The sequence below is a fragment of the Shewanella sp. SP1S2-4 genome (assembly GCF_031932075.1).
Taxonomy (GTDB): Bacteria; Pseudomonadota; Gammaproteobacteria; order Enterobacterales; family Shewanellaceae; genus Shewanella; species Shewanella baltica.
Genome location: NZ_JAUOET010000016.1, coordinates 1 through 57,671, shown reverse-complemented (window position 1 = coordinate 57,671; position 57,671 = coordinate 1). Strand labels below are relative to the sequence as shown.

The 57,671-nt window shown below is 46.8% G+C and carries 56 protein-coding genes and 1 pseudogene (1 of these 57 running past the window's edge); 24 read left to right on the top strand and 33 right to left on the bottom strand.

Annotated features, from left to right (window positions below; all coding sequences use genetic code 11):
- A protein-coding gene (hutU, locus tag Q4Q52_RS14835) for a urocanate hydratase (protein WP_311990956.1) crosses the window boundary here: on the bottom strand, nt 1–1,369 show its 5' portion. 299 nt of this gene lie to the left of the window's left edge; only the first 1,369 of its 1,668 coding nucleotides appear in the window; its start codon is at nt 1,367–1,369; its stop codon lies off the left edge, out of view.
- A gap of 140 nt (nt 1,370–1,509) precedes the next feature.
- Nucleotides 1,510–2,217 carry a histidine utilization repressor gene (gene hutC, locus Q4Q52_RS14830; RefSeq protein ID WP_311905769.1) on the bottom strand — a complete coding sequence of 236 codons (708 nt, stop codon included), beginning with the start codon at nt 2,215–2,217 and terminating at the stop codon, nt 1,510–1,512.
- Nucleotides 2,218–2,390: 173 nt separating this feature from the next.
- On the opposite strand from hutC, the gene hutI reads away from it, so the two are divergent.
- Nucleotides 2,391–3,617 carry an imidazolonepropionase gene (gene hutI, locus Q4Q52_RS14825; protein WP_311905768.1) on the top strand — a complete coding sequence of 409 codons (1,227 nt, stop codon included), beginning with the start codon at nt 2,391–2,393 and terminating at the stop codon, nt 3,615–3,617.
- 97 nt (nt 3,618–3,714) lie between these two features.
- Here hutI and Q4Q52_RS14820 read toward each other — a convergent pair whose 3' ends face one another.
- The 4 genes from Q4Q52_RS14820 to Q4Q52_RS14805 form a co-directional block, all read right to left on the bottom strand.
- On the bottom strand, nt 3,715–4,467 hold the full coding sequence (locus Q4Q52_RS14820) for a siderophore-interacting protein (protein WP_311905767.1): 753 nt from the start codon (nt 4,465–4,467) through the stop codon (nt 3,715–3,717).
- A complete protein-coding gene (locus tag Q4Q52_RS14815; protein ID WP_311905766.1) occupies nt 4,460–5,020 on the bottom strand; it encodes a MarR family winged helix-turn-helix transcriptional regulator in 561 nt (186 codons plus the stop codon). The genes Q4Q52_RS14820 and Q4Q52_RS14815 overlap by 8 nt, the downstream gene beginning before the upstream one ends.
- 549 nt (nt 5,021–5,569) lie before the next feature.
- Nucleotides 5,570–6,151 carry a hypothetical protein gene (locus tag Q4Q52_RS14810; protein ID WP_311905765.1) on the bottom strand — a complete coding sequence of 194 codons (582 nt, stop codon included), beginning with the start codon at nt 6,149–6,151 and terminating at the stop codon, nt 5,570–5,572.
- A 170-nt stretch (nt 6,152–6,321) separates the two neighbouring features.
- Complete coding sequence (locus tag Q4Q52_RS14805) at nt 6,322–6,594, bottom strand: hypothetical protein (protein ID WP_115335940.1); 273 nt, start codon at nt 6,592–6,594, stop codon at nt 6,322–6,324.
- 497 nt (nt 6,595–7,091) lie between these two features.
- Between Q4Q52_RS14805 and Q4Q52_RS14800 the strand changes: the two genes are divergently transcribed.
- Together Q4Q52_RS14800 and Q4Q52_RS14795 are read left to right on the top strand one after the other, a co-directional pair.
- Complete coding sequence (locus Q4Q52_RS14800; protein ID WP_311905764.1) at nt 7,092–7,709, top strand: FMN-binding negative transcriptional regulator; 618 nt, start codon at nt 7,092–7,094, stop codon at nt 7,707–7,709.
- A 171-nt stretch (nt 7,710–7,880) separates the two neighbouring features.
- Entirely contained in the window at nt 7,881–9,704 is a 1,824-nt protein-coding gene (locus tag Q4Q52_RS14795) for a glycerophosphodiester phosphodiesterase (protein ID WP_259529361.1), read from the top strand.
- A gap of 12 nt (nt 9,705–9,716) precedes the next feature.
- Here Q4Q52_RS14795 and Q4Q52_RS14790 read toward each other — a convergent pair.
- Nucleotides 9,717–9,914: pseudogene (locus Q4Q52_RS14790) on the bottom strand (hypothetical protein); the annotation flags it as partial.
- 156 nt (nt 9,915–10,070) lie between these two features.
- On the opposite strand from Q4Q52_RS14790, the gene Q4Q52_RS14785 reads away from it, so the two are divergent.
- Entirely contained in the window at nt 10,071–10,196 is a 126-nt protein-coding gene (locus Q4Q52_RS14785) for a hypothetical protein (protein WP_311990955.1), read from the top strand.
- A gap of 13 nt (nt 10,197–10,209) precedes the next feature.
- On the opposite strand, the gene Q4Q52_RS14780 is transcribed toward Q4Q52_RS14785, so the two are convergent.
- Complete coding sequence (locus Q4Q52_RS14780; protein ID WP_311990954.1) at nt 10,210–11,223, bottom strand: DUF3137 domain-containing protein; 1,014 nt, start codon at nt 11,221–11,223, stop codon at nt 10,210–10,212.
- A gap of 354 nt (nt 11,224–11,577) precedes the next feature.
- On the opposite strand from Q4Q52_RS14780, the gene Q4Q52_RS14775 reads away from it, so the two are divergent.
- Nucleotides 11,578–13,776, top strand: a complete 2,199-nt coding sequence (locus Q4Q52_RS14775) for a TonB-dependent receptor domain-containing protein (RefSeq protein ID WP_311990953.1) — start codon at nt 11,578–11,580, stop codon at nt 13,774–13,776.
- 132 nt (nt 13,777–13,908) lie between these two features.
- On the opposite strand, the gene Q4Q52_RS14770 is transcribed toward Q4Q52_RS14775, so the two are convergent.
- Nucleotides 13,909–14,337 (bottom strand): hypothetical protein, encoded by a 429-nt coding sequence (locus tag Q4Q52_RS14770; RefSeq protein WP_311890522.1) that lies wholly within the window; start codon nt 14,335–14,337, stop codon nt 13,909–13,911.
- A 202-nt stretch (nt 14,338–14,539) separates the two neighbouring features.
- Nucleotides 14,540–15,697: an alpha/beta hydrolase-fold protein gene (locus Q4Q52_RS14765; RefSeq protein WP_311990952.1), complete on the bottom strand. Its 1,158-nt coding sequence runs from the start codon at nt 15,695–15,697 to the stop codon at nt 14,540–14,542.
- Nucleotides 15,698–15,939: 242 nt separating this feature from the next.
- On the opposite strand from Q4Q52_RS14765, the gene mtnC reads away from it, so the two are divergent.
- On the top strand, nt 15,940–16,620 hold the full coding sequence (mtnC, locus tag Q4Q52_RS14760) for an acireductone synthase (RefSeq protein WP_311990951.1): 681 nt from the start codon (nt 15,940–15,942) through the stop codon (nt 16,618–16,620).
- Nucleotides 16,621–16,715: 95 nt separating this feature from the next.
- On the opposite strand, the gene Q4Q52_RS14755 is transcribed toward mtnC, so the two are convergent.
- The 4 genes from Q4Q52_RS14755 to Q4Q52_RS14740 form a co-directional block, all read right to left on the bottom strand.
- Nucleotides 16,716–17,798: a hypothetical protein gene (locus Q4Q52_RS14755; protein ID WP_259544567.1), complete on the bottom strand. Its 1,083-nt coding sequence runs from the start codon at nt 17,796–17,798 to the stop codon at nt 16,716–16,718.
- Nucleotides 17,799–18,090: 292 nt separating this feature from the next.
- Entirely contained in the window at nt 18,091–18,477 is a 387-nt protein-coding gene (locus Q4Q52_RS14750) for a carboxymuconolactone decarboxylase family protein (protein WP_311990950.1), read from the bottom strand.
- 215 nt (nt 18,478–18,692) lie between these two features.
- A complete protein-coding gene (locus Q4Q52_RS14745) occupies nt 18,693–19,049 on the bottom strand; it encodes a MerR family transcriptional regulator (RefSeq protein WP_259544569.1) in 357 nt (118 codons plus the stop codon).
- Between the two features lie 3 nt (nt 19,050–19,052).
- A complete protein-coding gene (locus Q4Q52_RS14740) occupies nt 19,053–19,448 on the bottom strand; it encodes a GFA family protein (protein ID WP_259544570.1) in 396 nt (131 codons plus the stop codon).
- A 144-nt stretch (nt 19,449–19,592) separates the two neighbouring features.
- On the opposite strand from Q4Q52_RS14740, the gene Q4Q52_RS14735 reads away from it, so the two are divergent.
- The 3 genes from Q4Q52_RS14735 (at nt 19,593) to Q4Q52_RS14725 (ending at nt 21,088) form a co-directional block, all read left to right on the top strand.
- A complete protein-coding gene (locus Q4Q52_RS14735) occupies nt 19,593–20,021 on the top strand; it encodes a thioesterase family protein (protein WP_012586384.1) in 429 nt (142 codons plus the stop codon).
- Between the two features lie 62 nt (nt 20,022–20,083).
- Nucleotides 20,084–20,350: a GNAT family N-acetyltransferase gene (locus Q4Q52_RS14730; protein WP_311990949.1), complete on the top strand. Its 267-nt coding sequence runs from the start codon at nt 20,084–20,086 to the stop codon at nt 20,348–20,350.
- Nucleotides 20,351–20,395: 45 nt separating this feature from the next.
- Nucleotides 20,396–21,088 carry a hypothetical protein gene (locus tag Q4Q52_RS14725; RefSeq protein WP_311990948.1) on the top strand — a complete coding sequence of 231 codons (693 nt, stop codon included), beginning with the start codon at nt 20,396–20,398 and terminating at the stop codon, nt 21,086–21,088.
- 66 nt (nt 21,089–21,154) lie between these two features.
- Here the strand turns inward: Q4Q52_RS14725 and Q4Q52_RS14720 are convergent, their stop codons facing one another.
- From Q4Q52_RS14720 to Q4Q52_RS14690, 7 genes are all read right to left on the bottom strand, one after another.
- A complete protein-coding gene (locus Q4Q52_RS14720; protein ID WP_006083741.1) occupies nt 21,155–21,703 on the bottom strand; it encodes an HPP family protein in 549 nt (182 codons plus the stop codon).
- Between the two features lie 123 nt (nt 21,704–21,826).
- A complete protein-coding gene (locus tag Q4Q52_RS14715) occupies nt 21,827–22,237 on the bottom strand; it encodes a thioesterase family protein (protein ID WP_311990947.1) in 411 nt (136 codons plus the stop codon).
- Between the two features lie 128 nt (nt 22,238–22,365).
- Nucleotides 22,366–24,852, bottom strand: coding sequence for a hypothetical protein (locus tag Q4Q52_RS14710; protein WP_311990946.1), 2,487 nt, complete (start codon nt 24,850–24,852; stop codon nt 22,366–22,368).
- Nucleotides 24,853–24,993: 141 nt separating this feature from the next.
- The gene (locus Q4Q52_RS14705; protein WP_311989370.1) at nt 24,994–26,799 is read right to left on the bottom strand and encodes a long-chain fatty acid--CoA ligase; all 1,806 of its coding nucleotides are present in this window, start codon (nt 26,797–26,799) and stop codon (nt 24,994–24,996) included.
- A 128-nt stretch (nt 26,800–26,927) separates the two neighbouring features.
- Nucleotides 26,928–28,238 (bottom strand): ABC transporter permease, encoded by a 1,311-nt coding sequence (locus Q4Q52_RS14700; protein WP_311990945.1) that lies wholly within the window; start codon nt 28,236–28,238, stop codon nt 26,928–26,930.
- Nucleotides 28,235–29,098: an ABC transporter ATP-binding protein gene (locus Q4Q52_RS14695; RefSeq protein WP_259544576.1), complete on the bottom strand. Its 864-nt coding sequence runs from the start codon at nt 29,096–29,098 to the stop codon at nt 28,235–28,237. The genes Q4Q52_RS14700 and Q4Q52_RS14695 overlap by 4 nt, the downstream gene beginning before the upstream one ends.
- 52 nt (nt 29,099–29,150) lie before the next feature.
- Nucleotides 29,151–29,522 (bottom strand): GntR family transcriptional regulator, encoded by a 372-nt coding sequence (locus Q4Q52_RS14690; protein WP_259544577.1) that lies wholly within the window; start codon nt 29,520–29,522, stop codon nt 29,151–29,153.
- A gap of 93 nt (nt 29,523–29,615) precedes the next feature.
- Between Q4Q52_RS14690 and Q4Q52_RS14685 the strand changes: the two genes are divergently transcribed.
- The 4 genes from Q4Q52_RS14685 (at nt 29,616) to Q4Q52_RS14670 (ending at nt 33,574) form a co-directional block, all read left to right on the top strand.
- A complete protein-coding gene (locus Q4Q52_RS14685) occupies nt 29,616–31,274 on the top strand; it encodes an alpha/beta hydrolase (protein WP_311990944.1) in 1,659 nt (552 codons plus the stop codon).
- A 3-nt stretch (nt 31,275–31,277) separates the two neighbouring features.
- On the top strand, nt 31,278–32,012 hold the full coding sequence (locus Q4Q52_RS14680; protein WP_071940578.1) for an ATP-binding cassette domain-containing protein: 735 nt from the start codon (nt 31,278–31,280) through the stop codon (nt 32,010–32,012).
- A gap of 94 nt (nt 32,013–32,106) precedes the next feature.
- Complete coding sequence (locus Q4Q52_RS14675; protein WP_115335924.1) at nt 32,107–33,246, top strand: ABC transporter permease; 1,140 nt, start codon at nt 32,107–32,109, stop codon at nt 33,244–33,246.
- 79 nt (nt 33,247–33,325) lie between these two features.
- A complete protein-coding gene (locus tag Q4Q52_RS14670) occupies nt 33,326–33,574 on the top strand; it encodes a hypothetical protein (protein WP_259544583.1) in 249 nt (82 codons plus the stop codon).
- Nucleotides 33,575–33,646: 72 nt separating this feature from the next.
- Here the strand turns inward: Q4Q52_RS14670 and mog are convergent, their stop codons facing one another.
- The 6 genes from mog to Q4Q52_RS14640 all read right to left on the bottom strand — a co-directional run bounded on the left by mog (nt 33,647) and on the right by Q4Q52_RS14640 (nt 39,720).
- Nucleotides 33,647–34,180 (bottom strand): molybdopterin adenylyltransferase, encoded by a 534-nt coding sequence (gene mog, locus Q4Q52_RS14665; RefSeq protein ID WP_311990943.1) that lies wholly within the window; start codon nt 34,178–34,180, stop codon nt 33,647–33,649.
- Nucleotides 34,181–34,497: 317 nt separating this feature from the next.
- A complete protein-coding gene (locus Q4Q52_RS14660; protein ID WP_014620907.1) occupies nt 34,498–34,962 on the bottom strand; it encodes an NlpC/P60 family protein in 465 nt (154 codons plus the stop codon).
- A gap of 135 nt (nt 34,963–35,097) precedes the next feature.
- Nucleotides 35,098–35,835, bottom strand: a complete 738-nt coding sequence (locus Q4Q52_RS14655) for a sulfite exporter TauE/SafE family protein (RefSeq protein WP_006083762.1) — start codon at nt 35,833–35,835, stop codon at nt 35,098–35,100.
- A 134-nt stretch (nt 35,836–35,969) separates the two neighbouring features.
- Entirely contained in the window at nt 35,970–37,214 is a 1,245-nt protein-coding gene (locus Q4Q52_RS14650) for an MFS transporter (RefSeq protein WP_311990942.1), read from the bottom strand.
- Nucleotides 37,215–37,321: 107 nt separating this feature from the next.
- Complete coding sequence (locus tag Q4Q52_RS14645) at nt 37,322–38,053, bottom strand: LytTR family DNA-binding domain-containing protein (protein ID WP_006083764.1); 732 nt, start codon at nt 38,051–38,053, stop codon at nt 37,322–37,324.
- Entirely contained in the window at nt 38,047–39,720 is a 1,674-nt protein-coding gene (locus Q4Q52_RS14640) for a sensor histidine kinase (protein WP_006083765.1), read from the bottom strand. Before Q4Q52_RS14640 ends, Q4Q52_RS14645 begins: the two co-directional genes overlap by 7 nt.
- A 487-nt stretch (nt 39,721–40,207) precedes the next feature.
- On the opposite strand from Q4Q52_RS14640, the gene Q4Q52_RS14635 reads away from it, so the two are divergent.
- The 7 genes from Q4Q52_RS14635 to Q4Q52_RS14605 all read left to right on the top strand — a co-directional run bounded on the left by Q4Q52_RS14635 (nt 40,208) and on the right by Q4Q52_RS14605 (nt 48,093).
- A complete protein-coding gene (locus Q4Q52_RS14635) occupies nt 40,208–41,131 on the top strand; it encodes a pirin family protein (RefSeq protein WP_311990941.1) in 924 nt (307 codons plus the stop codon).
- Nucleotides 41,132–41,402: 271 nt separating this feature from the next.
- Nucleotides 41,403–42,449 (top strand): ATP-binding protein, encoded by a 1,047-nt coding sequence (locus tag Q4Q52_RS14630; protein ID WP_311990940.1) that lies wholly within the window; start codon nt 41,403–41,405, stop codon nt 42,447–42,449.
- Nucleotides 42,450–43,139, top strand: a complete 690-nt coding sequence (locus Q4Q52_RS14625) for a response regulator transcription factor (RefSeq protein ID WP_259484307.1) — start codon at nt 42,450–42,452, stop codon at nt 43,137–43,139.
- 50 nt (nt 43,140–43,189) lie between these two features.
- Nucleotides 43,190–43,888, top strand: coding sequence for a TrkA family potassium uptake protein (locus Q4Q52_RS14620; RefSeq protein WP_311990939.1), 699 nt, complete (start codon nt 43,190–43,192; stop codon nt 43,886–43,888).
- Nucleotide 43,889: 1 nt separating this feature from the next.
- The gene (locus Q4Q52_RS14615; RefSeq protein ID WP_259570677.1) at nt 43,890–45,254 is read left to right on the top strand and encodes a TrkH family potassium uptake protein; all 1,365 of its coding nucleotides are present in this window, start codon (nt 43,890–43,892) and stop codon (nt 45,252–45,254) included.
- A 431-nt stretch (nt 45,255–45,685) separates the two neighbouring features.
- Nucleotides 45,686–47,236 carry an AAA family ATPase gene (locus Q4Q52_RS14610; protein WP_311990938.1) on the top strand — a complete coding sequence of 517 codons (1,551 nt, stop codon included), beginning with the start codon at nt 45,686–45,688 and terminating at the stop codon, nt 47,234–47,236.
- On the top strand, nt 47,233–48,093 hold the full coding sequence (locus tag Q4Q52_RS14605; protein WP_263183945.1) for an HNH endonuclease: 861 nt from the start codon (nt 47,233–47,235) through the stop codon (nt 48,091–48,093). Before Q4Q52_RS14610 ends, Q4Q52_RS14605 begins: the two co-directional genes overlap by 4 nt.
- A gap of 100 nt (nt 48,094–48,193) precedes the next feature.
- Here Q4Q52_RS14605 and Q4Q52_RS14600 read toward each other — a convergent pair whose 3' ends face one another.
- From Q4Q52_RS14600 to Q4Q52_RS14585, 4 genes are all read right to left on the bottom strand, one after another.
- On the bottom strand, nt 48,194–49,378 hold the full coding sequence (locus Q4Q52_RS14600) for an NAD(P)/FAD-dependent oxidoreductase (RefSeq protein ID WP_259528821.1): 1,185 nt from the start codon (nt 49,376–49,378) through the stop codon (nt 48,194–48,196).
- Nucleotides 49,379–49,563: 185 nt separating this feature from the next.
- Entirely contained in the window at nt 49,564–50,580 is a 1,017-nt protein-coding gene (gene gpsA / locus Q4Q52_RS14595) for an NAD(P)H-dependent glycerol-3-phosphate dehydrogenase (RefSeq protein WP_006083776.1), read from the bottom strand.
- Nucleotides 50,581–50,584: 4 nt separating this feature from the next.
- Nucleotides 50,585–51,070 carry a protein-export chaperone SecB gene (gene secB, locus Q4Q52_RS14590; RefSeq protein ID WP_006083777.1) on the bottom strand — a complete coding sequence of 162 codons (486 nt, stop codon included), beginning with the start codon at nt 51,068–51,070 and terminating at the stop codon, nt 50,585–50,587.
- 295 nt (nt 51,071–51,365) lie between these two features.
- The gene (locus tag Q4Q52_RS14585) at nt 51,366–51,800 is read right to left on the bottom strand and encodes a rhodanese-like domain-containing protein (RefSeq protein ID WP_006083779.1); all 435 of its coding nucleotides are present in this window, start codon (nt 51,798–51,800) and stop codon (nt 51,366–51,368) included.
- A gap of 267 nt (nt 51,801–52,067) precedes the next feature.
- Here Q4Q52_RS14585 and gpmM point away from each other — a divergent pair, with 267 nt between their 5' ends.
- The 4 genes from gpmM to Q4Q52_RS14565 are packed head-to-tail and all read left to right on the top strand — an operon-like array spanning nt 52,068 to nt 56,762.
- Nucleotides 52,068–53,612 (top strand): 2,3-bisphosphoglycerate-independent phosphoglycerate mutase, encoded by a 1,545-nt coding sequence (gpmM, locus tag Q4Q52_RS14580; protein WP_311990937.1) that lies wholly within the window; start codon nt 52,068–52,070, stop codon nt 53,610–53,612.
- A 10-nt stretch (nt 53,613–53,622) separates the two neighbouring features.
- Complete coding sequence (locus Q4Q52_RS14575; RefSeq protein ID WP_126490858.1) at nt 53,623–54,756, top strand: murein hydrolase activator EnvC; 1,134 nt, start codon at nt 53,623–53,625, stop codon at nt 54,754–54,756.
- Nucleotides 54,757–54,788: 32 nt separating this feature from the next.
- A complete protein-coding gene (locus Q4Q52_RS14570; RefSeq protein ID WP_311990936.1) occupies nt 54,789–55,994 on the top strand; it encodes a S41 family peptidase in 1,206 nt (401 codons plus the stop codon).
- A gap of 12 nt (nt 55,995–56,006) precedes the next feature.
- Nucleotides 56,007–56,762 carry a divergent polysaccharide deacetylase family protein gene (locus tag Q4Q52_RS14565; protein WP_107403114.1) on the top strand — a complete coding sequence of 252 codons (756 nt, stop codon included), beginning with the start codon at nt 56,007–56,009 and terminating at the stop codon, nt 56,760–56,762.
- Here the strand turns inward: Q4Q52_RS14565 and Q4Q52_RS14560 are convergent.
- A complete protein-coding gene (locus tag Q4Q52_RS14560; protein WP_006083784.1) occupies nt 56,737–57,192 on the bottom strand; it encodes an Rrf2 family transcriptional regulator in 456 nt (151 codons plus the stop codon). The genes Q4Q52_RS14565 and Q4Q52_RS14560 overlap by 26 nt on opposite strands.
- A 22-nt stretch (nt 57,193–57,214) precedes the next feature.
- Nucleotides 57,215–57,469, bottom strand: a complete 255-nt coding sequence (locus tag Q4Q52_RS14555) for a YkgJ family cysteine cluster protein (protein WP_006083785.1) — start codon at nt 57,467–57,469, stop codon at nt 57,215–57,217.
- Nucleotides 57,470–57,671 lie beyond the last annotated feature (202 nt).

The window sequence follows — 57,671 nt, the reverse complement described above, 5'->3', positions numbered from 1 at the left end:
CGGTTTCGCGGTTCGGGCTGGCAACAGAGCCAGAATCTAAGTGATCGCGGCCAATCACCACGGGCGCCGACAACTCACCATTTTTGACCATTTCATTAAAGGCTAACGCTAAACGAGCGCGATCTTTTAAGCCGACCCAGCAGATACGCGCAGGCAGACCTTGGAAGGCGATGCGCTCGCGTGCCATGTCTAACCAATTGTGTAGGTGTGGATTATCCGGAATAAGCTCTTTCACTTTAGCGTCGGTTTTATAGATATCTTCTGGATCGCCAGAAAGCGCCACCCAGCGGAACGGGCCAATGCCTTCACAGAACAGCGGACGAATGTATGCAGGCACAAAGCCTGGGAAATCAAAGGCGTTTTCAACGCCCACTTCAAACGCCATTTGGCGAATGTTGTTGCCGTAATCTAAGGTCGCTGCGCCGGCAGTTTGCAAATCGAGCATAGCTTGTACTTGCACCGCCATCGAGGCTTTTGCGGCCTTAACCACAGCAGCTTCGTCGGTTTTACGCATAGCTGCGGCCTCTGCCATAGTCCAGCCCTGTGGCAGATAACCGTTTAATGGGTCGTGTGCCGAGGTTTGGTCGGTCACCACATCTGGGGTAACGCCGCGTTTAACTAATTCAGCAAACACATCGGCGGCATTTGCCAGTAAGCCAACAGATACAGGCTTGCCAGCTTGGTTTGCTTCTTCAATCATGGCTAATGCTTCATCGAGCGAAGTAGCTTTTTTGTCGACATAGCGAGTACGCAGGCGGAAATCGATGCGGGTTTCGTCGACTTCACAGGCTAACACTGAGAAGCCAGCCATAGTGCCCGCCAGCGTTTGCGCGCCGCCCATGCCGCCTAACCCGCCAGTGAGGATCCATTTGCCTTTAGAGATGCCCTCAAAGTGCTGTTTTGCGACCGACACAAAGGTCTCGTAAGTGCCTTGGACTATGCCTTGAGTGCCGATATAGATCCAAGAACCCGCCGTCATCTGGCCGTACATGGCCAAACCTAGCTTATCTAACTCGTTGAAATGTTCCCAGTTCGCCCAATGTGGCACTAGGTTTGAGTTAGCAATCAGTACGCGCGGTGCATCTGCGTGGGTGCGAAATACACCCACAGGTTTGCCCGATTGCACTAATAAGGTTTCGTCGTCTTCGAGGCGTTGTAAGACTTCGATGATTTTGTCATAACAATCCCAATCGCGGGCGGCGCGGCCGATACCGCCGTAGACGACTAAGTCTTCTGGGCGCTCGGCGACATCGGGATGTAAGTTGTTCATTAACATACGCATTGGCGCTTCTGTGAGCCAACTCTTACAGCTTAATTGTGTGCCATGCGGTGCAATAATGCGGCGGCTTGGGTCGTGGCGCTTATCCATTGAATTTTCCTCTTTCAACCTGTGGTGCTAAGTCGCTAATACGGGTTAGCACTATTGTTTTTATTGTGTTTTTATCTTTTAACTTATAAGGGTACAGCTATTTAAATTACTGATTTACATTGTTAATCACGCCACTGGCGTTACTTGCTAAAGGTTAAGTGGCCGCCGAGTTTAAAACGGCTACCTGGATGAACTAATTTTGCGAAACTCACGACGCCTTGGCGTGACCAAGTGCGTCGTAAAATCTGTAAACAGGGCTCAGTGGCGGGGATTTCGAGCCTTTGCTGTAATTCTTCACTGGCGATAATCGCTTCAATCGTGTGATGCGCCTCGGTCAACGGTGCCACTTGTGATAAATATTCGTGGGGCGTCTGCAAGGTAAAATCCTGCAATAAATAATCGGACACTAACTCGGGATTCACATAACGCTCTTCAACTTGCAACGGTAAGCCCTGCTCGCAATGCACTAATATCGAATGAAATACCGTTGCACCGCGCTCAAGCCCAAGGGAAATTGCGATACTCGTACTCGCCGCGACTTGTTCTAACACCCATTGCTGCACGCTATAGCCGTGGCCGCGGTCTTTTATCTCATCGGCAATATTGCGGATCGCCAACATAGACGACTGGGATTTACACCCTGCGACAAAGGTGCCTAACCCTTGAGAACGCTCAAGCACACCGCTATCCGTCAGCTCGGTTAGCGCACGTCGCGCCGTCATTCGGCTGCAGGTAAACAAATCGGCAAGCTGATTCTCAGAAGGCACGCGAGCATGCTCTTCCCACTCACCCGACTCGATAGAGGAGGTAATGTATTGCTTAATTTCTGCAAACTTAGGAGTAGCCAAAACATTTCCTCAATATAAAGCGCTAGAATCTAGGTACTATTCACTCTTTCAAACGTTCAAAATTGCGGCTACAATCCTAGCTTGTATATACAAGTAAATACAAGCCAGCTCACATAAATTTAATAAACCGTTAATCACTTGGTTAACATCTGCCAGCACAGCGAGGGGAATACATGTCTTGGGATCAGGTTTGGATAGACGTTAACTTAGCCACAATGGACCCTTCCGTATCAGCACCTTATGGTGCGATCACCAACGCGGCCATCGCAGTAAAAGATGGTAAAATTGCTTGGCTTGGCCCCCGCAGCGAACTGCCCGCCTTCGATGTGTTGTCAATTCCCGTTTACAGGGGCAAAGGCGGCTGGATCACCCCAGGATTAATTGACGCCCACACCCACTTAATCTTTGCCGGTAATCGCGCCAATGAATTTGAGTTACGCCTACAGGGCGCCAGTTACGAAGACATTGCTCGTGCAGGTGGCGGCATTATTTCAACCGTTAAAGCTTGCCGCGAAGCGGATGAAGCAGAATTATTTGAACTCGGCCGTCAGCGTTTAAACGCGCTGGCCAAAGAAGGAGTGACTACGGTTGAGATCAAATCGGGTTACGGCTTAGATACTGAAACTGAATTGAAAATCCTGCGAGTCGCCCGCGAGCTCGGCAAACATCACCACGTAGATGTGAAGACCACATTCCTTGGCGCCCATGCGATTCCGCCAGAATATAAAGACAATAGCGACGGCTATGTCGACTTAATTATCAATAAGATGCTACCCGCAGTGATCGCCGAAAATCTTGCCGATGCGGTGGATGTATTCTGCGAGAATATCGCCTTTAACCTTGAGCAAACAGAACGCGTACTCAGCGCAGCCAAAGCAGCGGGATTAGAGATTAAGCTCCATGCCGAGCAGTTAACTAATATGGGTGGCAGCGCACTGGCCGCACGTCTTGGTGCTAAGTCTGTGGATCATATCGAATATTTAGATGAGGCAGGCGTAAAAGCCTTAAGTGAAAGCGGCACCTGCGCCGTACTGCTGCCCGGCGCGTTTTACTTTTTGCGGGAAACCCAAAAGCCACCTATCGATTTACTGCGCCAATATGGCGTACCTATGGTGCTCGCCAGCGATTTCAACCCAGGTTCATCCCCCATTTGCTCAACCCTGTTAATGCTGAATATGGGCTGCACCTTGTTCCGCTTAACGCCAGAAGAAGCCTTAACAGGACTCACCTTAAATGCCGCCAAGGCACTCGGGATTGAAGATAACGTCGGCAGTTTAGTCATTGGCAAACAAGCCGATTTTTGTCTGTGGGATATCGCCACACCGGCGCAGTTGGCCTACAGCTATGGCGTGAATCCCTGCAAAGATGTGGTGAAGAATGGCAAGCTAGTTCACCAGTAGCCTAAGTGCATCAATAATAGGTGCATCAGCAGCAAAAACGGCATAAGCGAAAGGTTAGATAAGGTCGTTAAGTCAAACTTGGCGACCTTATCTGGATTTAAACACTGGCCCCATTTTCTAACTGTTCATCTTCTTGTTTTACCAGCTTATGCTCACCTTCGTTACAACCTATTTTCCAATAGCTCGAGGTATAAAAATGACTCTTAGGCAATGAATGCGCTTGCTTAAAGTGTCTTCTTAACGCGCGCATGCTATTAAATTCACAGGCAATCCATACGGCGGGCTCGCCAGCAAGCCAAGGTAATTGGGCAATTCGCTCGATCAAAGGGCGACCTTCGGGATCGGCCTCAGGATTGATCACCCAATGCAGCTCCACGTGTTCAGGATGTACGAGAGGCTGAATGTCAGCCTCGCTTAGCACTTCAATCACAGCGTAACCCACGGCATTGTTTGGTAATTTTGCCAGATTCACGCTAATGGCGGGTAAGGCTGTCATATCACCTGCGAGTAAAAACCAATTTGCCTCAAGGTTAATCAGTTTTTTAAGCCCAGGTCCGCCGATTTGAATAATATCGCCCACCTGCGCCGTTTTCGCCCAACTCGATGCGGGGCCGTCGGTATCGTGCAGTACAAAATCCACATCAATTTCATCATTGCGTTGCTGGCGAATTGTGTAGGTTCGCATTAATGGACGCTCACCCGCTTGTGGGAATAACAACTTAATATAGGCACTCTCTTGATCAATAGGAAATCCAGCGAATCCCGCACCGCCTAAGGTCATGCGTAACATATGCGGAGTGATATAAGTGGAGCGGATCACTTCTAGCTCACGTGGTGCAGGTTTATTCATTATGATTTTCTCCTATGGCGTTTTCTGCCGTTAAGCGCAACTCAATGGCTCCTTTGCCAGCCGTATCTTTTGGCTGACTAGATGGTCTTTTTTGAGTAAGGCAATCAGTTTCACTTTTGGCGGCAGTCGCCTCATCCACACTTTTGCTAATCCGATTGGCAAGTTTAATAAAAATATCGACTTCGGCTGAACTGAGCGCCTGCGTCATGCGCGCTACAGTTTTGCGTTCTGAGGTACTGATCTGGGTCATGATCTTTTCCCCCTCAGCCGTGGGTCGCAGCAACTGGCTGCGGCCATCCTTTGGGTTATCGATTTTAGTGATCAACCCGCCCTGCTGTAGCTCATTAAGAACACGGGTAATTTGTGCTTTATCCCGCTGCATTCGCAGGGCAATAGACTGGGCTGTCGATTCAGGATTGCGACACACCCCCTTCAAGGCACGGATATGAGTGACAGGTAAATCAATCTCTTGTGCAGCAATATCGCTACGCAATTGCTTTTTGTAGGCATGCACTAATCTGTGCAAAGTTTCACTGAGTGACAATGAAGGCATAGAAGGCTCTCGATATAGTTGACTTAATCAACCATATCGAGATTGGTTGATTGTGTCAACTAAGTAACCCTGTACTGAATGTGCGGCAATGTGCAAATAATCAGAAAATGATTAAGCACTGGCTTTCCAGTGACACGCCATAAACTCATCCTTGAGGGCTCGACCGTGACATCCCTGTCACGAACGGTCACTTACAAGCCAGTGCTTAATCTCATCAACTCCCGTGCATATTGATGACCTAATTTAGCCATTAGCCTGATGCAATTTGCGTTACAGGAAACTGCGCCACCATCATAAACTCGTTATGTTGATAATGTGCCGTCATCAAGTGAGCTTGAATCAGTTCTTAAGAGATTTGATTCATTTTAGGGTAAAAAAATGCCCTCAAATAGCCGCAAACAGGCCGTGAGAGCGGGTTTTAGCGGTTGGCGTGAATCAGTCTGGTACAGAGTGATTCACGGGCTAACTTTTGAACAAAATTCAATTAGTACAATAATACTAAATAAACCTCAATAGATTACAAAAGTGTCTTGAAACCCTAAACGCTGGTTATCTGAATTGTGACCAAAATGGCCTATTAATATATAGGTGAGTAGCACTTACTGATTGTTCTCTCGGAATTGAATTTTGGTCGAAGTAACTAACCCAAAAAGTTACCGTTTTAAGAACATAATCATTTAAAGTTACCTCTGTACCATCTTCAAACCGGACGAGGTAGCTAGGTTTTGCTTGACCTTCCGATTCTCTAAATGTTTTGTCATTAACTGCTTTTTGCAATTTTTCAGGAATGTTTTCACCAACACAAAAATTAACAACATTTGCTTTTTGTGCTTCTGATTCTTTAAGTTTAGGCTGATAGAGATCGATACCAAAATGTTTAACCGAGTTAGCAATATCTTTAGCAATTACTAAAAAAGGTTGCTTATCCCACTGCTGATTTAACGTCTTTTTTGTGGCTTGTTGGTTCTGATACTTAATGCACCAGTCACGAATTGAATGCGCAGTGACTGAAAAGTTAAAAAAATGATCTGTTAGATTTTCAGGTTCTTCTTCAAACGTAATCCTGTTCCCCTCACGGATAAGCTTAAGAAGCATATCCTTGGGTTCTGAGATACTTTGTATAAACGACATATAACCTCTTATTCAACGCCCTATTATGGTATTCGACTTTTGAGCAACGCAATACTAAACCTGCTGTGTGACGCTTAAGTGCATAAATATACGCACAGTGGAAATGCCTCGCGTGCCGAATCATTTTTAAATAACTGATATCGATGACACTGACTCCCCACCGCAACTTGCTAACGTTTAGAGGCTAACTTAGTTTGAATATGTTCTAAAAACTTTACGCTATCTCCAACATATCTAACGTAAACATCAATATAGTTGGAATCAAAATGGTGTAGTAATGTGACAACCTCAAAATACAGACCAGACTGATTTAAGTATTCACCAACTTTAGGTGGCAACGGAGAAATCACCTCTTGGTCTCTTTCAAAGTTGTCAAATTGACTACCTGTTTCAATATCAACAAGGTAGTACTTTGTACGTTCATCATCACTTAAATGTGTCATTTAAAAATCCTTCTTTAGAACACGGAATAAGAAGAGTACAAGTAGCATATCAATTTGTATAGAAAGAAGGCTAGGATTCGTGAAGTTTCCTCCTTCTGATAATTTCAGTAAGGCAAACTCGTTTTGACAGGATATGTATGAGCAAAAGTACTAACGAATCAAGGGGCAAAAGCGCATTAGCCCAAAGCCAGCGTAAAATGGCAGGATTTTATGCGTGAATCAGCCTAGGCAAGTTTGATTCGCGGATTTTAACGAGGCTAGATGTATACGCAGGTCTTAACTAGATTAAGCACTCGCATGGATGCCACGTTCGAGCATACACGGATGTACTTGCTGCGAGTCACAGTAATGCGAGTGTTTAATCTCCGAGTCCGAGTTTAAGTCCATACGATTTTGATTTTAATAAGCCACAAACTAACACTCTAAATCCCCTATCGACTCCCGACTTTTTCCTTGTAATATAACGCTTTCACTCATGTTGAAACCCAAGGATGATAATGTATACCCCTAAGAATATGGCGATGACAGATCAGCAGGCCATCACAGGTTTTATCACGCAAAACAGCTTTGGTTTGCTGGTTTCGAGCTCACTGAATGCGACCCATATTCCCTTTGTACTCGATGCAACTGTGGGAGAGAAAGGCGTCTTGTATGGCCATGTTTCGCGAGCAAACGCACATTGGCAAGAGCTTGAAAGTCAGCGGGTATTAGTGGTTTTCAGCGGCGCACACGCTTACATTTCCCCAACTTGGTATGATGCTAAACCTGCGGTGCCTACATGGAATTATGCGGCGGTGCATTGTTATGGTGTCGCAAGTCTGTTGAGTGATACCGAAACCCAAGACATGTTGGACAAGTTAGTGGCGAAGTACGAACCCAAGCTATTGCAAGATAAACAAATTATGCCAGATGAGTATCAGCAGAAACTGCGCCAAGCTATCGTCGGCTTTAAAATTGTGATTGATGAGATTCAAGCAAAGGAAAAGCTCGGCCAGCATAGATCCATTAGCGATCAACAGGGTGTGTTCAGCGGCTTAAGTGCCAGCCCCCATGCCGATGCGACACAATTAGCCCACTATATGAATCAACGAGATATCGGCAAAGGCAATGGCTGAGCCCATGCAGCTAAACCAATACTTTGATTAGTCACTTATACGTCTTCTGTAAAATCATTGAAAAGAAGACTTTAACGGCCTGCCCATATCTAAAACATTGCACCAATGACTAACCGTCAACCTGAAACGCTGCTAAATTACAGTCCTAACTCGCACGAATAAGGAAGCTGCATGCTCAATCCTGAACACAGTTACTGGCATGACACGCTTAAAGCCATTCGTCGTTGCGGTAGAAAACTCATTGAATTTGAACTGCTATTTACCTTAGTGTCGGCGGGCATTATCGTCCCGTCTTTTGGCTGGCTACTGCGCCATCTGATTGCCAAAACGGGCAATGTCACCATAACCAATTACGACTTAATCGCCTTCGCCATGTCTCCCTATGGCTTGCTATTTATGATCATTACCCTATTCAGCAGCTTTACCGTGTTTTTTACCCAGCGCGCTGGGGTCACGATTCTCGCCGCATCAGGGTTATACGATATTCCCATTGGCCCAGTGCGGGCACTGATTTTCGCCACGGCGCGCTTACCCGTATTCATTCGCCTTGGTTGCATATATGCGGCTTGCTTACTGCTGCTCAGCGTACCTTTTATGGGATTAGGGTATCTCATTTTCAGCGTGTTTCTACAGGGACACGACATCAATTACTACCTGTATTTCAAGCCAGTAGAATGGTATTTAGCCTTATCGAGCATGGCCTTCTTAGCATTACTCTATTTACTTATTAGCTTATATCTGTGGGCCAAAGCGGCCTTTTCCCTGACGATAATTGTCAGTGAAACAACCGATGCATTAACGGCACTCAAACGCAGTTGGCAGTTAAGCGCGGGCAATGAACGCGCGATTATGTGGCACGCGGCGGGATGGTGGTTAAGGATAGGGGCTTTGCTGTACCCCTTAATGCTGTTGATCTCATGGGGGGCCGATAGCTTACTCGACCGGGTTTCACTGACACTTTCGGCAGAATTAGCCATGTTGGCCCTCGTCTCTGCACTGATTTTTATGCTGAGTGCAACCTGGTCCTTACTCGGCATGTTTGGCGAAGCCTTTATCATCTTGTTGTTATACCGCCAACTGGGAGAGAAACCTGCAGGGTTAGAACGCCTTGGACGAGAGACAGTAAAAAAGACTTCAGAGCTGTCGATTTACACTCTAAGTGGCGTCTTGGTTACGACTTTTTTAATCATGCTGGGATTTGGAGTGTACGCCCTAAGCAGTGAGCCACAAAGGGATGAAATCCTCATTTCAGCCCACCGAGCGGGGGCCGCTAGGGCACCAGAAAATACCCTTGCGGCTTTGCGTTTAGCGATTGCAGAAAAGGCCGATTATGCTGAAATAGATGTGCAAACCGCCGCTGACGGCACCTTAATGGTGCTGCACGATGCGGATTTAATGCGTATCGCGGGCGATCCACGGCGAGTAGCCAATCTCAGCGCCAGTGAAATACAACAACTCGATGCGGGTCGCTGGCACAGTGCCGCCTTTGCAGGTGAATCCGTGCCGACACTACTACAAATGCTCAATGAGGCGCGCAATAAGATAGGTTTGAATATTGAGCTTAAATATAATCAAGCCGATCCCACCTTAGCGCAGGCTGTTGTTGCCCTACTGCAACAACAGAAAATGACACAACAAGTAGTGATTACCTCGCTCGAAGCAAGAGCCATTGAAGAAGTGCAACGACTAGACCCTTCAATCCAAACAGGGTTGATTGTCACCCAATCTATCGGCGACCCGATTAAGTCGAATGCGCAATTCCTAGCGATAAATCAGTCGATTACCAATGAGAAGTTTATCGCCAGAGCGCATAAGGGCGGCAAGCAAGTGCATGTATGGACAGTGAACAATCCACGGCAAATGCTACGCATGTTAGCACTGGGAGCCGATGTACTGATCACCGACTATCCACAGGAAGCGGTGGAAATACGAGAACAATGGCTATCACTGTCACCCGTTGAGCAGACGGCACTGCGCCTACGTTATGTACTGTAAATGCCGCAACGATTAGCTGGGCATAGCCTCAAGGCGCTTAGCTCGACGCTGCAGTAACCAGAAGATGACTAATACCCCAAAGGAAGCGGCGAACAGCGCAAAACCTTTGAATGACAATAGGTTTAAGCTAACACCATCTAACGCCAGCACAGCCAAACCCAATAGCATTTGGATGAACACAGCGGTGAACCAATCGAAGGGGTGTTTCGGGATTCATTGTTATGGTGTCTCAAGCCTGTAGAAAGCTTCGACAGGCTATATTGAAGATTGTGATTGATAAGATTCAAGCGAAGGAAAAGCTCGGCTAGCATAGACCCAACCCATTAGCGGTCAACAGCGTGTTCAGTAACTTGGGTGCCAGCTTCCATGCCTATGCAATTTGACTCACTGCTCACAGTAGGCGCTGAATATACCTACCGCAGCAAAGTTGTACCGACGCTAAATAGCCGTAGCACACTAGGGCCAATAGATACCATGCACTTAATTCGTTAATAAACCTAACGCACTAGAGCCCAGTATGCTTATCAAGTTTTAAAGTATCGATTATTGAGAAGGTATAACCTAACTCGGTAAACATCTGCTCGATATTACGCTTAAAATTGATGGGGCGATCTAAGTCGAGTTGATTGATAAAGAAGTGGTGTTTTGTCGGGATCTTAATCAGCAACTGTTTTTGATAGAAACAGGCTTCAACCTCGGCATTTAACTCGCGGCTCAAAGCCAACAAATTTTCCATCATCAAGGGATTGAGTAAGTAGCGCGCCTCGACTTGGTCGCTGCTATAAACCTCAAAGCGCCGCTCGAACCTTACGTCCTCAAGCTTGACGCGCGACAGCTTAGTCTTAAAACCCTCAAGGCGATTTTTTAAACTGCCCTTATCTGTGACTAACAGCGTAGTACTATTGAATCGCTTAGGAATATTGCAAACCAGTAGCACACCATTGAAGATGATCTCCCGCTGAACCGAGCCATTATCGTTCGCTTTAGTGTTGTAAGCATCGACCTCATAAAACTGGAACGGCACCTTGTTATAGGTTCCCTTAAGGCAATTTTGCGCATACTGCTTATCGGTTTTAGGCAGCAGCCCCAGCTCAAGGAAGAGAGAGAAATCGACCTTAGGCTCCCTCGTTAGCGCAAAGTCATCGCCAAAATACTTAAGGCTAATGGGATAGAGTTTTTCAAAGGCGGCATTATAGAGCTCATTGCTTTCCTTACCCGAGGCAATGACCGCTAACGCTATCACGGGAGCGGGCAGAAACGCGACAATCATCAAAGGCACAAAATAATCCATAGGCACCAGCATAAACTGGACCCCGAGCAGCCCGGCGAAGGCACCCAAAATAATAGTGATACCTATGTAGTAGATTGGGGTGGTGAACTTGGCATTTTCACGCCGCCTTTGGTTCACGCCTTCACGTTTAGCTTCAAACGGTGCGCATTTAGGGGCGACTTTTTGTTTGTAATACTTCTGAAAAGCAATACGGTGATCTTCGGGAATATCAAATTCAATCGAACTCATTGGCTCCTACTCTTACGATTCAAATCCATTTAGGCCAATGATTTTACATAATTTAGTGACCGAAAAACAGTTAAGCAGCCTGTTGTAAAACAGTTACTAGTAATAAACAATAAGTAATACCAATCACATTAAATCTCTAATTCAGTTCAGAGCGTCACAGGCATTTCAACCCTAAAATCCAGCGTCCATTGTCAACTCGGCAATCCCTCATCTTATAAAATATAAAACCATCCATACAAAACACATTTACTTTGTTTGAACAATGTAAATTAAATGAGAATCGTTTGCATTTGCGCGTTACAAGCTTAGAATCTCTGCGATTTTTAAAGCCTCTCAATAAAAGGACTTAGTTGTATGAAAGCTCATCCATATTCTCCTCTCTATTATGCTTTACTTCCCTTTTTATCCTTCCACGCAGTTGCAGAAGATATCCATAAGAAGACAGAAGAAGCCACTAAAATAGAGGTCATACAAGTTATTGGAACTAAACTCGATTTAAAACAAAAAGCACTTGAAATTCCTAGGTCTATTACTGTTATTACTGATAAATATATCGAAGATACCCAAGCGTCCGAGCTGACCGATGTATTAATGCAAACCCCAAGCATCAGTGTAAATAATAACGATAGGCCTCTTATGGGGGATATCAGTATTCGCGGTTTTGGAAATGAAAGGATTAACCTCCAAGTTGACGGGGTAAATTACAAACAGTATAGCGATGGAAGCAATACTAATGCTTATATTAGCCCGCTCGATTTAGACCCCAGTGTCGTTAAAGCAGTAGAAGTCACTCGTGGAGCCGACGGCATATCAGCGGGAAGCGGTGCTATAGGGGGACAAATTAAAGTTGTCACTAAAAATGCGTGGGATTATACCGCTGGAAACGCGGGGGCAGGCGTGTTAGTAAGAGCTGGTATGGGTGATGTCGACTCCATGCGGCGCGGTGGAATGACCGCTTACTATGCGACTGAAGATTTAGGTATCGCATTGCATGCCAATAGACGTACCTTTGGCGATGTCGAAGTTAATCCAAGGGATGATGAAGACTCACTTAGAGGTCAAACTGAAATATTAAAAAATGATGGCAAAAATGATGACCTGCGCTTAAAACTCAATTTGGAAACTCCAATAGGCCGTTTCGACTCGGATACCTTTTACACTAATTCCAAAATAGCAGAACTCCCCTTTGGTAATAACACTAATTGGATTGATCAACCCTTAAACGAAAGTGAAACGGGTAAGCGTTTAAGCCAGTCATTGGCCTATCACCTCGATAGCCACTCCCCTTGGATCAATCTGCAAGCACAAGTCTATTATCAAGACTACCAAAGAGTTCGCGAACAGCAAGGCAAGATCATACTCAACCCAACTGAATATCCATTCGATAAAAAAGATACTTTCGAGGATAAGAGCTTCGGCCTTAACTTGAGTAATGGCATAAGTCATGAAGTTAACCATTGGCGTGGTGAAGTTACTCTTTTTACCAATCTCGATTACAGCCAATTTCAAGACGAAGAATTTAATCGACTCACGAATACCAATGGCACTTACTATGGTAAAAGCCAAGGAGAAACCTTCGCTTTTGGCCTAAGACATGAATCTGATTACAGCACTTGGCTGAGCACAGAAGCAGGATTTCGCTTTGACTCCTATCAGAATGAATCCGATAACTACCCACAATTTGGTGAGAATAGGGATAATGCATGGTCAGCTAATGCAGGCTTAACCATTCGACCGACAGACTGGTTACGCCTCTATAGTCGCTATAGTGAAAGCTTTCGTGGGCCAAATTTAAGGGAGCTATACAAGAAAGATGAATGGATTTGTCATAGACCAAGCAAACAATGCTACAGCGAACCACAACCAGACTTAGAGGCCGAAAATAGCCGTAACTATGAAGTTGGATTTGGCTTAGTATTCAACGAACTTGCTTATGCTGATCGGCTCTTATTCAAACTAAACTGGTTTGATACCCAAGTCGAAAATTATATCGACACGGCACCTTATATGTACAAAATTGTTGATGGCCAAAAAGAACCTGCCTCCCCAACAGAAGCCACACACAGAGATTATTCCAGTAAAAATATTGGCATGCTCTATTCAAGCGGTGTCGAAGCAGAATTGACCTATCAATATAATAATATTGATATGTTTGCTAATTACAGCAAAGTGAAAATGGATGTCGAGGGCATGCCCAACTTCTACCTAGGCACCATTGAAGATATTCGCCAGCCCTACAACCGCGCCCCCCAAGATAAAATCAATCTAGGGATTAGCTGGCAGCTGATATCACAACTGAGACTGTCATGGACATCGAGTTTTGCTATGGATATGACCCGTCTTCCCGAAGCACAACTCAAAAGAGGGATGGATGCAGAAGGCTATCAACTTCACAGTGTATACCTAACTTATCAAGCGCCTTGGTTAGCGAGCCTAGAACTCAGGGCAGGTATTGAGAATCTTATGGATGAGAATTACTCAGTTTGGCCTGATGATGAGGAAAAAACCTTACCTGGACGTAACTACAAACTGGCACTCAGTTATGAATTCTAGAAAATGCATCAACGAACACTATCTTCTGACTAAATTGTAAATTCACAAAATCAAGGCCATTGAAACAACTTTAATGGCCTAAACTTACAAGTAAGAATATGATAAATATAATTTTTTAGGCTTCTCAACTTTTTAGTTCAACCTCACCTCGAAACGCTTAGCTCTACGCTGCAACAACCAAAAGATGACTAACACCCCAAAGGAAGCGGCTAAGGTGGTCAGCGTCAGCGCAAAACCTTTGAATGATAATAGGTTTAAGCTAAAACCATCTAACGCCAGCACAGCTAAACCCAGTGGCATTTGGATAAACACAGCGGTGAACCAATCGAAGGGAAGTTGAGGGAAAATCCTGTGGTAAGCGTAAAGCACTAAACCTGCTAGCAATATCAGCAAACTCGCATCGTGAGCCCCTAACAGCAGGTACTCCACACTGTTCGGCGTAATCTTGGGCACTGCACTTAACATATCCAGCATATAACCCGCGCTAGCAACTAATGAGAAACTGATAAAACTCAATAACGCTAATAAGATACCAAAACCAAATGCGGGTAAATATTTCATTTATCTCTCTCTATTCGCAGCTGAAAATACGCAGTCTCATCTCCCAAAAAACCACTGCATAGAAACCACAGGATAGAAAAGGGACTGTAACTACAATAACAGCCAAAATTTCCCTTAGCTATTAAGACCATAGTCTTATGGTAGCCACAAACTTATACATATGAGTACAGTTAACGACAGGCAAAAACGTGAGCGTTTACACTTAATGCTTCGCCTGATACTCAGCTAACTGTTTACTGTATTTGTCTTGGAAGAATGGATGGTCCGTTAACTCAAGCGCTTGCTTTTCATACTTAATCGCTTCAGTTCGCTGACCTTGGCTCGCATAGACACTTGCCAATGCATGGCTGGCCTCGAATGCTGTTGGGATCGCCTTTAAGGTTTGCAGATAAATGTCGATAGCTTTGGCAGGATCAGTCGTCTCGAAGGAACGTGCCAACGCGATAAGCGAATCGATAGCGGGCACATCAAAACCATATTTGTCGTTCGACAGGGTTTTATAATGCGCCAAAATAGCGGCTACGCCTTGACGTGATATGGTCGAGTCAGGCTTAAGCACTTGGTGTACATCGCTAAAAATAGCTTCAATACCATAAGCCGTCGCCAAAATAGGTTGCGTCATATAGTAAGTGCCATCGAAGCGCTTGATGCGGTAGTCGAGAGAATCCGTGGCGTTCGCTTTGATGATGGCTTCAAGCTTGGCAAAGTCAGCTAACTGATTTTGTTCGAAATCACTGTCGCTAGTGCTCATAAAAAGGAATCTTGGCTTCCCTTTCATCCCTGCGAGCTTCTTTGCAGCATCTGCCATTACAAAAGCGTAGTTATCATCCAGTACCGGACTTGCGGCGATGTAAGCATTAAATAAGCTTGAGCGATTCAAAAGCGTGTAGAGGCTAAAAGTGGCATTGCCAGTGAAGCCATTAAGGATCCGAAAACCATTTGTGCGATATTGTTTGTCGATGGCGGGCAGTAGATCTTGTTCCATAAAATCCAAAAACTGCTGATTTTCTTGCTGCATAATGGCTAAAGTTTTTAACTCACCTAAGCCTGCATGACCATCTGGCGCCGTCACGATAATGGTTTCCAGCCAAGGCCAGCCACCGTTATGACTCATCCAGTCTTCCATTCCAGCGAGATAGCCATGGCTACGAGGATGTAAATCCACCAGCACCACATAGCGTTTATCCGCTTTCGATTGATAACTCGCTGGTAATGTCACCTTAAAGTCAGCAGGCTCAGTTAACAGGCTCGAACTGACCTTTAACATCTGTGGTTGAGCGGGAAAGGTATTATCGGCATTTGCTGACACACTGAAGAATGCAAAGCAGTAAATCACCAGCAGAATTAATAGCGTACGCATAAATTTCATTCCTTGAAAATCAACTATATAAGTATCAGCCGAAGTTAACACCCGTATTCTTGAAAGTAAATCCGATATCACGGCCTAACCCTTTCGCCAAACACATACCTAATATTAGCCATTCCCATTTTGGTTGTGATGGCGGTGGTAAGACTCGCGAAATAGACTAGCCAATTTCACCAATAACGCTTAGGATCGGAGTTGCATTTTTTAGCCAACATATTGTGGAGTATCAAAACATTATGGGTATCAGAGCCATAGTCGTAGACACAGCAGGCACCACGACAGACCTAAACTTTATCCAAGATGTACTATTCCCCTATTCTGTCAAAGCCTTGCCAGACTTTTTAGAACAGAACCAACACAATGTATTGGTTGAAAACTGTATTTGTGACACTAAAGATATCGCCCTAGAGCCAGATGCGGACTTAGCACGCGTGACTGAAATTTTGCAGCAATGGGTCAGCGAAGATCGTAAAGCGACACCGCTCAAAACCCTGCAAGGCTTGATCTGGAAGCAAGGCTACGGCCATGGCGAATTTAAGGGCCATATCTTCCCTGACTTTATTGAAGCAGTGAAACGCTTTAGCGCGCAAAATCTGCGTATTTATAGCTTTTCATCGGGTTCGGTCGATGCGCAAAAACTGTTGTTCAGCCACAGTGACGGCGGTGATTTAACTGAGATGTTCAACGGTCATTTTGATACCCGTACAGGCAACAAATTAGATAAACAGGCTTACTGCAATATCCTCAACACTATCAGCTTAAGCCCTAAGCAAGTGCTGTTTGTGTCTGATGTGATTGAAGAATTAAAGGCTGCCGAAGCTGCAGGCATGATGACCTGCCAAATGGTACGCGATAGCAAACAGCGCACGGGTGAGTTCCGTAAAATCAGCAGCTTCGATGAGCTGCTGATTGAATAACGTGATTGTTGAAGAACGCAATAGTCGACTAATTCTGCCAAGCTGATTTAGCCAAAAATGAAAGCGACCTTATGGTCGCTTTTTTATGGGTCTGCTTATTTGCCCTTTTCCGTCAGTGGAAACGCGGCCGAGATACACTTTTTCACTTCAAAACGATAACCATAATCCGCTTTCTTATCCGGCGTTATCTGCAAAATCTCATAATCATTTAACTCGATCACATTCGATTCGGCGGGCTTCTCACAACGCGAACGGCTATTGGCTTCAAGCGCAAAGGCAAACGTCGCTAACCATTGCCGCACGAGATACTGATATTGCGCCCGCACCGACGCATAGGTTTGCTTGCGTTCCGCTTCTTCGCGCTCATCGGCGGTTTGTTTATCAGCCGGTTTGTCGGCTTCAAGCTCGGGCTTAATCTTAGCTAACTCAGCAATCGGTGCCGTCAGCACATCGGTCGTATGCGGCATAAGCCCTAATGCTGGCTCAACGGGATTATGCTCAGAAGCTTCTTGGGTTGTTGTAATAAAGTCCGCAAACGAGGTTTGAAGACGGGTTTCTAAATCAATCAGTAAGCTCAAGTGATACAAGACCACAGCCGCCAACACGATACGGATCATAAAGGTCGTTTTACGAAATGATGTATGTGAGGTGATCCGTAACGATTTGACACCCAAAGGTTTAAGCAAAAAAATTAAGACTAAATAGATGGGGATAATCAACTGCAATGCCAGCAGCACAATTGCGCTCACCATTAAAAACCAAGCTGGCATATAGAGTAAAATCGCTAAGTTATGGGTGTAATCCAGATGACTTGCCGACACCCCAACCACTTCGTTAACTATGGCGCCAGACCAACCTAAGGCAAAGTTGGCAATAATGGCGTAAAACAGCAACAACACGGCCTTGCCCGCCAAACTGTGCCAGACCCGCTCGAACACGGGCCAAAACTCGATGGCCATGGCGATGACAGCAATCACTGCGACCACACCCATCAAATCGGAACTAAAGGCCAATATCAAGGCAATAAGATACAGCTTTTGCGCAAAGGATAACTTAGCAAACCCTTGGCTTAAGTAGCGCCACAACTTGCTCAATCCTAGCTGGAGCTTGCTAAGTAAAGGCTTGATGACTTGCCGTAAGTGCTGGCGGGCAGATTCAGTGTAACGACCTAAATTCATTATAATTTTAAATTCCGGTTACGATTAAGACACGCTTGAGTTGCCGATGTAAGCTGCAAAATCTATGGCGACACTCGCGTCACCTATGCCAGTGTAGCGACTAACTTTGGCAATTCACTAGCAAAATTTGCCGAGTCCTCCCTTACGGCGAAATGAATCTCCCACGAGATTCTATGTCGATGATGCGGAGCAGACATATCGTTTAAAGGGATTTAGAAGTAATAGCTATGAGTAAATCAAAGCGACCTTAAGAACACCCCATAAGGTGTTATGAACCTAACTCAGAATAGATTCAAACGACACTTAACTCCCGCTCGGCAAAGACAGCTTTCGCGACAAACATGCCATTCAGTGCTGCGGGGAAGCCAGCATAAACCGACATTTGCAGTATCACTTCGACGATTTCCTGCGGCGTACAACCGACATTCAACGCGCCGTTGATATGGACGTTAAGCTGCGGCTGGCAATGCCCTAATGCTGTGAGCGCGGCGACAGTGACTAACTCCCGCGTCTTAAGATCGAGTCCTTCACGCTGATAAATATCCCCAAAAGGATATTCGATAATGTACTTGCCCAAGTCGGGGCAAATATTTGCCAGACTGTTGATCACTTTCTCGCCCGCCTCGCCGTCGATTTCTGTCAGCTTAGCTAAGCCCTGCACATACCTTTGATTACTCATTTTGACTCCTATTGGATTTGACCAAAGAAGTCAGCTTACGCCTTAGAGTTAACTCTAAGTCAACGGCTGATTGATGAATAATGCAGGTAGCCCTGTGATTGAAGCAGAAAGACAAAAGCGACAGATAAAAACTAAGAATATTAATTAGGATTTAAATGCGGAACTGAGCGACTGAACCGAATCGCTAAATAGGTGACTAAATGGAATCGCTAAGCTTAATCACTGAAATGCGTTTGGTAATAACGGATTTTTTGCTCAAGGGCGCTTAGATGCGCCTGCTCTTGACGAATACGCTCAGCCAATTGTGCGGCATGTTGCTCAAGTAATTGCTGCCGCTGTCCTGCGGTTGTATCGCCTTGAGCACGCAGTTCGGCATAGGTCAAAATCTGCTTTAGTGGCATGCCCGTTTCTTTTAAGCGATTGATAAACTCAATCCACTGCGCCTCTTTCTCAGCATAATCGCGGTGCCCGCTCGCATTTCGCACCACAGACTGCAGCAGGCCGATTTTCTCGTAATACCTGAGTGTATGCGCCGACAAACCTGTGAGTGCAGCAAACTGACCTATGTTCATAATCTAACGATCCGCAGGATGGTTAACACCATCATTCGTGGGCACATTTTCCAGATCGAATGGATTGACCCCTTCGAGGCAACCAATGTTGTAACCATATTCATGGGGATTGGAACGCCGCTGGTGATGGGTGTAAATGCCGCAATTAGAGCAGAAGTAATGCTTAGCGGTTTTGGTATTGAATTCATAGCATTTCAGCACATCTTCACCCTTGAGGATCTTGATCCCCGCCAGCGGAACCGAGCCGACAATCGCGCCCTTACGGCGGCAGATAGAACAATCGCAGCGGCGAGGATTTTCAATGCCATTAGGCAATGACAATTCCAATACCACAGCACCACAATGGCAAGACGCTGTGTGTTTTGGCTGAATAAGAGTATTGCCCACTTGTTTAATCACACTCGACTCCTTGTTTCGCTTAATGTTATCGCTAAATGTCCATAACGCTATGGCTTGTCGCTTGTTCTTTATGCTGCTAGTCTGACCATCTTAAACGAGCGTTTCAACTCGCATTTTTAGATGGACAATTCAATGCCAAACACAATGGAAAAGTTTCTCGCACAGCACCCTATAGTGACCGAAATCCCTGTGGCTTGGGGCGAAATGGATGCGTTGCAACACGTCAACAACGTCGTCTATTTCCGCTATTTTGAAACAGCCCGTATCGACTTCTTCAATCGCCTTTTCCCGCTAGATACCCTATATAAATCAGGTATTGGCCCTGTGATCAGCGAAAATCAGGCCCGCTATAAACGCCCAGTGACCTTCCCCGATACTCTATTAGTGAGTGTCAGCATTAGCGATATTCACAGCGATAGATTTACTATGCATTATCAGGCTTTTAGTAAACAGCAGCAGGCAGTAACCACCTTAGGTACTTCAGTCGCCGTGATGTTTAACTTTAAAACCGGCAAAAAGGCCGACTTACCGGCAGAACTGCTGGCGATTCTCAAACAACACGAAGTCGCCTAAGCTAACCAAATCGATAGCTAAATTGCCAGCACACTTTAGGCCATAACTTAAGGGAAGCATGTATGTCAGATAACGGAAATATTGAGATAGCCATTGAACATCAACAGGATAGACAGCGTTTCATTATCCCTGTCGATGGCTATGAAGCCGTATTGGAATACCAATTATCAGGCAAGGATATCGATTTTAGCCGCACCTTTGTCCCCAACGAACTGCGCGGTAAAGGACTTGCCGAACGCTTAGTTCGCCACGGGCTTAAATGGGCAAAAAGCCAAGACTTGGCTATCCAAGCCAGCTGCTGGTATGTGCAGAAGTTTTTGAAAAATTAGACTTAAAACATAAGCAAACACATCGCAGCAAAGGAGTGCCGCTAAATGACAGTCGCCCTATGTCGTAAAAGTTTACTGCTTGTAAGCTTACTTATCTTGTCCGCCTGCCAACAACGCCAAGCCATTCTTATTACCCAAGGTATTGAACCCTTTAAGGTAAAAGCCATTGAAACCGCCTTGATCCAATCTGGCTGGCAAGTAAATCAGAGTACCATCGCCATTCCGGCAGAATTCCCTAATACGGCCATTGCCACCAATCCCGCTTATCGCGATTCCCAAGCCATCACTGAGATAGAAAATATCCTCAAAGGCCAAGGTTTTGCCGAACCGACAGAGTATAAATTTGCCGAAGGTAAGCACTTTTTCAGTATGAATAATATCGGTATTTACTTACGTAACAGTGAACAGGCTTTGCAACCTTTACCACCAGACTTTATCAGAACAGATCATTGTACTGCGGGTGATGCAACCCTGAATCTTTCGCCTCAAGGCCAAGCCATGCTCGAATACGAGAGGCCCATTAATGATAATTTTGAATTAGAACAACACACAGGAACTTGGCAATTCGATGGTGCGCAACTCAGTGTCACATTAGACCGAGCCCAGCAGGTGTTTAAGTTAACCCACGAGCAAAGGCCTATTTGGCGTGGTCTCAGCCCTGCGGATATCTACACGCCAATCCAAGATTCTGATTTTAAAGTGCTTAACTGCACCTTTTTGCTTATCTATCTTGAGTAGGTCCTTAAGCCGCATCCGAGCTTAAACCTTTATTTTTACATTTAAAAACACTTGTACTGTACAGAGCTAAATCCAATACACAGGGTAATGGCGCTTGGGATCGGTGGAGAGGTTATTGACTACCAGCGCGACCAGTAAGAGTAATACTGAGCCGAGAAATACTGGCATTAGCGCGTAGAGAAAGCCGAGTTGATGTACGTTCTCACCGCCTATCACGGCAATCAGTGCCGTTGCACCGCCCGGTGGATGCAGAGTGCGAGTCAGGTACATGAATGCGATAGACAGGGATACTGCTAAGGCGCTGGCTAGCACCACATAATCGCCACACACTTGGTACACTGCGACCCCAATTAAGGCCGATAACACACTGCCGCCAATCAAGTTACGCGGCTGAGAAAACTCTGCCAGCGGTGCGCCGTACACCAGTACAGCTGAAGCGCCGAATGAACCAATCACAAACATAGTACCGACGAGGTTTTCGCTCATATAATTTGCGAGACTCGCGACCAAGTAAATGCCACAGAAAGCTCCAACCCATGACCACACAATCTTTTTAAGTGGCTGTCTTGGTGGGCAAATGTCCTTCGAGCGCATGCGGGTAAAATAGAATCTCATGGTTAATCCGAACCGATAAAAATGAGGCGATACAGATAAGTGATCTGCATCACAGTTAACGGGTCGACAAATTAACGCTTCAGCAGCGCAATTGCAATTGCGCTGACCGAGAGACGGAAAAGATTAAGCACTTTCACCATTCAGGTTGGCGAGCATTTCGCGGATATCTTCAGGAATAGGGCGACTCTTTTCGCAGCTGTAGTCGTAATGCACCAGCGTAGTTTTCACCTCAGCGGTTTTATTGCCGACTTGCCAGCAGGTTTGCGTCAGCTCGAAACTGCTGTTGCCGATACGGCTGACATAGGTTTTCACCGTAACGCTCTTGCCGTAATAAGTCGGCGCGATAAAGGCCACGGTAAAGCCGGCCACGATAAGATTCCACTGATGTAAATCCAACTCTGGATTAAAAATCTCGAAGATTGGTGTGCGCGCGGCTTCGCACCATACGGGGATCACTGTGTTATTGATATGGCCTAGGCCATCGGTTTCTGTGAATCTTGGGTGGATTTCGAGGCTGTATTCGGTAACTGACATTCGGGCTTCCTTTTTATTGTTATTCTATAAACTGATGAATTTAATGCTTATCGCGATTAAGCTACCCGCACCAAATTCATCCTTTATCCCAAGCCTACCAGACCCTAAAGGCTAAACAAACCTAGACCTTAGAATTGGCAACTGGCAGTTTCTGCCGTTTGCTTGCCATTGGCATCATACTTTTTCATGCATCCTGCCTTACCCATATCATAAATTTTTTCATATTCTAACTTGCCACTATTGTAGGACTTAAACACGCCATGGCTTTTTGGGTTTTCTAAGTGATAAATAGTGCGACCTTTGACCATTTTAGAATGAGCAGCAAACCCTGGGTCTTCCTGATAGATCACCCCCTTGATATAACGCTTATGGACCACATGCTGTTCATCAATGCGCAGCATTTCTTGCGCGATTTGGCCATTAGAGTCGTAACACACTTTATCCACGGCATAATTGCTATCTAACTCTTCAATACAATTCACGGCACCGTTATCAAAATATTCCCGCTGTATACCACAGCGCGCAATGGCGTTATCCCAGTAGTAAGGTTCACCGTTCCAGGTTTCGCCTTCTTGCTGGCAGTAGTTCCAAAAATGCTTTAACTGGCCATTCGGATAGAAGCTGTAATGGGGGCCAGAGAGACGGTTATTCACCAGCTGACCATATTGAGAGAGTGAGTATCCACCATCTGTGGAATAACTGATGCTTGGGCCGTATTCCTTACCCGCTTTAAAGGCCTTCATATACTTTAAACGGCCGTTGGAATCGAACTGATATTCTTTATCAACTGACCCATTAGTGTAATAAGTTAATTCGGATAGTAGACCGCCGCGATACACTCGCTGCTCACCATCTTTAATTGAGCTAGTCTCAGCATTTTTTGAGTTTAACACGCCCTCACAATCGCCTGTGTAAGGCTCTTTTCGCATCATGCATTCATCCTGCGAGGGTTTAAGCTTAACGGCTGCATTAAACTTATACTGACTCAACTCATTGAGATCGCCGTTAGGCTCGAGCCACATTTGTGGGCCATCTAACTCGCCATAACGATAGTTAGCAACATTGCTGACAGCATTTGGGCCTGAATACCATAAGCTTTCACCGTGGAGTCGGCCCTGATCATAATGTTTAAGGGCAAACATAAAATTATCTTTGTTGAATAACTTTGCCTCACCTTGACGTAGGCCATTCTCATAGCTGACTTCAGTCTTGTAGAGATAGGTAACAGATTGCTTAGTGGTAAAAGCATCGTTAGCATCTGGCGTTCGGATATACACCCAAGAGCCTGAACGTTTACCATCGAGGTAGCTGCCTTCACCCGTTTGAAAGCGATAATCCCCTTGGGTGACCTTTTCCACCCAAGCGCCTTGTTTTACGCCCTTTTGGTATTGGCCTTTGCTGCCATCGGACTCAAGCCACTCACCATCTTTTACGCCATTGAGATAAATGCCCTTTTCGGACAACTTCTTCGCGCCTTCGGTGCTCGAATCGTAATCTGGGGTATAGATTTCACTCGGGCCATCGGGCACGCCCTTGTTATAGTGGATAAAGCCGTAGTTATCGGCGTCATCCATCATGGACTGCAACACCCATTTACCCTGCTTTTGGCCGTCGAGGTACTCGCCTTCCCAATAGGTTTCACGGCTGTCGGCTTCAATCCACTTACCCACTTGCTTACCCAGCTTATAGTCACCGGCATACATCACACTGCCATTACGGGCATCGTAGGCGGCAAAGTGACCATCAAGCTCACCTTGCACATAATGAGCTTCACTGGCAACACCTGCCCAAGTACTACCCATGCTCATAAATTCATAAAAAGCGCCGGTACGCGGAATTTTGTCGCTGCCATTTTTAAGCCAATCGATGTCATCGGCCTCGTAACCAATAGCCACCAGCATAAAGCCGCCATCTTCTTCGACATAGGCACTGCGATCAAAAGTCGCGACTAGACTGTATTTTCGTTCACGCCCCTCGGCATCTTTATCGGTGCGAGTCACGGGATAACGCAGCTTGTATTCCACTGCGGTTTTCACATCCGTCGACGTACCTTCAGAGTTTCGATAACCGATTAAGGTTGGCTTGAGCTTAGATGACCCATCAAGAATCGCTTTGATGTCAGGATCTTGGACACCCTCAGCCTCATAGGTCATACGGTATTGCTGTGGCGGAATTTGGCTTAGCACTTTACGGACGCCGCCCACGGTAAATGTGGTAATGGTCGGTGCCACTGCATCGAGCACAACTTGTAGGCGCGGTAGTTTAGTCAGCTCTTCCCCCTCAAAACCATAGCCGCGCAGATGCTGACCATCTTCATCCTTGAGCATGACGATCACTTCTTTGGTGCCACCCTTATCGAAGTCATAGTAAAACACCGCCACAATTTCAGCGCGGCCGTAATCGTCAATGCGCACGCCTGGCGCATCGCCGTAGAGCATTTCGCTCCATACGTGCTGGTCTTTTTGGTAGAAATCGAGCCATTGGCCGTTAGGAAGATCCACGGGACCGTGAACCACTTTGTCGAAATCCGCCGCCACCGCAGCAGGAATGACCGCAAAAGAAGAAAGTAACACAGCACCGACAGCGGCGCATAAATGACGAATCGAAAGTTCCATTTAACTATCCTTTACACCGACACCTTGCGCCTCGTGCGCACCAGTAAACGGGGCGAATTTTAAGCTAAGTTAGGCGCTTCAGGGAAGTAGCAGAAACAAAAAAGGCCGCAATAGCGGCCTTTAGTAACAATGACTTAACAATCAGTTGTTATACATAGCATTTATTTCATGGGCATATTTATGGTAAATCATTTTGCGGCGCAACTTGAGCGTTGGGGTAATTAAACCCGCTTCCATCGAAAACGCTTCAGGCAACAGAGTGAACTTTTTAATCTGTTCAAATCCCGCCAGCTCATGCTGCAACTGCTTTAAGCGCTGCTCAAAATGTTCAACCACATGACTATGGCGCAGCAATTCTAAAGGCGACTCATACTTCAGCCCTTTGTCCTTCGCCCACGCTTCCAGTGACTCAAACGCTGGCACAATTAAGGCGGTCACATAGTTACGCGCATCGGCAATAATCGCCACTTGCTCGATAAAAGGACAACAGCCCACAGCGCCCTCAACCCGTTGCGGCGCAATATATTTGCCGTTAGAGGTTTTCATTAACTCTTTGATACGGTCGGTAATAAATAAGTTACCTTTCGCATCGAAACGCCCTGCATCACCGGTTTTTAACCAACCATCTTCAAATGCAGCAGCGGTATCTTCAGGACGATTGTAATAACCACGCATCACAGTCGCGCCACGAACTAAAATCTCATCGTCCTTACCCAGCTTAATTTCGATTTCAGGTAGGACTTTACCGTTTGATCCGGCAACACGATTGTCCAAGGTGTTACAGGTCACAGTGGCGTTTGTTTCGGTCATGCCGTACCCACAAAGTACAGGAATATTAATCGCATGAAAGAAACTGCCAACATTCACATCTAATGCCGCGCCACCGCAGGGCATAAACTTCAAACGTCCACCGAGCACAGCTTGCAACTTGCTATACACAAGTTTGTTAGCTAAACGCCATTGCAGCGATAACCATAATCCGCCCTTAGCACGACCTTGGCCGACTTCGAACTGACGCCCGCCAACGCGCATAGCCCAAGCAAACAGCCTCTTACGGCCATCGGCTGACTTGGCGACTTTATCTTGTACGGCACTGTACACTTTTTCGAGGAAACGCGGCACCACACACAAGGTATGTGGACGTACGGCGCTAATCGCCTCTTTCACTCTTTGGGTATTTTGCAGATAAACGTTATGACCGCCACGGCACAAAACGTAGAAACTCCAACTGCGCTCAAATACATGACTTAATGGCAAAAATGCTAAAGACACATCGCCAGCTTTAAAAGGCAAAATATGATCGTGTTGACGTATAGTCGAGGCCATATTGCGGTAATCCAGCATCACGCCTTTAGGATCGCCCGTGGTGCCAGAGGTATAAATTAAGGTCAGTAAATCATCGAGATTAGCCGCCTGTAAACGCTGGTTAAGCTCAACTTCTTGTGTCATCGCTTTCGCATCGCCCGCTAGCAGGGCATCTAAATGCCAATGCTGGAAAGCTTTGTCGGCTGCGAGTGCCACGCTGGCATCAAAAACAATCACATGCTCTAGGCTTGGGCATAAGGTTTGAAGCTCGCAGGCCATAGCATATTGCTTAGCATCGTCGACAAACATAACCTTCGCCGCGGCATCGTTAACGATAAAGCTCGCCTGCTCGACGGTACTGGTGGGGTAAATCGGCACCACAACGGCGCGACTTTTAAGTGTACCGACATCGGCACAGGTCCACTGTGGGCAGTTTTGCGCCAAAATAACGCAACGGTCTTGCACTTGTACGCCAAGTTCGATCAACACTTGTGCAATTTTACTGCTAATTTGGTCAAAGGCCTGCCAACTCACCTGATGCCAAGGAGCGGCCATTTCAAAACCTTCCAGCGCTATCGCGTCTTTTAAAGACTCGCTCTGCTGCTGTAATAGTCGAATAACATGATATTGATCGAGAGACATAAGAGACTCACCTTTTAGCTTACAAGTGTACCGCTTTTGCGCCATTCTACCTGAAGGCCAGCCAAAAACTAAGAGTTTTTGCTCTAATCTTGTGCAAGCTAAGTCCCAATATCGCAATCTATATCCGTTTAGCCGCTAATGACATCTCCCTTCCAGAGGGTTTTCTTGCCCCAAATCAGTACTATGCTGCCAAGTATCATTAAGAGCATATCCCAGATAATCCAATCGACTAGATTGCCGCCATCGCGTAACGATGCAAGGCTGATGGAGACCCACAGGGAATGACCCGCGACAACCATCATAGTGAGCGTGACATGCAACACTCGGCGACACATACAGCCAAAACCTAAGGTCAAAGCGCAGGCCCAGTAAGTGCTGAGCACCAGATGACCTACTAACTGCATATTCAGATCATCACTGAGCCAACCCAGCAGCAGACTACACGCCAGCATAATGCCGACCACCACATTAAGCAGTCGTTGCTGCCCACGGCAAAAAGCCGCTATGAGTCCTTTTCGGCCATCAAACCCAGGCATCAGCAATAAGGTTTCTGTCGAGCGCGAACGCTGCACTCGGCTCCAATGCACCAGCGAACACATAATCACGCTGAACTGTGCCAACAGCAGTAACACGGGGAAATTCTGATGGAATTGATGCGATAACACCCCAAGCACTAGGCAGACTGCCGGTATAAGCAGCAATAAAATCGTCAGCATAGGGCCGATAAAAAAATTAGTGGGATGAAGATAACGCTCAAAGCGGCTCAAAATGCGCATCGATTGCAAATTTGGCAGCCAGAACCAGCCCATTTCGAGGCCATTGAGGTACACGGTTCTCGCCTCAGCACGCCAAGGTAAAGCACGGCAGGTACGGACAATAAGCGCACCTAATACCACCAGTGCAATCGCACTTAACCATAGAGAAATATAACCTGTAATCAAGGAGATAAACGGCACTAAAACAAACAATAAAAAGGAAGCGTAAAACCACTGAGTGCTGAGTAAACACAGGTAAATAAAGGCAAAACTCATCACCAAGGCCAACACTAAGGTGGGTAGGCTAGACGTTGAACCCAGAGCTAAACAAAACAATACGCTTATGCCAAATACGCTGGTTAACACCGCTGCACTTTGGATATAAATATGGCGGCGATAATGGGGAATTAAATGGGCACACTCGCTCGCCATCAAACGTATGAGTTGCCACGCCACCGCCGCCGAGCTTGAAACGATTCCCATAGAAAACAACAATTCAGCACTGTCGCTTTTGCCCTGCAACGCTGTAATGCAACCTAAGACCATTCCCAATAAGCCAGTACCCAAAAAGCTCAAACTGCCGACATCAAAGCACCAAAGACGCAACATGCCTTTAAAAGGATTCATCAACCGCGCGCCTTTCATTTTAGCTGTCGGCGTGATGTTTAGTTCTGGCGCACTCATCTGTGTAGCCCCATAAAAAGCTGTTCCAGATTAAGGGCTTCGTTCTTTAACACGCCTGATATTGGCGCGCTGTGCTCGCCTAAATCCACCAGCACAGAATCACCGACACGGCTGAGCACAGTGACCGACTCAGGCAAAACTGTTGCCGGCGCGAGTGTGAGTAAACGCACTTGTTCCCGTAGAGCATCGATTTCTTTAAACAGCACTAATTCGCCACGTTTAATCAGCGCCACATGGCTGGCAACCCGCTCGATATCAGAGGTGATATGGGATGAAAACAGTACAGCTGAACCCGATTCGAGGGCGAGATCGAACAAATCGACCATAAATTTGCGCCGCACAATCGGGTCGAGACTGGCAACCGGCTCATCGAGGATCAATAGCTCAGGACGATAAGCCATCGCCATAATCAAGGCTAGCGATTGTCTTTGCCCCACAGATAAACGTTGCACCTGTTGGGTCACATCTAACTCGAACCGTACTAGCCAATCTTGTTCTAATTGCCTGTCCCAATTGGGATAAAAGCTGCGGTGTAAATCGAGGGCGCGTTCAATGGTAAACCCTTCATAACCAAAAGGTTGCTGCGGCACATAACCTAAGCGCTCCTTTGCTTTTGAGGTTAAGTTTTCGGGCGTTTCGCCTAAGGTAACAATACTGCCTGAATCCGGCGTGAGCACGCCTAAGGCACAGCGGATTAGGGTCGATTTACCCGCCCCATTTTGCCCTAATAGCCCAACCACCATGCCCGCCGACAAGGTTAACGATAAATCCTTAAGCGCCCACTTTTCACCTGCGCCTTTACCGCGAAAGACTTTATTCACTTGGCTAAATTCAAGTATTGGTGTGCACGCTTGGTCCATCGAATTTCATCCTTTTTTATTCTATTTATCGATAATAGACAGTAGGTTAACGCTAGTCTTGCCAGCGTTCATTTATCAATTGCATTAACTCAGACAGGCTGACGCCTAACTGTTTAGCCTGCGATAACAAAGCATCGAGCTGGGGTTCGAGCATGCTAGCCCCCGATGCCATAGTCTCAGTGCGCAGCGCGACTTTTGTCGCTTGGCCGCGGCGGCGTTCGAGCCACCCTTGATCGACAAGCTGCTGAATCGCACGGGAGACAGTCATAGGATTCACTGCAAGATGCTCGGCAATCTGGCGCACAGAGGGCAAGACATCATCCACTTGCAGTTGACCGCCCACAATTAAACGCACGACCTGTTCGTGTAATTGCTTGTAAATTGGTTCGCCACTGCTGGGGTTGACATTTAAAAGTTCTAACATTAGCCTTTACACACTGTATTAATACATTGATACACCGATACACTGGTATTTAAATTAACACACTCGTCCTGAAATGCAAAAAGGAAAGCGCGCATGATAGATAGCATGACACACAGGAAGTTAAGCCAAACCACTCAACGCCCTTCGCCCACTCGGCAACTGCATGGTACGGCTAATACCACGCTTGCCACATGGCGCACGCATATTTTAGGCTCGCGCATATTAAGCATAAGCGCACTTATGCTGGCGATGGCGAGTACGGCGACATGGGCGAGTGATGTAAAAAGCCAACAGACACAAGCGGCTGATATCGCGAGTAACATAGCGAATAACACCGACACTTGTTATGTAGAAGGTGTATCCGATCGCCTAAACTGCGGTTTTGTGACTGTGCCTGAAAACCCCAACAAACCCGATGGCAAGCAGATCCAAGTGCATTACGTGGTCTTGCCTGCGGTGAAAAACGTCAACCATGAAGAAGCCTTACTCGCCATTGCTGGCGGCCCAGGACAATCGGCCATAGACAATGCCGCGGGTTTTGATGCCATGCTGAGCAAAATCCGCCAACAGCGGGATATCTTGCTGATCGACCAAAGGGGCACAGGCCGCTCGAATCTGCTGACCTGTGATGAAGGCGCGCAATCTCCACTGTCATTCGATGATGACAATGCCGACACTTTAGCCGAAACCCAAAAATGCTTAGCCAAAATCGATGCCGACGTCACCCAATACGGTAGCCTCAATGCGATTAAAGACTTCGAAGCCGTGCGCCAGCATTTGGGCTACAAAAAATTGCATGTTTACGGTATATCCTACGGCACGCGTATGGCGCAGCTTTACATGCGTTTATACCCTGCACACTTAGCCACAGTGACCTTAGACGGCATAGTGCCGATGCAACAAAGCGTGTTAGAAATCGGCGCATCGATTGATCGGGGTTTTGATTTACTCTTTAAAGATTGCCAAGAAACCGCAGCTTGCCATGCCCAGTTCCCTGAGCTGAAAGCCGAATTCGACCAAGTCGCGGCCTCACTCGCCAAAGCGCCTGTGATGGAAAACGTCTACGACCCTGTCACGGGTGAAAAGACCATGTTGACTATGACGCGCGGTAAGTTCTACGGCTCCATCCGCATGGCGCTGTATCAAGCCAATGTGCGCGCCTTAGTGCCCCATGCGATTCATCAAGCCGCGAAACACAACTTCCAACCCATACTCGGTTTGTATTCCCTCACTATCGACAATGCTGGCATGGCGATGGGTATGCACGCATCCGTGGTCTGTGGCGAAGATATGCACCGTATTACGCCCGCCATGCGCGAGCAGGCTCAGCATTCCTTTATGGGCAAAACTATGCTCGAAGGCTTAGAAGCCACGTGTGAAGTATGGAAAGTCCCCGCGGTCGATGACAGCTTTAGCGAGCCCATCAGCAGCGATATTCCGACCTTGTTGTTATCCGGCGAAATCGACCCCGCGACACCACCGAGTTGGGGCGAGCTAGCGATGGAAAAACTCACCAATGCCAAGCACTTTGTCGCCCCCTATGCGACCCACGGCGTGGCCTATCAATCCTGCGCGAATAACCTGATCGCCGATCTCGTTCGCTCGGGTTCCGTTAAGGATCTCGACGGCGAATGTTTAAAGAAAGATGTGCGCCGCAGCTTTTATTTAAATGCCAGCTCGGTAGAACCGCTTGATGCAAACATCAAAAAAACCACCGCAGATGATAACGCCAGCACTGGGGCCAAGGAGTAAGCCATGATCAAAGTATCCAATCTTTCAAAACGCATCGGTGACGTACAGGCACTCAATGACTTAAGCTTCGTCGCACAAAACGGCCAAATAACAGGATTGCTCGGCCCCAACGGCGCGGGTAAAACTACCTGTTTACGTACGATTTTTGGCTTGCTGAAACCCGATAACGGCAAAGCAGAAATCGAAGGCATAGATGTCGCCATCGACCCTATCGGTGCTAAGCAGCAACTCGGGTTATTCCCCGACCCTTTTGGTCTCTACGAACGTTTAACGCCACGGGAATACATTCGTTATTTTGCCGAGCTAAGCGGCTTATCCTCCAAGGAGGCCAAGGAAGCCACCAGCCAAGTGATTGCGAAATTACGTTTGGAAGACATTAGCGATCGCCGCTGCAAAGGCTTCTCCCAAGGACAAAGGATGAAAACCGCCCTCGCACAGGCCATTGTCCACAGCCCGAGCAATATTATCCTCGACGAACCAACCCGAGGGCTCGATGTGATGAGCACTCGCCTGCTGCGTGACATTCTTATCGATCTTAAAAATCAAGGACATTGCGTGCTGTTTTCTAGCCATGTGATGCAGGAAGTCGCCGCACTGTGTGACCAAGTGATCGTTATGGCTCAGGGCAGAGTCGTCGCCATTGGCAGCCCAACCGAACTGTGCACCCAAACGGGTAAAGACACACTCGAAGAAGCCTTTATTCAACTGATCGGCACAGATGAAGGGATAGCAGCATGATGACTCAGCAGAGATCACGCCCACAGGTTTTAACCTTTAAGAGATTGATATGTAAAGGCGTGGAATTTAAGAACATGGTTAAAGGAATGACAGCATGAATAAAATAATGGCTATGGTTCGTAAAGAACTCATCGATGCCGCCCGCGATAAGCGTTCTGTGATGGCGGGGCTTTATTACGCCATCGGCACGCCGCTGATCATGTGCGGCCTGTTTATGGTGTTAATTGGTCAGCTGACGAGTCCAGACGATCTAAAAATCACTATCACCAATCCCGATAAAGCACCGGATTTAGTGCGTTTTTTGTCGAATAAAGGCATTAGCAGCGGTGAAGTGAAGGACAGTGAGCTTAAAGCCATAGAGCTTATCATCAGCCCCGACTATGCCGCGCAGATGAATCAAGGCAAAGGCGCCGAGATCACAATTGTTGCCGATAATTCCGATGAAAAACTGCAAAACTCAATTCGCCGACTCGAGAAGCAACTGCAGTCCTACAGCACAGAAATGGGCAGCCTACGGCTGATTGCCCGCGGTATCGATCCCCGCGTGATGCAGCCACTGAAGGTCAGTGTCCACGACCAAGCGACCACAGATTCGAAGGGCGGAATGATCTTAGGTATCGCGATTTTCACTATGATTTACTCAGTGTTTATCTCGGGCATGAACCTCGCCATAGATACCAGCGCGGGTGAACGCGAACGTAACTCGCTAGCTCTGTTACTCAGTCATCCACTGACCACACGCCAGTTAGTGCTGTCGAAAATCATCGCTGTGAGTCTGTTTGCCTTATTAGGCTTAGTGCTGATTTTGCTGGTATCTAAAGTCGCCTACACCTTTGTACCTTGGCAAGAGTTGGGCTTTAGCGTCAACATCACCACGGAATTTATGGCGCTGATGTTAGTGGTCGGTATTCCCGTCGCGTTAATGGCCGCTTGTCTGCAATTGTTTGTGTCTTTTATGGCGAAAACCTTTAAGGAAGCACAGTCCTATCTGACTATGGTGCTGTTTGTGCCCTTAGCCTTGTCGATGGCTGCCAGCTACAACATAGCGCCAGACATACTGCAATGGCTACCAGTCTCGGGTCAACAACAGGCATTAATGGACTTTATCAAAGGTAAAGACTTGCCCATGTTGCAGTTACTGGTTTCGACCTTAGGCACACTCGCCATTGCGGTATTGCTGGCGTTTGGCATGGAAAGGTCGCTCAAGAGTGAAAAAGTAATCTTCGGTTTGTAAGGTAAATCGATTGCTCAACTTGGCGACGATCACCAAATCGTCTCCAAGTTGAAAACCTCAATAACTACGGGAGTTTGTTATGGAAAACGAATATGTCTTAATGGTGATTATGGTCACCTTCATCATAGGTATGAGTGCCACTGAGATGCTTAAGCACTATCTAAAAGCGCGCCAACTTGGAGTAGGCGCCGCAGACGATAGCCATCTTAAGGATAAAGTGACTCAACTCAGCCTACAAAACCAAGCACTGATCGAGCGAGTACAAGTACTTGAAAAAATCGTGACAGAGCCAGAGTACGAGCTAAAGCAGCAGATTAATCAATTATGAGCCCTAAACGAACAAAACAATAAAGCCATTGAATTTCAGTGGCTTTATTGTTTTTACAAGCTAGATAGAAGCTTACTTAGCCTTAGGCCTGAATGGTTTGATTACCGACTCATTGCACTCTAAATACGGGCCTTCCATCAAGTCGATACAGTACGGAATGGCGGGGAACACGGCATCTAAACATTCGCGAATCGATTTTGGCTTACCGGGCAAGTTCACGATCAACGAATCCCCCCGTAGACCTGCGGTTTGGCGCGATAAAATGGCGGTGGGGACAAATTTTAATGACTCGGCGCGCATCAACTCACCAAAGCCTGGCATCATGCGATCGCATACGGCTTCTGTGGCTTCAGGGGTAACATCGCGTTTCGCAGGTCCTGTGCCGCCCGTAGTGACAATCAAACAGCAGTCCTGCTCGTCGGCCATTTTGATCAGCGTCGCTTCAATCACATCCTGCTCATCGGGGATCACTTGATAAATCGGCTTCCACTCGCTGGTGAGGTAGTCGTTGAGCGTGTCGATAATCGCCTTGCCTGAGATATCTTCATAAATCCCCGCGCTGGCGCGATCGCTTACCGTCACAATACCGATTTTTGCTTTGCTCATAGGAAATCCCCAATGATGTTGAAATAAAACATACCGAAATAAAAATGTCGACATCTAGCATGGAAGAAGCCGCTGCATCTTCGACCTTAAGTCGCAGCTAAAATAGCATAAATGCCTAACCAATGGAGCGACTAAAACGTGATGAGGTTCGCGCAACACCGTTTAAACACTCGGAATTTAAAAATTGTTCATTGATGACAAACGTCTTCCCCAAAGCAAAGCAGCATTGGGCCGATAAAAACATGCCATAAAGGGAGATTGGCTCAGGCACTCTCACTGCAAGTTGAGCCATTCAAAAGATAAAAACGATCAAAGGGCTAAATCCGCCGTGCATTCCAATACTTAGACGCCCAATAGCTGTTATGCAGGCTCGAAATCTTCACCCCTTGGCTAGTGGAAACATGGAGAAAATTATCGTCTCCCACATAAATGCCGACATGGTGCGTGCTCCAACCTGTCTTGAAAAATACTAAGTCGCCCTTGCGCAGTTGATTTCTCGGCACAGGTTTGCCTAGGGCTTGTTGTTCTTCAACCGTGCGCGGCAGCGTCATACCCAACATCTTCTGATAGGCGACCGACACAAAGGCCGAGCAATCTATGCCCCGCTTAGTGCCACCGCCTAAACGATAGGGCACACCGCGCCACTCAGAATGCAGTTCGGAGATATTGCTATCGTTCCAAACCGTGGCGGGTTCAACTTGCTTTACCACAGGCTTAGGTTCTGGCGCGCTAGCACAAGCGCCAAGGCCTAAGGCTAAGATAATTATCAGTAATCGTTTCATAGCTTCAAACTCATTGCAGGCAGATTTCACAGTAACGTAATTTTGAGTTTTTATCAGGTAAATTCAGGGCGGCTGGGGATCAAAATGCCCCAACACCCGCGCACTCTAGCAGACTATGTAACCCAAAGCTTAAAACTATAACGCCGTCGACAATAAACGCACGCCCACCAGCACCATTAAAATCAAGATGATGCGCTTAAATAACCTGTCGTTAATTTTATCTTGAATAAACAAACCTAGCTTTACCCCTAACCATGCCAGCGGCACCAGTAACAGGGAAACTAAAATATTCTCTTGGTTAATCTGCCCAAGCAAACTGTAAGGGATCAGCTTGACCAAATTCACCACCGCAAAAAACACCACAGCCGTGGCTAAAAACTCCGCCTTAGCCAAGCGCAGCGGCAATAAATAAGCATTGAGTGGCGGCCCGCCCGCATGGGCAACAAAGCTAGTAAATCCTGCTGTTAAGCCACACAAGCGCCCTACTAGAGGTGAAGGTGATGCTTGGGTTTTATCCCCCAGAATCAAACCATACAAACCAAAACCGAGGGACACACAGCCTAAAATCGCCCGTAGATATTCTTCATTCAACCTATCAAACAACAGATAAGCGATAAAAATACCCACTATCGCCGCGGGCAATAATATCCATAAATGACGCGGATTATGTTGCCCCCACCAAGAACGTACGCTTAAAAAATCCATATAAATCAGCAGCGGTAACATGAGCGCCGCCGCTGTGGTAGGACTAATGGCCAGCGCCAATAGCGGGACAGTTAAGCCGCCCACGCCACCCGCAAAACCGGATTTAGAAATCCCCGTAATCAAGACTGCGGGTATCGCCACCAACCAAAAAAGAGGGTCCGTTAACATCAACACATCCTGAATAACGCTTTATGGCTATCAAGTTACCTGTTGTTGAGGTGATAAAAAAGCAAAAAATCCGCAACCATTTGGCTGCGGATTTTTGTTTTAGCTTTTGGCTAAGGCGGACTAAGTGTTTGTGCTTACGCCGATTCTGCCGTCATGTTTACTAAGCGCGGTGTACTCTTAGTGGCTTTCTTGGCTGACACTGGGGTTTTAGGCTCTGGCATACGTATGGTTAATGACATCACTAACGCCACCACCAGCAGCACTAAAATCACGTTGAAGGTCGCAATAAAACCACCGAATAACGAGGCGACAATCGAACCGATAATGCTGCCGACACCAAAACCTAAGTAGATAACACCATAGTTTTTAGTCAGGTTATTCAGGCCGAAGAAGTCGCTCACCAGTGAGGGATAAACAGTAATTGTGCCACCAAAACTAAAGGCAACGCAGGCAACGGCAACGAAGAACAGGTTAGCATTCAAAGGTACAAACAGTAGTAACACCATACCGACTAAGGTGATGATCTGCGCCAGTGAAATAACGCGAATACGAGGGATTTTGTCCGACAGTATACCCAGCACTAAACGACCACTGAGGTTCGCCATAGCAATCACAGCAACAGCATTGGCGGCGACCAGTACAGGCAAGTCGACCATCTTCTCGCCGATATCTTTAGCCACACCAATCACATACAAACCACTCATACAGGCCGACAGGAACATCAGCGCCAACATCCAGTATTGTGGTTTACGCATGGCTTCTGCGAGGGTGAAGTCGCGGTTTTCGGCTTGCTGACTTGCGGCTGATTGTGCAGGTGCATCTTTCATCAACATGCCGCCACACAACACCAGCGCCATGGCGATTAAGCCCCACAGTTGGAAGGTGGTTTCAAGGCCAGTATTTTCGAGTAACAGCACGTTGATGTACTTAAATCCAAGGCTACCTAAACCATAAGCGCCAATCGCTAACGCCGAAATCAGCCCTTTGCGTTCGGGGAACCACTTCACGCAGTTAGATAAAGTCATTAAGTAGCCAGTGCCATCGGCAAAGCCCACTAAAATCCCGGCACACAGGTAAAGCATCATCAAGTTACTGGCTTGGGCTGTGAGTAAGAATCCCAGCCCGAGTAATAGGCCTGCGCCTAAGGTGACATTACGCACACCGAAGCGTTCCTGTAATTTGCCCGCCATGGAAGATGCCACGGCCAAAGACAAACTCAGCAAACCAAATACAAACGCCACTTGGCTGACAGGCTCGTCGAGCTTCGCAGCCAACTGCGCATTGAACAGGCTCCAAGTGTAAACTGAGCCGAGTGCAAACTGGGTGATAATAGTACCAACTAAGGTCAGGTACCGAGTACGGTTCATCTCTTTAGTCATGATGCATCTCGCTTTAGGGGATCAGGAATTGAGTCCACTATAAGAGAGATGCCATTCGCGCCGATCAATTAAGGCATGAAATACAGATCTGCAGGAATGAATGACAATTACAGCCTCATCAGCTGTCGAAAAGCCTTAATATTACTACGGCTAACGGGCACCTCGAACGACAAATCATGCAATCGGATCAGGTAAGTACTATTGAACCAAGGCACGATTTCGCGGATCTTGTTGATATTGACGCAATAGGAGCGGTGGCAGCGGAAAAAGCCTTCGGCGGGCAAGCGGCTGACAAACTCGCTAATGGTCATCTGCATCACATAACGGTCGGTGCGGGTATACACATAGGTGAGTTTTTCATCGGCCTCGGCGTAATAAATTTGCTCGCAGGGCGTGACGATAATCCGCTCACCCTTGACTAAATTCACGGTACGACTGGCATTACTCGCCGCTTCATGTTGCGGCTTTGGCGCTTGTCGCCCCGCCTGTTCAATCTTCTGCAATAAGCTGATGATCCGCGGCTCATTGTAGGGCTTGAGAATATAATCGAAGGCTTCAAGCTCAAACGCTTCTACCGCAAATTCTTTATAGGCAGTCACAAACACCACATGGGGTGGATGGGTCGATTTATGCAGATTCTTCGCCAACAACAGGCCATCGATGGACGGAATTTGGATATCCAAAAACACCACATCAACCTCATGATCCTGCAGATATTTAAAGGCCTCCAAGCCATCCTCAAAGCTTGCCACTATGTCTATTTCACTGTGGCTCTTTACTAAATACTCCAGCTCCTCACGGGCCAGATATTCATCTTCAACTATGATGGCTTTTAACATACTTGCGCCTCATTTTCCGGTAAATAAAAGCTGACTTCAGTCCCCGGTTCCAGCCGTTTAAGCTGTAAACCTTCGCCGTACAATAACTTCACCCTCTGGTGCACATTCATTAGCCCAATACTGCTGCTTTCTATGCGACCCGCGGCGACGCCATCTATCACCTCTTGGCTGATGCCATAACCTGTGTCACGCACGGCCACGCGAATGCCAGAATCGAGTTTTTTCACTTCTATGGTCACTCTGCCCGGCGCACTGCGCGGCTGAATGCCGTGCAAAATGGCGTTTTCCACCAGCGGCTGCAACAAGAGGCAAGGCACGCAAAAATGCACATCGTCGACATCGAACACCACTTCAAGCTTGTCGCCAAAGCGCGCCTGCTCGATCGCCACATAATCGCGTACTTGTTTGACTTCCTCTTGGATATCAATCAGCTCATCGCCCTTGGCTAGGTTATAGCGCAGATAATCGGCCAGATTGGCAATCAACTCCCGCGCCTGCTGTGGCCGAATACGGATCAGAGAAGAAATCGCATTGAGGGCATTAAACAAAAAGTGCGGGTTAATCTTACTCTGCAGCGCAGTAAATTCCGCCTTGCGGGTCATCTCCTGCAGTTGCTCAATACGCGACACTTCCATCTGGGTCGAAATCAGCTGCGACAAGCCCACCGCCATTTCCCGCAGCGAGCTGGTAATCCGATAGTTATTGCGATAATAAATCTTCAGCGTGCCGCTCACAGTGCCATTTTCACGCAGCGGGATTATGATGACCGAATGAAAGTCCGATAAATGATATTGGCGTAAGTCATTGTTAATAATGTTTTGATCTAGCTCTATCGCCCTTTGAGTCATTTCACTAATTGCTTGATGACCATCGACCTCGTAGTAATCTTTGCCTACGCCCATATAGGCTAATACATCGCGAGTATCGGTAATGGCCACGGCATCGGCGTGGATTTCATTACGGATCACGCCGCACACTTGCTCTAAGGCGTGACGGTCAATTTTGCGGAAGAAAGGTAAGGTTTTGTTGGCAATATCCAGCGCGAGCTTGGCCTGCTTGGCGGCAATGAGCTCTTTCTCATCATCGAGATCTTGCACTAGCTTAATAATCAGTCCGATACACACAGTGCCCGCAATCATGGGATAGGCAATATGGCTCACTATCTCTACACCTACTTGGTGCGGCTCTGTCAGCAGCCAAATCAACAACATGGTCAGTGTTTCGCACAACATGCCCGCCACAATGCCATAAATCCATAACTTAGATTTGGGGCATTTGTAGTAAATCCAGGTCGCCATTAGACCGGCAATAATGCTGGCGATTAAACACGGGATAGAAGTATCGCCATCCATATCAATCAAATATCTATGCAGCCCCGACAATACGCCCGCAGGAATACCAACCCAAGGGCCAAATAAAATTCCACCGGAAATAATCGCGATAATGCGCACGTTAACCAGCGCGCCTTCAACCTCAATACCGGTATAAGTACTAAATACCGCAAATAAGCAAAATATCGCCGCCACAGAGACCAGCTCTGCGGGGGTGTGATTACGCTTTTGGAATAAACGCTGAAACGGTCGAGTGCGGGTTAAAAAGAACAAGGTCATCAGCATCAAGGCCGCCCGTTCAAATACCGCCAGTAACATCATTTGATTTTCGAGCACGCTTTCCCCTTAATCAATCACGCTGAGTGACAGCCTAATTCTATATGTGAATTCTATCTGTGTTAGTGTTAAGCAGTACGCTGAATGGATTACGGCTTAGGCTGGCAATGTCGCCGCCAACACCTGTACCGATAAAAGATAGACTCGATTTTGCAGATCTGACTTAACGCGTGAAGGATAAAAATCACCGAGACTAACCCTGAACTCGTCCGCTATTACGGCTCGAGTAAAACATCAAACGCTAATGCCCACATAAATACAGGCTTGCTAAAGTAAAGGACAGCAAAAACTCCCATACACGCGGGCTCAGTCACAGATTCACGTTTGAATCGGGTGAACAAAGTCTATTGAAGGGCGATTTGCAAAATCCACGGGAATACCCGAAGCTAAAACCTTCGGCTCGAATGCAAGGTGGGATCTGAAACCAGTTCAGCATGCCAGACTAACACTAACTAAGTGTGTCCTCGCAAAGGAATAAGGAGCGAACATGAGTGAAGTTCAAGCACAGTTTTATGGTGGCCCTAAGGAATGCCCTATTGAAAATGGCCGCATTCAAGTTCAACGAATTTCCCCCAAAATCAGTGATGTCGGCGGCATTCCCGTCGCACGGGCGATCCCACAAAAAGAGCGTCGTCTTATCGGCCCTTGGTGTTTCCTCGACCATATTGGCCCAGTCACCGACGGCCCTGAGCTAAACGTTGGCCAGCATCCGCACATTGGGCTGCAAACTTTTACTTGGATGCTCGAAGGCGAAATCATGCACAAGGACAGTCTCGGCAGCGCCCAAGTGATCCGCCCTAAACAAGTTAACTTGATGACCGCCGGACACGGTATCGCCCACACCGAAGAATCCGTCGCTGGCCATAGCACTATGCACGCGGCGCAGCTGTGGATTGCCCTGCCGCTTGAGCATAAAGATACAGCGCCGAGATTCGATCACTATCCCGAACTCCCCACGTGGCACGATGCGGGCGTTGATTTCACACTCCTAATCGGCAGTTGGCAGCATCAACAGGCGCCCACATTGCACTTCTCGCCGATTGTGGCGATGGATTTGTTTGCCGCCGAAAACACTAAGCTCACCCTGACTCTCGACCCGAGTTTTGAATATGCCCTCATGCCACTCGAAGGCTTTTTCCGTATCGATGACCAAAGCTTCAACAACAACGATCTCGCCTATCTGGGGATGTTACGCGAAAGCGTCACGGTCGAACTCGACGCGGGTTGCCGCATACTGTTGATTGGCGGCGCACCACTGGCCGACCCTGTCAGTATTTGGTGGAACTTTGTTGGCCACAGCAAAGACGAAATCGCTAAGGCTCAAGCGGATTGGGAAGCCAGATCTCCACGCTTTGATACTGTGCCAGGCTATGACGGTAAGCGCTTAGTGCCACCGCCGATACCTTGGTGATCTTTAGGCAGATAAATAGATGGGCAAATACTTGATAGCTAGCCCATTAGCATCAATCCGATAACGGCCCACGCCTAGAATGGCTTACCCCATGAGTCTATGGGGTAAGCCTGATTATTAGCTCGCAGCTTGATATGAGTGTGCGAGAACATCCCGAGTAAACTGCACGCTAAGCGACTCACTGGGCTATAAATTTTACGGATTTTTTACGCGCTATCTTAAAATGGCTTTGCTAGAGTACAGACACTTTATTTTATGCGTCTTTCTATCCATGACTTCATCCATAGCGGCTACCATGACTCAATACTGGCGTTCGCACCCAACATTTTTTACTGGCGTAGTGCTGGTGATTGCGATTTTCAGCAGCGCTTTTATCGATTATTTTGCTGGCTCCACCATAGCCGTACTGCTGATCTTACAATTAGCTGTGGTCGCTATCGCCCTACAATGCAACACCAACTTTGCCTATTTTGCGGCAGTATTTGAGGCGACCAGTTTTAATTTTCTGTTTACCACACCGCGTTATTCGCTACAGATGTTCAATCTTGAGGACATTCTCAATTTAACTGTGTTTCTACTTGTCGCCCTCACCACCAGCAAATTGGCCGAACTTTATCGCCGCCAGCAGGCGGCACTCGAACAGGCTCAGTTACGCAACAGCATCTTATTGTCGGTTTCCCATGACTTACGCACCCCGCTCTCGACCATTATCGGCACCTTAACGACCCTGAAGGAATACATGCCTAAGCTCAGTGCATCGCAAAAAACTGAGCTGATTGATAGCGCGGCCGCCGAGAGTCATCGTCTGCACCAATATATCGAAAACCTGTTACAGGCCACTAAATTACAACACGGCGCACTCAAGTTCAGCCTGAGTGAAGACGCCATGATGAATGTGTTGCACCAAGCTATCGGCCGTTTCCCCGCCGCGCAGCCACGAATTGTTATCGACAGCGAGGCTGAACTGCCGCCACTGATGATCAGCAGCTCTTTGATTGAACAGGCCATTTTTAATGTGTTGGATAATGCGCTGCGCTATTCGCCCTTAGATAAACCCGTCACAGTAAAAGCTTACCAGCAGGGCGATATGCTGCGGTTAGATATTCAAGATGAGGGCGTAGGCATCGCCGCCGCAGAGGCGCAGGCTATTTTTGAACTCTTTTATCGCCAGCATCCCTCCACCGATGGCGGCGCAGGCCTTGGGCTTGCCGTTGCGAAGGGCATTATTACCGCCCATGGCGGCCAGATCAGCGCCGAACCTGTGGCTAAGGGCAGCCTTATTCGTATCGCTTTGCCGATTAAAAAGGGAGAGCAATAAATGGCTTACAAGGTACTGGTTGTCGATGACGAAGCGCAAATTCATACTTTTATGCGGATATCGTTAGAAGCGGAAGGCTTTGAATATCATGGCGCCGCCTCGATTGCCTCTGCCCTCGCCCAATATCAAGCCCAGCAGCCACACGTGTTAGTGCTCGACCTTGGCTTACCCGACGGCGATGGCATCAGCTTACTGCAAACCCTAAGGCAGCATGACAAAGTGCCCGTGCTTATCTTAACCGCCCGCGATCAAGAGGAAGAAAAAATCCGCCTATTGGAAGCGGGCGCCAATGATTATCTCAGCAAGCCATTTGGGATCAGAGAGTTAATCGCGCGCATTAAAGTATTAGTCCGCGACTTAGTGGACGAACCTGCCTTGAGTGATGTACTGCAGTTTGGCGCACTTAAGCTGCAAAAAAGTACCCACCAGCTTTGGCTCGACCAGCAAGAAATCGCCTTAACTAAAAAGGAATTCGCTCTGATTGAGACCTTAATGTCTCACCCCGGTCAGTTAGTGAAACAAACTGAATTGCTGCGGCATATTTGGGGCGAGACCCATACCGATGACAGTCATTATCTGCGGATTCTGGTCAGTCAGTTACGTAAAAAGCTCAACGACAGCACAGAGCAACAGCTGATCAAAACAGAAGCGGGACTCGGCTATCGCTTGACTGACATGAGTCAAAAATAACGTTTTTATCATCAACAACACTTTCAAAAAAATCGTAAAAGGATGTTTGTATGGCGCATTTTACCGTTATTGGCTTAGGGCGATTTGGCATCGCCGCAAGCCTTGAGCTGATCCACTTAGGTCACACAGTCACAGGCGTGGATAGCGACCCCAAAATGGTGGAGAAATACGTAGAAAGCCTCACCGAAGCGGTAATTTGCGACTGCTCAGACGAAACGGCGCTGCGGGAGTTAGACCTCGCCAGCAGTGAAGTGGTGTTAGTCGCCATCGGCGAAGACATGCAATCTAGCTTGCTGTGCACCTTGGCACTCAAGAATCTGGGTGTGAAGGTGATTTGGGTCAAGGCCAGCACTAAGGCGCACCACACGATAGTATCTAAACTCGGCGTTGCCCGCATCATACATCCAGAGGAAGAAATGGGCATTCGCGTCGCCCAGTCGCTCAATTATCCTATGGTGAGTAATTTCTTACCGATCGGCGATGGCATGTATGTGGTTGAAATCCATATTAAAGAACATCTAGATCAAACCGTACTTTCTAAGTTGCTGGGCTCAGCACTCGACGACAAGGATGCTGCCTTAACCAATGTAGAGCGTAATCCCAAAGGCAAAGTCGCGGCCATTATGGTGAAGCGGGATCTGACAGTGATCAGTAAGCTGGATAGCAGTTTTGTGCTGCAAACCAACGATGCTTTGCTGCTATGTGGCAGCCGCACCGAATTACAATATCTCGCACCAAGGTTGGTGTAAGGTGGTTCAATGGCATCCCTCAGTCACGGCAATTGAGCACAAAGCGAATCCCGGTAAAAAGCTTATTGGTGCGCCGCCTTTTATCCTCAGCGTCAGCTTTGCACTGCTGATCATCCTAGGCACTTGCTTACTCAAACTGCCGATAGCGACCGAATCTTCTATTACTTGGCTGCAAAGTCTGTTCACCGCAACGTCAGCAGTCACTGTAACTGGTCTGGTTGTTGTCGATACAGGCACGGTTTTTACGCCCTTTGGCCAAATAGTCATTGCACTGCTAATCCAATGCGGTGGGCTGGGGCTGATGACATTTGCGATTGTCACCCTTATCGCCCTTGGCGGTAAGATTGGCTTTCTACAGCAAACCGTAGCCAAAGAGGCGTTTAATCAAACCGATACATCGACATTAGTCTCGACCGCCAAAGCCGTATTTGTGTTTTCGCTGTTAGTTGAAGCCGTAGGCATGCTGATTTTATCAGTGCATTGGAGCCATGAACTCGGCTGGCAAACCAGCTTATTCCACGGTTTTTTCTATACGATTAGTGCCTTTAACAACGCAGGTTTTGCACTCAGTGCCGACAGCCTAATGCCCTATGTGGCCGATCCTGTGATCAACCTAACCATCACAGGTTTATTTATCATTGGCGGTTTAGGATTTTCGGTGTGGATAGATCTGCGTAGGAATAAGCGTTGGTCAAAACTCAGCGTTTACAGCCGCATGATGATCACCGGCACTATTATCATCAACGCGGTCGCCGTGATTGCGATTTACTTTATTGAGTACAACAACCCCAACACCTTGGCGCCCTTAAGCGAACTCGGCAAATGGTTAGCCTCATGGTTTCAAGCCGTTACACCGCGCACCGCAGGCTTTAATACCCTAGCGATTGACCAACTCGAAGACGCCAGCACCTTGCTCATACTCGTGCTGATGTTTATCGGCGGCGGCTCATTAAGTACCGCCAGCGGCATTAAAGTCGTCACCTTTATGGTGCTGATTTTGGCCACTTATGGTTATTTGCGTCGCGACGAAGCCATCTATGTGTTTAAACGGGAAATCCCCAAAGATACCGTCAGCAAAGCCTTAGCGCTGACCATCATCTCTCTGGTCGTATCTTGGCTGGCCATCTTCATACTGGTATTAAGCGAGAAAGCGCCGTTAATCGATATCGTCTTCGAGGCCATATCCGCACTGGGCACTGTCGGTTTGTCCCGCGGTTTAACAGGCAACCTCACCAATCTAGGCCAAGCCATCATCATCTTTATGATGTTCATGGGACGCCTCGGCCCACTCATGCTCGCCTATTTCCTCGCGAATCCAAGAGTGAAAAAACTGCGCTACGCAGAAACCAAATTGGCGATTGGTTAAATTAATTAGTTGGACGGCAGGCACTGAAAAATAGTCAGTGCCGCTATTGGTTCAACTCAGCTTAGCTGTGGGCGATCAATCACTGGCACAAAAGAGCATTAATATAATAGTTAGTTCACCCTGCATTTTGTTTCTTTGAAAACGTGATCGACCAGTTACTCTATATGATAATGATGCAGATTAGGAGAGAACTTTCACCGCAGAGGAGGCTGCGTTGGCATTATACTTATCTACTTGAACACAGCATTTTTGAATGAATTGGCTCAATTTGACACCTCATTTGCCATACAGACACTTTTAATGGATCTCATTAAAGCAACTTTCGCCAATGTTGCTTGAAGGCAAACCTAAAGCGGATTATGTTATTGTTTTATTTTGGGTGTCTGAATTTTTGGGATTCAGCACTTATATCCCCTTTTAGGTAAATGTAAGTGGAATTAACGTTTAAAAAAATTAAATACAGATCGCCGCGTCCTACACAAACGGGAAAACTGATAGCCTACTTATGCGAAGATAATTGGGATGACTACGATTTTAAAACGAGTTTTTATCTGATCGTATCCGATGAATATGGAACGCAGCATAACATTGGTAACCTGAAACTGGGCATTGTAGGCCTAGAACCAGGATGGGCTTCAGAAAAGCTTCCAGATACTTTTGGGGCCTTGACTGAGTCAGCTTTCACATTGGGACAGGATGAAGAATATTACAAAAATATCCGAAGCTTACTAAGTGACGATTTAGGAAATCAACTGCTTGAAAAGCTTAAAGACGTCGCATATTTAAAGAAAAGCTTTGATATTGCGGTAAAGGAAAACGTATTTAAAACATCTTTATTAAGGTCAGTCAGCGTTTCTGTTATTCATGGACAGTACTCAAGAATATTAAACAACGAAGCACCACTCACAGAATTTAATTTTTCATATCAAAAACAACAAACCGAGAAAAGTGCTCAGATAAACTTAAGTTTTAAAGTAACACCAGGCTCTCTTCCATCAAGTAATATTCATGTCTTAATTGGAAGAAATGGCGTTGGTAAGACAACGTTACTCAATAATATTGTAAAAAGTGTTATCGATGAAAAAGCAGAACCAGAAGAAGTTGGGGCTCTGTATGTAAAAGCAAACTTTTGGCAAGAAACTACTTTCCCTAAAGATTACTTCAGTAGTATATCTTCAGTGTCATTTAGTGCGTTTGATCCCTTCATTCCTCCCCAAGATAGGCCTGATAGATCTTTAGGTACCTGTTACTTTTATATAGGACTTAAGAAAAATAGTGACATAAACTCTAATGAGCTCAAAGATATTGAACTACTAAGAGATGACTTCGTTAATAGTTTATTGGTTTGTTTTGGCTTAGATAGCAAAAAGCAGCGCTGGATACGAGCAATAAAAACCCTCGAATCCGATATCAATTTTGCAGATATGGATCTATCGCGTTTAGGGCAACTTGTAAGACTTGGTGAAATACAAAAGTCAGCACTCAATTTAGTTAGCCGTATGAGTTCTGGACATACTATTGTTTTACTGACTTTAACAAAGCTTATCGAAACAATAGAAGAAAAGACTCTAGTACTAATTGACGAGCCCGAAAGTCACCTGCATCCACCTCTTCTATCTGCATTTACAAGAGCTTTATCGGACTTACTAGTTGATAGAAATGCAGTTGCAATTATTGCCACTCACTCCCCCGTTGTTTTACAAGAAGTACCTAGTAACTGCGTGTGGAAATTAGAGCGAACAAGAAATGAAGGTATAGCCTTTAGGCCTGAAAATGAAACTTTTGGTGAGAATGTAGGAGTTTTAACGAGAGAAGTATTTGGTCTAGAAGTAACAAAATCGGGCTTCCATGCATTGTTAATTGAATCTGTCGAAGAAGGCAAAACTTTTGACGAGATTACAGAACTTTACAATGGACAGTTAGGTTATGAAGGACAAGCAATCCTGAGGGCGCTAATTGCTCATAAAGGCGAACTAATATGAGAGTAATCCCAAAACCTCAATTAAGTTTTAGTGATGTTTTAAATACCTGCGTTGGAAGCATTAGTGATCAAACTTTAACTCTAAAACTCAACGCTATTAATACACAAATAGACAATGCTATTCAAGATTTTGATGCTAAAGCTTCTACTTCTGATTTATACCAAATACATACTTTTAATGGTATCGATACAGATTTAGTTACTGGACAAGTAACTAAGGCCGAACTCAAAGGACTTTATACATTTCAAATGGTACCTGCGGCAAAGCCAGCTCGGCAGTATTATGATCACATTATGATGCGAGCACCACTCCGCATTTGTCCTTTTTGCGGTTTCGGGCAAGTCACAACGTTGGATCACTATTTACCTAAAGCTAAATTCCCACTTTTATCCATTCATCCTAATAACTTAGTGCCTAGTTGTGCTGATTGTAACAAAGGAAAAAGCGCTAGAATTGCTATAACTAAAGGCCTGCAATCAATACATCCTTACTTTGATCAAGCTCATTTTATAAATGAACAATGGTTGTTTGCTAGAGTCACAGAGACTAGTCCAGCGACTATTAGGTATTATGCTCAACCTCCTACAGGTTGGAGTGCAGATGACCAAGCTAGAATTACCAACCATTTCGATGATTTTAAATTAGCACAGCGCTTTTGCATTCAAGCAGGCGACGAGTTATCAAATTTGCGTGGTGAACTAGAAATCGACTTTCAAATTAGCGAAAAAACAGGTGTTGAGCTAGCCCTGAGAAAGAAGTTTGCAGGAACCTACCAGCAACATGTAAACAGCTGGAGAACAGCTTTATATCAAGCACTAATGCAAAACAATTGGTATTGTTCTGGTGGTTTTAAATAGCCAAAACGAAGATAATATTTTAATCTTAATAATCAATATCATAGATTTTTTAAGGGGTTTTCACCAAAAGATTTTATTCGTCTTATTTCCATTCTTATAACTACACCGCTTGCCCTGCAGCCACGCCGGATGCCCAGGCCCATTGAAAATTAAACCCGCCTAACCAACCACTTACGTCCATGACTTCACCGATAAAGTAGAGTCCTGCGACTTTGCTGGCTTCCATGGTTTTGGATGACAGCTCATTACTATCAATACCACCTAAGGTCACTTCGGCGGTGCGGTAGCCTTCGGTGCCGTTCATCAATACTGTCCAGCGGTGGAGATCATCCACAAGTTTTGCGCGCTCGGCGTGCACTAGCTGATTTAAGGCTTTATTCAACAAGGCTTCATCGAATAGCACTTCCACCAGCCGTTTAGGTAACCACTGGCTGAGGGTGTTGCGCAGGCTTTGCTTAGGGTGCGCGGCGAATTGTTGCTCTAGCAATTGCGCCAAATCCATATTCGGCAAGAGATCGATTTCTATGGTTTCGCCCGCTTTCCAATAGTTGGAAATCTGCAAAATTGCGGGGCCAGATAAGCCGCGGTGAGTGAATAGCAACGCTTCGCTAAATGCAGTGCCATCTTTGGCGGTAATGCGGCTCGGCACGGCTATGCCCGACAAAGGTTCGAAGCGAATTTTATCTTCACTGTGCCATGTAAAAGGCACTAAACCCGCGTGAGTTGGCAATACTTTGAGACCAAATTGCTCGGCCAGTTGATAACCGTAAGGCGTGGCGCCGAGTTTAGGCATGGATAAGCCACCCGTGGCGATAACCAGTGAGTCGCAGCTCAGTTCGCCGTTAGAAGTATTGAGCTCAAAGCGCCCTGCCTCGGTCTTTTTAACGGCCAGAATATCGGTGCGCAGCTTAATGGTAACGCCCGCCCATTCGCACTCGGTCAATAGCATAGTGACTATCTCTTTGGCCGAGTCATTGCAGAACAATTGGCCGTGATCGCGCTCGTGGTATTCAATGCCGTGGCGCTCGACCAGTTCAATAAACTGCTGCGACGGATAACGTGCGAGTGCCGACTTAACAAAGTGGGGATTACCACAGAGGAAGTTAGCGGGCTCGACTTTCAAGTTGGTGAAGTTACAACGCCCGCCGCCGCTGATGAGGATTTTACGCCCGGCTTGCTTGGCATTGTCGAGTACGAGTACATCACGGCCTCGGTAACCTGCGGTCGCTGCACACATCAATCCCGCGGCGCCGGCTCCGATAATAATGACATCATGATGTTTCACGCTCTTACTCCACACAGATAAATTAATTGGTATTGGCTGCCAACGGGCAGTTTGCTGGCTCGCGAACCCTTAGCAAGCAAGTCAGCAACCGCTAAACGGAGCGAAGATAAGCTCAAACGTTAGGCACAAAAAAGGGCGCTATTTTAGCACCCTTTCCTTTATTCAGCATCATCACGGCTCGCGGTTTATTGCGCGGGCGTTTCTGATTTCTTTTCTCTGCTGAGCAATTCTTTCGCAGCATCGACGGGCGATTTACCTTGGTACAAGACTTGGTAAATCTGCTCAGTGATTGGCATTTCAACCCCAAGGCGTTTCGCAAGCGTAAACACTTCCTTGGTATTGCGATAACCTTCAACCACTTGGCCGATTTCAGCCTGTGCTGTCATCACATCACAGCCTTTACCTAAGGCTAAACCGAAACGACGGTTACGGGATTGGTTGTCGGTACAGGTCAACACTAAGTCGCCTAACCCCGCCATGCCCATAAAAGTGGCCGCATTGGCACCTAAGGCTTCGCCTAAACGAGTTAACTCGACCAAACCACGGGTAATCAAGGCTGTTCTGGCATTGGCACCAAAGCCGATACCGTCGGACATGCCCGCACCAATAGCGATCACGTTCTTTACCGCGCCGCCAAGTTGCAGTCCGGTAAAGTCGTCGTTGGCGTAAACCCGTAAACGTTTAGGGCTGTGTAACAGCTCGACGAGATCGTTGGTGAATGTAGGACAAGTCCCCGCGACCGAAATGGCCGTAGGTAAACCCATGGCTAATTCTTTCGCGAAGGTCGGCCCAGATAACACCGCCAGCGGATATTGCTCACCTAACACATCACGGGCCACATCTTGCAGCAAACGTCCGGTTTCAGGTTCGAGCCCTTTCGTTGCCCATACGATGCGCGCATCGCTACGGAGTAACGGTTTAGCTTGCTCAAGCACAGTACCAAACACATGGCTTGGTACTACCACTAACACATTGTTACTGGCAGCTAAGGCTTTGGCTAAATCGGCTTCGATCTGTAAACAATCAGGAAACGCAATACCAGGCAAAAACGCTTGGTTGCACTTGTCTTGAGCGAGCGTTTGCATGTGGACAGGATCGTGTCCCCATAACAAGGTCTTATGACCGTTGCTAGCTAAAGAAATGGCAAGGGCGGTGCCATAAGAGCCCGCCCCTAATACCGTGATATCGGCAGAGTTTTTCATGTAATTAAGCGTTAGCTTCTTCGGCAGCTGGTGCAGTCGCAGCAGCTTGACGTTGTTGCACGTATTGAGCAAACAGCGCGTCGAAGTTAACTGGTGCTAAGTTCAGTTGTGGGAAAGTACCACGACCGACTAAGCTGCCCACGGTTTCGCGAGCATATGGGAATAGGATGTTAGGGCAGTATGCACCTAATGAATGGGCCAGTTGTGGCTCAGTCAGACCAGTGATAGAGAAGATACCAGCTTGTTGTACTTCACATAGGAAAGCGGTATCGCCACCGTTTTGTGCAGTTACCGTTAAAGACAGGACAACTTCATACACATCGTCAGCTAATTTAGCGCTGCGCGTGTCTAAATCTAACTTAACTTCTGGGTTCCATTCTTTTTGGAATACAGCTGGGCTGTTAGGCGTTTCGAAAGACACATCTTTAGTGTAAACACGTTGGATGTTGAATTGTGGGGCTTGTTGTTCGTTGTTTGCTACTTCAGCCATAATTTCCTACCTATCCTATCAATGTTGTATCGGCTTTTCGTTGAAAGCCAATTATTATTTGAAAGCCAATTCATCTTTGAACGTAAATTGGCTCGGGGCTTATGTTACTCAAGGCCTGTATCAGATCTCGGTATCATCCCAACTTGCACCCATATTCGGGTATCGATCGAACCAGTCTAAAAACTTACATTAAGCCCTTAGCGACCGCAGGATCAGTATGCCAAACAATGATGACTGTATTGCTGCACTGCCTAAAGGATAGGGTGCAGCTTAAATCATAACTGCCGCCGACAACTTATCTTTTGCTTTTTGAAACAGGCATATTCGCTGCCTGCCATTCACCCATACCACCTTTCAAGTTATACAGGTTTTCGAAACCTTGTTGACTTAAAAGCTGAGCGGCTTGAGACGAGGTCATGCCAGCATTGCATACCAATATAATGGGACTGGCTTTAAACTTTTCAAGGGCAGATATCTGATTATTTTTAATATCTGCTAGCGTAACGTTAATTGCATCAACAATATGCCCCTTGCGGAACTCGTCATTAGAGCGCACATCAACGACTTTAGCGTCCTGTCTGTTCACCATAATCGTCAGTTCTTGGTGAGAAATACTTTTGATTTTTGACATGCTCGATTTGATGATACTCGCGACAAGCACAACAAATAATCCCACCCAGGCCAGACTTAACATTGAGTGAGCTTTAAAAAATTCGATATATTCTTGCATGATGATTGCCCGCATAAATGGCGAAAATTCGATAAGGGCACAGAGTATACCGATTGCCTTGGCAGATTGCAGCAGTTTAGTCACAGTTCGAGATCGCACTTTTAGCGCAATTGCCTAGGTGCTTGTTACAAGCCAGCCACAGAATTGGACGAATTAGTGATTCGATGACCTTAATCGGGGTAAAGCGCTTTTTCATACCCCGCTAACGTAGTAATATTTGACCAATTTCAGATTTCTATCGCTTCTATAAAACTTAAAGGTATCACTATGACGACAGCTAAACGTCCGCTCGCGTTGTTGATCCTCGATGGCTGGGGCTACCGTGAAAACACGCATAACAATGCGATTTTCCACGCCAATACTCCGGTACTCGACCGTCTCAACGCTCAATATCCACATAGTTTGATTTCAGGTTCTGGCTTAGATGTAGGCTTACCTGATGGCCAGATGGGAAATTCTGAAGTTGGCCACATTAACTTAGGCTCTGGCCGTGTGGTTTATCAAGAACTCACTCGCATCAGTAAAGCCATTGCAGATCATGAGTTTGAACAAAATCCAGCCCTGTGTGATGCGGTTGACTCGGCCATTAAAGCCGGTGGCGCAGTGCACATTATGGGTCTGCTTTCTGCCGGTGGTGTTCACAGCCATGAAGAGCATATCGAAGCGATGTGCCGTATGGCCGTTGCCCGTGGCGCAACTAAGGTTTACTTGCACGCTTTCCTCGACGGCCGCGATACACCACCGCGTAGCGCTAAGAGCAGCTTGAGCCATTTTGATGATCTGTTTACTACATTAGGCCATGGCCGTATCGCCTCGATGATTGGTCGTTACTTTGCAATGGACAGGGATAATCGTTGGGATCGCGTCTCGCAAGCCTACGATTTAATTACCCAAGGCAAGTCAAAATTCCAATACGACAATGCGGTTACTGCATTGGAAGCGGCTTACGAGCGTAACGAGAATGACGAGTTCGTCTCTTCATCGGCAATTACAGATGCAGACGGCCAAGTTGCCACCTTGCAAGATGGCGATGCACTGATATTCATGAACTTCCGTGCCGACCGTGCCCGTCAAATCACCCGTAGCTTTATCAACCCAGACTTCGATGGTTTTGAACGCGCTGTGGTGCCGAAAATGCACTTTGTCACTCTGACTGAGTACGCCGGCGACATCAAAGCACCTATCGCGTATCCATCTGAAAACTTGATAAATACCTTAGGTGAAGTGCTGCAAAAACAAGGTCGCACTCAACTGCGAATCTCTGAAACTGAGAAATACGCCCATGTGACTTTCTTCTTCAACGGCGGTAAAGAAGAGCCATTCGAAGGTGAAGATCGCATCCTAATCAACTCACCTAAAGTGGCGACTTACGATCTACAGCCTGAGATGAGTTCAGCCGAGCTGACCGACAAGTTAGTGGCGGCGATTGAGTCGACCAAGTACGACGTGATCATCTGTAATTATCCGAATGGCGACATGGTTGGCCACACGGGTAATTTCGATGCCGCCGTTAAAGCCTGTGAAGCGGTTGACGCTTGTATCGGCCGTGTAGTGGATGCGCTGGCGAAAGTGGGTGGTGAGTGCATTATTACCGCCGACCACGGCAACGCCGAGCAAATGACGGACGAAACCACAGGTCAGGCGCACACAGCCCACACCAGTGAACTGGTACCTTTCGTCTTTGTGGGCCGCGATGCGACCATAGATGAAGGTGGTAAACTCAGCGATGTCGCACCGACCATCTTGACCTTGATTGGCGAAGCCATTCCAGCAGAGATGACGGGCAAGCCCTTAATCCACATTAAAGAGTAACCGTTACCTAGTGAGCACTCGACTCCTTGTTAAAGCCAGCATTCTTGCTGGCTTTATGATGTTATCTTTCTCGGCCAACGCTTCTGATTTGGAGAAGCGTCAGTCCGAGTTGAAATCAATCCAATCGCAAATAAATCAACAACAAAGCGCGTTAAAAACCACCAGTAAACAAAGAGAAAAATTGCTGTCATTGCTGCGTAGCGATGAAGAAGCGATTGCGTCAGCGGCCAAAAAAGTCAACAGCACCAAAAATAGCTTAGCGCAAATAGACACGAAACTGATCGAGCTGAAACAACGTCAAGATGAGTTAGAAACGCTAAAAGTGAGTCAGCAACAGACACTGTCGAAACAGCTGTCGAGCGCCTATCTTGCCGGTAATCACGATTACACTAAGATGATGCTCAACCAGCAAAGTCCTGCCACTATCGAGCGTATGTTGGCCTATTACCAATACCTCAATAAAGCGCGGATGAAGTCGATCAACGAATTAAAGCAAACCTTGATCGAGCTAGATGAGATCAAGGTGTCGCAAACGAGTAAGCAAAAACAATTAACCAAACTCGTGGCCGAACAACAAGTCCAAGCCAAACGTTTGAGCCAAGAGCAAGATCAGCGACAACTGACCATCAAAGAGCTGCAACGCACCTTAAATTCTAAGGGCGCTGAGCTGGAGCAGTTACAAATTGAAGAGGCCAGCTTAAAGCGCGTGGTCGAACAAGCGCTACGGGCCATGAAAGACAATCCTTCGATGGAAGGTTTTGGCAAACAAAGTGGCAAACTCAAATGGCCAACTAAAGGTCGCGTCAGTGCCAGCTTTGGTAGCCAACGTTCCGGCCAAGTGGTGTGGAAAGGCACTATGTTATCCGCACCAGAAGGGCAAAATATTCGAGCCGTTTCAGGTGGTAAGGTTATTTATGCCGACTGGTTACGTGGTTTTGGTCTGGTGATGGTTATCGATCATGGCAAAGGTTATATGAGCCTTTACGGCCATGCTCAAACCCTATTAAAAAGCCCTGGCGACATGGTAAAAAGCGGCGAAGCGATAGCTTTAGTCGGACGTTCGGGTGGACAGAGCGAGGCTGGCCTATACTTTGAAATAAGGCACAAGGGGCAAGCCGTCGATCCAGCGAAATACTGTCGCTAATCATAACGGTCCCCTCATCACAGGGGACGGCTATGAAACACATGATCCGCTATATCAGTTGCGTTGGATTAGGCCTGACTTTGGGCCTATCCATCAGCCTCTCTAGTCAAGAGAACGCTAAGTCTTATCGCAGTGATTTTAACTATCCGTTACTGCAAGATGTGCTTGAAACCGTTGAAACTTATTATGTGAAAACCGTTTCGAAAGAAGAGTTAGTACAAGCGGCAATCAAAGGTATTTTTGAGCACTTAGATCCCTATTCCAGCTTTTTGAATCACCAAGAATTACTCGATCTCAAAGACTCCAATCGCGGCGAATATTTTGGTTTCGGCTTCGAAGTCGCAACCCAAAATGACCACATCAACATCATCGCCCCCTTCGCCCATTCCCCTGCAGAACAAGCGGGAATACGCGCAGGCGACATTATCGTTAAGCTCAACGACACACTGGCGACCGAGACTAACCTCGCCAATATCCTTGCCGAGATAAAAAAACATAGCCTCAGCAATCAAAGCATTAAGTTAGTGCTTAAGCACAGCAATGACGATGCGACCTTTGAGGTATCACTCAAGCCGAGCACTATCACGATCGAATCTGTCACCACTCAACTGCTTGATGACAATATTGGTTATGTCAGATTAAGTAGCTTCCAAGAAAACTCGACCGAAGATATGGTGCGCTCACTTAGCCAATGGCAAAATAAACCGCTCGCCGGGCTTATCTTAGATTTACGTAATAATCCCGGCGGCCTGCTCGACCAAGCCGTTAAAATTGCTGACCTATTTCTCGCCAAGGGACGCATAGTCTCAACTTCTGGCCGCTTCTTCGATGCCAACTCCGACTACTACGCCTCACCACAAACCATGCTGACTAACGTGCCCATGCTAGTGTTGATCAACAAAGGCTCGGCCTCTGCATCCGAAGTGCTCGCCGCCGCATTGCAGGAAAATGGTCGGGCTAAGCTCTTAGGTGAGACCAGTTTCGGTAAAGGCACAGTCCAAAGCCTGATCCCCATCTTAGAAGATGGTAACGCGATAAAACTCACCATTGCTCAGTACAATACCCCCAGAGGTGAAAACATTCACAACATAGGAATCGTCCCAGACATAAAAATTGCCGCAGAAACTGGTTCCGGCGCGGGTAATTTGGCTATAATCGACGCCCTATCCGCCCATGCATCTCTGGCCCAAGATCATCAAGTGACCTCAGCCATTGCATGGATACAGCATCATGACTAATAAGAAGAAACTGTGCGCTTACTTTATTCCTTGGCCCTATTGGCCCTAAGCATTTCTCAAAGTCATGCTGCTCAGATTGCCCTCATTATTGATGACATAGGTTATCGTCATACCGATCAAGCCGTGCTGGCACTGCCCAGCACAGTGACACTCTCAGTGTTGCCTCATACACCTCTTGGCAAAGAACTCGCAAATGCTGGCCATAAAAAGGGCCACGAAATCATGCTGCATCTTCCTATGCAGGCACTTAATGGTAAGGCGTTAGGGCTCGGGGGATTGACCAATACTATGACTGAGGCACAAATTCGCGCCAGTGTTGTCGATGCAATTAACAGCGTTCCTTTTGCTAAAGGTGCCAATAACCACATGGGGAGCTTACTGACTCAACTCGATGATCCTATGCTGTGGGTGATGGAAACCCTCAAACAAAAGCATCTGTATTTTATCGATAGTATGACAACAAGATTCACTAAGGCGGGAGAGACAGCGGATCAGTTAGGCGTGCCGTTATTAAAACGCCAACTGTTTCTAGACAATGATACCAGTGCCAAAGCACTCGAAAGACAATTTAACTTAATGATAAGTCAGGCACACACTCAAGGTAGCCTAGTGGCGATTGCCCATCCTTATCCAGAAACCATGCGCTTCTTAAAGGCCAATCTACAAAGACTAAAAACCGAGGGGATTGATCTAGTACCTGCATCAAGCTTGCTCCCCATCGGCATTGCACACAAAAATGGAACTAATCCAGCTGTAACACTGAGATAGACATGTCTGGCAGCAAGGCAAGTAACTCATCACGATTACTCACAATGTCCAGCAGAGTATATTGATCGAGCACATTCAAATAGGCTTCAACTGCTTGTGCTAACACGCCTTTCAGCTTACAGGCAGGCGTGAATCGGCAGTAAGGTTTACTGCAATCAATCGGCGCCAACGAGTTTTCTAACACCCGAACTAACTGACCTAAGTTAATCTCACTCGCAGGCTTACCCAAACGGAAACCGCCCATCTTGCCGCGAATGGTTTCTAGGTAACCCATCTTGCCTAAATGATGCACTATCTTAGAGACATGATTTGGAGACAGATCAAATACCTGAGTAATTTCAGCAATTCTAAATAAAGTGGTTCTGTCTGGCTGAACCGCCAAATACATCAAGGTTCGAACGCCAAAATCGGTATAACGAGTTAACTGCATATTTCACCTGTCAGCGATAAACTTAATGAGAGGTTTGAGCTTCGAGTTGGGTAATCAACCAAAGCGCCTCTTCGTTCGAATGACCACATACATCTTCCGATGCATCAAAATCACTACAAACCGCGGGACGATCGGGCGAGCCGAAGATCAAACATAAATTGGCATCACTCAGCTGCACACAACGCTCACCCGCAGCCTTACCATTTGGCATACCAGGAATACCGCTGCTTATTGAAGGCGCAATACAGCAAGCACCACACCCAAGACGACAATTCATTTTCGTTACTCATGAAAGACATAAGGCATTATACCGTTTAATTTGTCCGAGATCAGTGTCACAGGTCAATACTGCCAAGTCGCGCACAAGCGCCATTCTGTGCGTGAAAGACAGAATATGAATAAAGTGGGACAAACTTAGACAAAAGTAGCTGAGATTTAAATTTTACGCCGACGAATGTGAGGTAGCGGGCTGTTAAGCA

Coding starts and splice junctions, on each gene's coding strand:
- Q4Q52_RS14625 (WP_259484307.1), top strand. CDS start 42,450: ATGGCTTACAAGGTACTGGTTGTCGATGACGAAGCGCAAATTCATACT.
- Q4Q52_RS14795 (WP_259529361.1), top strand. CDS start 7,881: ATGCTCAATCCTGAACACAGTTACTGGCATGACACGCTTAAAGCCATT.
- gpsA (WP_006083776.1), bottom strand. CDS start 50,580: ATGAAAAACTCTGCCGATATCACGGTATTAGGGGCGGGCTCTTATGGC.
- Q4Q52_RS14770 (WP_311890522.1), bottom strand. CDS start 14,337: ATGAAATATTTACCCGCATTTGGTTTTGGTATCTTATTAGCGTTATTG.
- gpmM (WP_311990937.1), top strand. CDS start 52,068: ATGACGACAGCTAAACGTCCGCTCGCGTTGTTGATCCTCGATGGCTGG.
- mtnC (WP_311990951.1), top strand. CDS start 15,940: ATGGGTATCAGAGCCATAGTCGTAGACACAGCAGGCACCACGACAGAC.
- mog (WP_311990943.1), bottom strand. CDS start 34,180: ATGAGCAAAGCAAAAATCGGTATTGTGACGGTAAGCGATCGCGCCAGC.
- Q4Q52_RS14680 (WP_071940578.1), top strand. CDS start 31,278: ATGATCAAAGTATCCAATCTTTCAAAACGCATCGGTGACGTACAGGCA.
- Q4Q52_RS14720 (WP_006083741.1), bottom strand. CDS start 21,703: ATGAGATTCTATTTTACCCGCATGCGCTCGAAGGACATTTGCCCACCA.
- Q4Q52_RS14775 (WP_311990953.1), top strand. CDS start 11,578: ATGAAAGCTCATCCATATTCTCCTCTCTATTATGCTTTACTTCCCTTT.
- Q4Q52_RS14630 (WP_311990940.1), top strand. CDS start 41,403: ATGACTTCATCCATAGCGGCTACCATGACTCAATACTGGCGTTCGCAC.
- Q4Q52_RS14670 (WP_259544583.1), top strand. CDS start 33,326: ATGGAAAACGAATATGTCTTAATGGTGATTATGGTCACCTTCATCATA.
- Q4Q52_RS14710 (WP_311990946.1), bottom strand. CDS start 24,852: ATGGAACTTTCGATTCGTCATTTATGCGCCGCTGTCGGTGCTGTGTTA.
- Q4Q52_RS14620 (WP_311990939.1), top strand. CDS start 43,190: ATGGCGCATTTTACCGTTATTGGCTTAGGGCGATTTGGCATCGCCGCA.
- Q4Q52_RS14655 (WP_006083762.1), bottom strand. CDS start 35,835: ATGTTAACGGACCCTCTTTTTTGGTTGGTGGCGATACCCGCAGTCTTG.
- Q4Q52_RS14725 (WP_311990948.1), top strand. CDS start 20,396: ATGACAGTCGCCCTATGTCGTAAAAGTTTACTGCTTGTAAGCTTACTT.
- Q4Q52_RS14705 (WP_311989370.1), bottom strand. CDS start 26,799: ATGTCTCTCGATCAATATCATGTTATTCGACTATTACAGCAGCAGAGC.
- Q4Q52_RS14730 (WP_311990949.1), top strand. CDS start 20,084: ATGTCAGATAACGGAAATATTGAGATAGCCATTGAACATCAACAGGAT.
- Q4Q52_RS14715 (WP_311990947.1), bottom strand. CDS start 22,237: ATGTCAGTTACCGAATACAGCCTCGAAATCCACCCAAGATTCACAGAA.
- Q4Q52_RS14605 (WP_263183945.1), top strand. CDS start 47,233: ATGAGAGTAATCCCAAAACCTCAATTAAGTTTTAGTGATGTTTTAAAT.
- Q4Q52_RS14735 (WP_012586384.1), top strand. CDS start 19,593: ATGGAAAAGTTTCTCGCACAGCACCCTATAGTGACCGAAATCCCTGTG.
- Q4Q52_RS14650 (WP_311990942.1), bottom strand. CDS start 37,214: ATGACTAAAGAGATGAACCGTACTCGGTACCTGACCTTAGTTGGTACT.
- Q4Q52_RS14635 (WP_311990941.1), top strand. CDS start 40,208: ATGAGTGAAGTTCAAGCACAGTTTTATGGTGGCCCTAAGGAATGCCCT.
- Q4Q52_RS14585 (WP_006083779.1), bottom strand. CDS start 51,800: ATGCAAGAATATATCGAATTTTTTAAAGCTCACTCAATGTTAAGTCTG.
- Q4Q52_RS14765 (WP_311990952.1), bottom strand. CDS start 15,697: ATGCGTACGCTATTAATTCTGCTGGTGATTTACTGCTTTGCATTCTTC.
- Q4Q52_RS14660 (WP_014620907.1), bottom strand. CDS start 34,962: ATGAAACGATTACTGATAATTATCTTAGCCTTAGGCCTTGGCGCTTGT.
- Q4Q52_RS14755 (WP_259544567.1), bottom strand. CDS start 17,798: ATGAATTTAGGTCGTTACACTGAATCTGCCCGCCAGCACTTACGGCAA.
- Q4Q52_RS14820 (WP_311905767.1), bottom strand. CDS start 4,467: ATGAATAAACCTGCACCACGTGAGCTAGAAGTGATCCGCTCCACTTAT.
- Q4Q52_RS14645 (WP_006083764.1), bottom strand. CDS start 38,053: ATGTTAAAAGCCATCATAGTTGAAGATGAATATCTGGCCCGTGAGGAG.
- Q4Q52_RS14805 (WP_115335940.1), bottom strand. CDS start 6,594: ATGACACATTTAAGTGATGATGAACGTACAAAGTACTACCTTGTTGAT.
- Q4Q52_RS14750 (WP_311990950.1), bottom strand. CDS start 18,477: ATGAGTAATCAAAGGTATGTGCAGGGCTTAGCTAAGCTGACAGAAATC.
- Q4Q52_RS14560 (WP_006083784.1), bottom strand. CDS start 57,192: ATGCAGTTAACTCGTTATACCGATTTTGGCGTTCGAACCTTGATGTAT.
- Q4Q52_RS14800 (WP_311905764.1), top strand. CDS start 7,092: ATGTATACCCCTAAGAATATGGCGATGACAGATCAGCAGGCCATCACA.
- Q4Q52_RS14780 (WP_311990954.1), bottom strand. CDS start 11,223: ATGAGTTCGATTGAATTTGATATTCCCGAAGATCACCGTATTGCTTTT.
- secB (WP_006083777.1), bottom strand. CDS start 51,070: ATGGCTGAAGTAGCAAACAACGAACAACAAGCCCCACAATTCAACATC.
- Q4Q52_RS14815 (WP_311905766.1), bottom strand. CDS start 5,020: ATGCCTTCATTGTCACTCAGTGAAACTTTGCACAGATTAGTGCATGCC.
- Q4Q52_RS14700 (WP_311990945.1), bottom strand. CDS start 28,238: ATGAGTGCGCCAGAACTAAACATCACGCCGACAGCTAAAATGAAAGGC.
- Q4Q52_RS14555 (WP_006083785.1), bottom strand. CDS start 57,469: ATGAATTGTCGTCTTGGGTGTGGTGCTTGCTGTATTGCGCCTTCAATA.
- Q4Q52_RS14675 (WP_115335924.1), top strand. CDS start 32,107: ATGAATAAAATAATGGCTATGGTTCGTAAAGAACTCATCGATGCCGCC.
- hutI (WP_311905768.1), top strand. CDS start 2,391: ATGTCTTGGGATCAGGTTTGGATAGACGTTAACTTAGCCACAATGGAC.
- Q4Q52_RS14695 (WP_259544576.1), bottom strand. CDS start 29,098: ATGGACCAAGCGTGCACACCAATACTTGAATTTAGCCAAGTGAATAAA.
- Q4Q52_RS14745 (WP_259544569.1), bottom strand. CDS start 19,049: ATGAACATAGGTCAGTTTGCTGCACTCACAGGTTTGTCGGCGCATACA.
- Q4Q52_RS14785 (WP_311990955.1), top strand. CDS start 10,071: ATGCCTATGCAATTTGACTCACTGCTCACAGTAGGCGCTGAATATACC.
- Q4Q52_RS14810 (WP_311905765.1), bottom strand. CDS start 6,151: ATGTCGTTTATACAAAGTATCTCAGAACCCAAGGATATGCTTCTTAAG.
- Q4Q52_RS14685 (WP_311990944.1), top strand. CDS start 29,616: ATGATAGATAGCATGACACACAGGAAGTTAAGCCAAACCACTCAACGC.
- Q4Q52_RS14570 (WP_311990936.1), top strand. CDS start 54,789: ATGAAACACATGATCCGCTATATCAGTTGCGTTGGATTAGGCCTGACT.
- Q4Q52_RS14690 (WP_259544577.1), bottom strand. CDS start 29,522: ATGTTAGAACTTTTAAATGTCAACCCCAGCAGTGGCGAACCAATTTAC.